Genomic DNA, 57065 nt, shown 5'->3' on the forward strand with positions numbered 1-57065 from the left:
CCTAACGGCGGGTTTTTTTTCACCTGTAGGAGCGCGCTTGCGCGCGATGGGTGCTTGTCGCAAGGCCCATCGCGCGCAAGCGCGCTCCTACAGGGTTGTTGCTTAGAAACGGTAAGTGGCGGCGCCTACGATGCTGCGGCGGGGGCCGACGAAGCAGTCGCCTCGGGCCAGGCAGCTGGCGTTGTAGCGCTGGTCGGTGAGGTTCGCGGCGTTCACCGAGAACCGCCATGGGCCCTGGGTCCAGGCCACCATGGCATCGAACAGCGTCTTCGCCGGGACGCGTAGCGTGCCGGTCTCGTCGTAGTTCACGCCGATGTAGCGCGCGCCGGCGCCGAAGCTGAGGCCATCGCTATCGCCCGCGTTGACGTGATACACCGCCCACGCCGACGCCTGCGTCTTCGGCAGGCCGGCGACGATCGTGCCGTCATCGGGACGCGCCTTCGTCCAGGTGTAGGTAACGATCAGGTCCACATGCTCAACGACGCGGGTCGAGGCTTCCAGCTCGACGCCACGCGTCCGCGCGCGGCCGCCCTGCACCTGGTTGAGCGGGTTTTCCGGATCGGGGGAGAGGCGGTTTTCCTCGCGCAGGTCGTAATACGTCGCCGTGACCAGGGTCGGGCTACCGTTCGGCTGGTACTTCACGCCGGCCTCGTACTGCTTGCCGCGTAGCGGATCGTAAGGACGGTTGTAGAAGTCGAGGCTATCCAGCGGCTGGAACGACTCGGTGTAACTCACGTACGGCACGATGCCGCTGTCGAAGCGGTACATCAGGCCATAGCGCGCCGTGGTCGCGTTGTCTTCCGAACGATCGTCGCCGGTCTTCAGCGACGCGCGATCGTGGCGAAAGCCCACGGTGCCGATCCAGTGGTCGCCCCAGTTGATCTGATCCTGCACGTACAGGCCGGTCTGCTTTGAACGGCTGTTAGCGATGGGGAACACGTCCGGGGCGACGAAGCCGTTACCGTACACCGGTGCGTACAGATTGAACGGCACCTCGTCGAAACCGTTGCCCTGGCGGCTATCGGTATGCGAGCGGCCGAGATCGAGGCCGATCAACACGCGATGCTGCATGCCAAGGAAATCGAAATCCGCCTGGGCGTGGGTGTCGGTGACGAGGCGCTTATGCCGATCCTGCGAGATGTAGCTGTAGCGTGCCACGGTGCTCGCGGTGTCATCCAGGAACGGATACGACGGGTTCGAATACACATCCGGGTACAGCGTGCGGTAGTCGACGTTGTCATGCGAATAACGCAGGTTCGTCTCGAACTTCCAGGTGTCGTTAAAGCGGTGCTCGAAGAACGAGCTGACCGAGCGCTGCTGGGTGTCGTAGCGATCGAAACCGGGCTCGCTCACGAAGCGGTTCGTCGGAATGTGCCCGTTCGGGTTCGGCAGCAAGGTGCCTGAGTTCGGCAGGAAGTTCAGCGAGGTGCCGTTGTGGTCGAACTGCAGGTTCGCAAGCAGCGTCCAGCGGGTATTGTCGTCCGGCGCCCAGGTGATCGACGGGGCCAGGCCCTTGCGATCGTCGGGCACATGGTCGATCTGCGAGTTCGAGTCGCGGTAGACGCCGATCAGGCGATACGCCCAGTGGCCGGCCTGGTCGAGCGGACCGGTGAAGTCGAAGCCGACCTGCTTGCGCGCATTGTTGCCGACCTGCAGCTGCACCTCGTGCGAGGCCTCAAACTGCGGGCGCTTGGAGGTGAGCGCGATCAGACCACCCGTGGTCCCCTGGCCGTACAACACCGACGACGGCCCGCGGACGATCTCGAGGTGATCAAGGAAGTACGGCTCGGTACGTGCGTACGCGTAGCCGAAAGCCTGGCGCAGGCCGTCCAGGTACTGCACGAACGAGGTGCCGCGCAGGAAGGCATCATCGCCGCGGCTATCCACGCCGTAGGCATCGGCGCGCACGCCGGCCGAATAGCGCAGGGCGTCCTGTACGGTAAGCACGCCCTGGTCGCGCATCTGCACGTTGGAGACCACCGAGATCGCCTGCGGGGTCTCGATGATCGGGGTGTCGGTCTTGGTCGCCGAGGAGGCATCGGTGCGGGTGTAGCCGGCATTGACGCTCGTGCCCTGGACGTTCACCGCATCGAGCTGGACGGCTTTGTCGCGCTTCTGCTGGGCCTGGTCGGCCTCGCTGGCGGGGCCATCCGTCGCGCTGGCCAGCAGGGGGAACAGCGCGCTGGCAACCAGCACGGGGAGCGATTTCTTGAGTAGGATCATGGGTTTCCCTAGGTCGGCCCGGGCGCCCGGCAGGCTGCCGACTCGTATTTGCGAATGAATCTCATTAATATATTCGCCCAGTAACGCCGTTCGCGCAATCTTGCGAATGACACGTTCCGATGGCTTATCCGCACGGCAGCGTGTCGGCGGCCGCCCCGTCCCCGAGGGAGTTTCATGCCCCGTTCCACCTCTAACGGCGCGCCCGCCACCCGCGTCGCCCGCGCCCTGGACGTCGCGTCGCGCACGGTCCTTGCGGCGGTGGGCGGCTATATCGCCGCCGCGCTGACTACGGCCGGGCTAGCCCGCTGGCTGCCGATCCCGCGCGTCGAGGCGGTCGTGGCCGGCATGCTCGCGTCATTCGCCGTCTACGCCGCGGTGGCGATCTTCGCGTTCGCGGTGGTCCGGGTTTCACGCGTGTGGTTCTGGACCAGCGTGTACTGCGTGCCTTTGGCCGCCGCGCTCTATCTCGCCATGCATGGTGCTGGCGTATGAACGGCGGGCTTCGCCAATCGATGGCGTGGCTGCATACCTGGGTCGGCCTGTTGCTGGGCTGGCTGCTGTTCCTCGTGTTCGTCACCGGCACGGCGGCCTATTTCCAGGACGAGATCACACGCTGGATGCAGCCCGAGGTGCACGGGCAGCACAACATCGATGCGAGCGCCGAAGGCGCCATCGCCTACCTGCAGACGCACGCGGCGAATGTGGAGCAGTGGTCGGTGGACCTGCCCGGCCATCGTGCCGTAGCGACCACGGCGTTCTGGAAAGAAAAGGGCGAGACCTTCGCGCAGTGGCGCGACCACTCCTTCCTGGTAGACGGCCACGGCCAGAAGGTCGACGCACGCGACACGCTCGGCGGCTGGCGGCTCTACCGCATGCACTTTGATCTCTACTACCTGCCGGTGCTGTGGGCGCGCTGGCTGGTGGGCCTGGCGGCCATGTTCATGCTGGTGGCCATCATCAGCGGTGTCATCACGCACAAGAAGATCTTCACCGACTTCTTCACCCTCCGCTTCGGCAAGGGGCAGCGCTCGTGGTTGGATGGGCACAACCTCAGCGCGGTACTCGCGTTGCCGTTCCACCTGATGATTACGTATACGGGCCTTGTCACCCTGGCAGCGCAGTACATGCCGTGGGGCGTGGCGGCTGCCTACGATAAGCCGACGCAGTACTACGCCGAAGCGTTCGGCGCGGACGAGGCGCCCAAGCGCTCCGGCCGTGTGGCGCCGATGGCCTCGATCACCGCCATGATCAAGCAAGCACGCGAGACCTGGCAGGGTGCGGAGCCGGGTTACATCTTCGTGGCGATTCCCGGCGACGCCAACTCGTTGGTGAAGCTCACGCGCGCCACGGATGCCGGCATGGACACCCGCGGCGAAACGCTGACGTTCGACGCCGCGACCGGCGTGATGCACGCACGACCGCCCGCCCGCGGCGGTGCCCGTGAAACCGAGAGCGTGATGGTAGGCCTGCACGCGGGACGCTTCTCCCCGCTGCTGCTGCGCTGGCTGTACTTCCTCGCTGGCCTGACAGGCACAGCCATGGTCGGCACCGGCCTGATCTTGTGGACCGCCAAGCGCCGGCTTCAGCTACCCGACCCCGAGCGGCCGTACTTCGGTTTCCGCCTGGTCGAACGGCTGAATGTCGCGACGATCGCTGGCCTGCCCTTCGGCCTCGCCTGCTACTTCCTTGCCAACCGCCTGCTGCCGATCGGGCTGCTACAGCGCCCGAACTGGGAGACGAACGGGTTGTTCATCGGCTGGGGCGCGCTCTGCCTGGTCGCCATCGTGCGGCCGGTGAAGCGTGCATGGGTCGAGACATTGTCGGTGGCCGCCGCGGGCTTCCTCGCAGTGCCGGTGGTCGATATGGTCACGACAGATCGTGGGCTCTTCGTCAGCCTGTGGCGCGGCGATGTGCTGTTCGCCACCTTCGACCTGGTGATGCTCGCCTTCGCCGGCCTGTTCGGCTTCTGCGCGTGGAAGGTGCACCACCGCAAGGATGTCGTGCGCGCAGGCAGTAAGAAGGAGGCCATCGCATGATGCTGCTCTGCCTGCTCGCTGCGCTCGCCGGATTTGCTGCGCTGAGCCTGGGCATGTCACGCCACCAGCGCGATATCCTCGGCAGGATCTTGTCAGCGGGCCGCACGAAGGGCCTGAAGATCGCTGGATGGGTGTTGCTTGCGGTTTCGTGGGCCGCGGCCATCGCAAGCGACGGCGCGGCGTTGGGTTCGGTGTACTGGATCGGCGTGCTGACCTTCGGCGCGCTGATCGTCGCCTTCTCGGTTACCCGCCTGTCACGTTGAGCACCGGGCGCTTACCCGGCAAGGCCCACTGGATGCCCCGGGTGATGATCATCGGGAACACGGTGAGGTGATCTTCGCCGGGCACGGTGAGCAGGTTCACATGCAGGCCCGGGTAATGCTTTGCCTGTAGTTCGGCGACGAAGCGCTTGTTGTCGCCAATCATGTCGGTGCCGGTGTTGAAGCGACGGTCGGCCTTGTCCTTACTCAGCGTCTCGAAGCCACCGAGCACGACCAGCACATTCGCCGACAGGTCTTTCCTCGCCGCCAGGGCGTCGTGCATGCGGGCGAATTCCACGCCATGATCGAACTGCAACGACGGGCTGCCGAGGATGTAGTGGCTGAACATGCCGGGGTCATGGATCAGGATCTCGTAACCGAGCAGGCCACCGTAGGAATGACCTACGTAGATCGCGCGTGACATGTCGGCGCGGTAGTTCGCCGCGATCACCGGGAACACGTCGTCCTTGAGCGACTCACGGTAGCCTTCGGCTTCGCCGTGCAGCACAGGCCGGCCAGGCATATCCGAGGTCAGGCCACTCGGCCCGTGATTCGTCGGCGTGTAGTCACGACGGCGGCTGTACACCGGCGTGTCGCCAGCCGCGTACGAGAGGCCGACCAGGATGAAGTCCTCGGTGCCATCGCCATGGTCACCCAGGCGGCGGGCGATGCTGCGGATCAATGGAAAGTCGTAGTTCGCATCCGTGACGAACATCACCGGGTACTTGCGGTCTGGCTGCGCGGCGTAGTCGGGCGGCAGGCTGACGAAGAGCTGGTAGTCGCGGTTGAGCTTGCTCGCGTGAATCGTGCGGACTTCGGTGTCGTCGAGCACGTAACGTTGTACGGCATCGACCTTGATGCCGGCTACGGTGGAAGCGGACACCGGTACCGGAGTGTTCGTGAGAGCGACCGCGGATACGGGGGCGGCGTTCGGTGCCTCAGCTTCCGGCGCCTTCGAGCAGGCAGCCAGGAGAACGCATACCGCGAGCGAGGCGCCCCATGTAAGACGGACCATCCGGTGTCATTCCCTGTGCGTTGGTGAGCAAGCATTGACGCATAGATGACTCGACGAGTCACGCCATCAACAGGTCTTCGTAGAAGGCGCCGATCGGCAGCGTGGGATGGGCGATCTGGATCTCCAGGATCCACAGGCCAGGCACCGGCTGCGCGTCGAAGTCACCCAGGTTGCCGGCCTTATGCACGGCATGCGGGTAGTCGCCGACGCGGTGGCCTTTCGTCGCGTGATTGAGACGCCAGCCAAGTGACTCCGCTTCTGCGCTTACGTAGTCATACAACGCCACGCCGGTCACCCCTTCGCGCCAACGCGCTTCGCCGCGGCGGAACAACTCACGAGCCGCCTTCGCGCAGGCGTGCATGATGCTGTCGTCGCCAACGACGAAGGTATCGCCTACGTCACCTTCGTGGCCTTCGAAGACGGGGCCCAGATCGACGAAGAAGATGTCATTTACCGCCAGTACGGTGTCAGGCGCGGAGCGCTGCCGGAAGGTCTTAAGCGTGTTGGCGCCGAAGCGGATGATGCTGGGGTGCCAGATGCGTTGCATGCCAGCCGCGTGCAGGCGCTCCCCGGCCATGGCGATGGCGTCGGGCTCGGTCATGCCAGGGACGATATGCTCAGCGATGTCCCGCAAGGCGACCCACGACCGCTCACGCGCTCCCAGCATGCGCTCCGTTGAAAACGCGCCCCCAGTCGCCTGGGCAGTGGAACTAGACATAACTGACTCCTAAGCCACCCACTACTTTACCCCAACCCGTGTATCCCCTGTAGGAGCGCGCTTGCGCGCGATGCCCTTCTCCACACTGCCGATTACCTTCCCAGAATCATCCGGAACGGGATCCTCCACGCAACAAGGACAATGCCAGATATCCAGGCAATCTTAGTCCAGGAAGTCCACATTCCAACGCCATACACCACTATCCGACTTTCGTAGACATTGCGTAGCACGTGCGACGCAAAAGTCGGCACAACGAGGAGCATGGGATACAAGGCTATCGGTATCGCCGTCATGCCGAACAGCGTGAGCCGCGAGATGTCCAGAAGGAAGTATGACGCCACATACAACTGAGCCAGGAAGAGCGTGGAGAAGAGGAACGACCATTTCGTGAACCTCTCGCTCAATCGTATTTTTTGGCGGCCCTTTCCATTCTCACGATCACCAAAAGGGCCACTTGCCGATTCTCGCTTGAGGATGAGCGTGGCCACGATCCATCTGCCGGAACGAAGAAGTAACAGACCGACGTAGGCCACAATGAGCGAATTTATCGCCAGCAGAATCGGGGCTACCACTATAAGCGCATCGAGTTTATCTGATCCGACACGAATGGAACCCAAAAGTAGTTCTGCAAATAGCATAGGGAACTGCGCGAAGAATACTGCCACGGATTGACCAACATACCGCTGACAAGGCATGTCCATGCTTCCGCACAGCATCGGAGCGATGACGGCTGAAATCGTCATCGTCATGTGGCCGCACCATATCGCCTGAAGCGGGGTCAGGCGAGAACGTAGCAAGGTGGCTAAACTTCCTGTTTGTAAACGCAAGGCTTCACCGTTCTCTGTCATATATTTACTGGCTTTCGTTATAGATGTTTGACGCGCATCCTTTGAGATGCCCATCGGGAACCTCACTGCTGAGGAGCAGCCAATTCAGCCAGAATCGCTAGCACTTCGGGCGCGACTGGGGTAGCACCTTGTGCCTTCTGCGATGGGTAGGTGGTTAGCAAGAATTAGCCCGAGGGTTCGTATGGCCATTCGCTTCAGCCTGGGCAATCAGTTGGTGAGAAGGGAGAGTGCGTCCAATGCAGGCGTAGAAGCGCTTCCGTCCCTCCACTGGGGCCCCCTCTAAAGGTGGCACTTAGGCCGATTGAATTGCGACAGAAGGTCAATTCGTTGCCCCGGTTCGACCTATCTCGGGTCACTACCCACCCGCGCTTCACCACGCTCCGTTCAAACGCGGAACGCATTTCTTGGACAGACTCGCCACTGTGCGCTCTGGCAGCAACTGACGTCACGAAGCCTTTGTCCATTGTGCCCGTTACAACGAGCTTGTCCGCAAAGGGCAGTAACGATAGCTCTCCTTTCAAACGAGCTATCGAAGGCTGAGGTCTTACTGTGAGGTCATCCGCCCAGTGAATCGCCGTGTGCAAGGCCCATCCGATCAAGGCGGCCATGGATCCCACTATCGCCGTAGGCGCGACATACCACACCACAAGCCGAATCAGTCGCACGCTTACGCTCACCTTTTCACTAGAGCCTTCGTTTCGCTTTACCGCGGTGCCATCGCCAAATGTACGGCTGCCGATACGGCAAAGGCGGATCCTATTGTTGCGAAGATTCGCGACGTCACCACATCTTTCTTTCTTAGCAGGATGGCTAAGATCACCGACGAGACAAGACCCGCGAGAGATCCGTCGACAGCGAGCATTCTTTGGATGTCGCCTTGTGCTTCGCTCGCGCTGACAACGCAGAACCATGGGAGGAAGAATGAGACAAGAAGAGATAACATCTCGATCACCGCGGCGACGCGGTAGACGACTCGAAGCACTAAGCTCGGAAACGCGCCTTTAGTACTCGCCTCAACTTCCTCGCAGGTCATATGACGGTCGTCGAGTAGGCGCCGGAATACGCCGAGCGCCCAAGACGGCCAAAAGATGGCAAAGAGCATCGTCATGACCGTAGGCAACGCTCCATCGAGCCAGTCAGCGCCCTTTGCTTTTGCCAACGCGATGCTTACCGTCAATGACATCATCGAAAAGATTAAAGCTATAACAATGCTAAATGGGACCTTCACTGGCGCCTGCACCAATAGTAGACGGTGGTGCATTGAACTCCTTCGATGCCTGCGGCACACCCTTCTGGGCTTCCGCCAACGCCGATCATGCCCTTCGATACGGATACTCCATCCTTGTTGCCAAGAACCTGAGCGCCAACCGCTGCACCTTCGGTGCCAATGATGACGGTGCCATAGGTCACCTGCTCGCCAAGCCCAATGGCCCCCCTGCCTCCGCCATGCGATATCCCGCGACTCGGTGACTGTGGACCGGCTAGTAGACCCTGCATATGCTCTGGCTATAGTTCCACGCACCGCCCGCATCTAGGCAGCGATCTATCGGATCATTGAACATAAGTGCCGCCGTCGCGACTCCGATGCAAAGTAAAATTGCTCCTAGTATCCAGAGCAACTTCCGCTTTGATACGACGCCGAGGACGATGAATGCCATACAAATGAAAAGCCAAAGTAGAGCCATAACCATCAATACTCCTCTGGCAGTCCGTTCGGTCTAAGGGGAGCACAAACTGCCGAGCAGGTCTGACTTGGCGAAGACCGGCCACCATTTCTGCCAAGTGCGTTTGCCGCCCGGTCTTCGTCGCAAGCCCAGCTGGGATCTCCCTTAACGTACTGATCCGTCAACTCACGCACCTCACTAACGATTCTTGATTCTATGGCGCCTCCCACTCCGAGACGTGCCGCCTGGCAGTTTGCCTTGCAGTGAAAGTACTTATCTGCGCCGATGGTGTTTGCGTTGCGCATGTCGCGATAGTTCTTCAGAAAGAAGATATCTGCAATTAGCGCGGACTCGACCGGGCCGACGGACGAATCAAGGCCCATCGGATCGACGTTAACCAGCGGGTTTCCATTGGCGTAGCTGTAAGTGGATACTCCGCCGCCCAATCCAATCGGGTCACTCTGCACGTACCTGCCACTGGTCGGATCATAATCCCGCCACCCATTCTGAAAGAGACCCGTCACAGCATCAAACCGCTGACCCGGGAACCGCATGTCGAGGACATACTTCGTCCCATCCTTATCCGGATCTTCGTTCGGAGGGGTGCTACCGAAGGCCTCGCCGGTAGCCGACCAAGACCAGATAGCCTTGTCACTCGCCCGATCGATGACGACACGAGGGCTTCCAAGGTGGTCAGGCTGGATATCGCGGATCGCCTCGCCATCGATCGCAGCCAACGGTAGGTCGCCCAACCACACCATTTGTCGGATAGGCTGCCCCACGCCGTCGTAGTCGCCGATCCAATGGCCCGCTTCATCGTGGAGCGAGATCGTCGTCTGCCCGGCGATGTATCGCGCCACCTGCTGCCCGAACGGGCTGTAGGCGTAGTTCATCTCCACGATGCCGTTGACCTTCGCCTGGCTCATCCGGCCGCTGGCGTCGTAGACGAACTGTCGCTCGTCGATTTGCGTGGTATTGCCGTTCAGGTCATAGCCCCGGAGGACACCCGCCGCCATGATCAATCGATGACTGTCAGCGGGGTACTCGAACCTCTGTACGGGAGAAGGCGACGCAGTCCACGTCAGGCGGTTGCCGGTCTTGTCGTAGGTGTACGCATGGCGAGCTGATGTTGGGCCTGTAGCGGTGACCTGGCCCAGCACGTTATGCGTGACGCTGATCGCCGTACCGTGGCTGGTGAGCGTCTTGACGTTGCCATCGGCGTAGACGATCGACAGATCGAGGCCGTCGGCACGGCCATCGGAGACGCGAGTGACGGCGCCTTGCGGGTTGTAGAGGCGCTCGATGGTGCGCGCGCCTGCCGTCCAGCGAGTGGGACGGCCTAGCGCATCGCGCGCAATGGAAGTGAGCACCGGACGGACGCCGCTATCGTGCAGCGTGACGTCAATGACGCTGCCCATCGCGTCACGGGTATACGCGACCCGGCGGCCATCGGGATACGTCATGGCCGACACGCGCCCTGCTGGTGTGTAGTCGTAGCGTAGCGTGAGGCTTACACCACGAACGGTTTGCTTCTTAGCGACCACCTGTCCAGCGAAGTCGTAGCAGAACGAAGTGGTCCCACCGTCCCGGTCCGTGGCGGAGCTGAGCCGGCCGATGGCGAAGGTCGCGCCCGGGCCGCAGTCGGAGGGTGCCGTGTCGTATGAGAAGCGGGTCTGCTTGCCGTCGCTGTAGGTCAGGGTCGTGAGGCGCCCCAGAGCGTCGAACTGGCGCCCCACAGCACGGCCATCTGCAGGGGTCTCGCCCACTGGCTGCCCTGCCTCGTCATTCTCAAAGGCGGTCTCACCTGTATCCGGACTGCGCTGCCACAGGAGATCGCCGATGCCATTGCGCAGGTATCCCGTGGAGAGGCCTTTCGGGTCAACGACGGTCTTGATGTTGTCGGCACCGTCGTAGGTGAAGTTCGTCTGCGCGGTGAGAAGAGACTTGCCTTCGGTGCGCCGGGTCACCCGACCTCGCGCATCACGCAGAAGAGCGACCTTCGTTGTATTGCCATCCTGTCCTGTCGAGCGGCCGTTGGCGTCGGCCAGGAAGGAAATCGCGTAGCCATTCCGATCACGCAGGCCTTCCATCACACCATGGGTGTCGTAGGTGTATTCGCGGTGGGCATCTTCGGTGCCATCGCCACGCAGGTGGGTTTCCGAACCCATAAGCCCCTGGTCATCCCGACCGATCAACTGGCGATTGCCCAGGCTGTCGACGCGCTCGACCAGGCGGTGGGCAGCATCGTAGGTGTACTTCAGACGGGCGCCATCCGGGTCCGTCAGGGTCTCCAGGTCGCCATTCGCGTTGTAGGTCATGCGTGTGATGGCGTCCGCGGCCGACGGGGAGCCATCGGCACGGGCACGGATGGCGATTTCCAGCGGGCGCCCGGCAGCATCGTAACGACGATCCGTGCGGATGCCGTTGACGTCGGTGCTAGCGACAACGCGGCCAGCGGCGTCGTATGCCAGCACCGTCGCCACATGGCCAAGCCCGTTGGTCGAGGTGTGAAGGTCACCTTTGCGCCATGTGCACGTGGCCGGACCACCGGCGCAGCCGGGGGCATCACTGGCGCGGTACGAGTATCGCGTGGTGTCGACATCACCCGCGATCGGACCGTCGATGGATGTGACACGCCCTGCGGGGTCGTACACATATCGCGTGATGCGCTCGTCCGGCCATGCCGACGAACGAGGATTTGCGGCATCGGCGAGGCCGCCCTCACGTTGCTCCGTCAGGTTGCCCCTGGTGTCATACGTCAGGCTGGTCCAATGCGCGCCATCGTCAATGCGCACAGGTTTGTCGAACGTCGGATGCCAGGTGGTCCGGACCGTCCGGGCAGCGGGTGTACCTGCCGCTTCGGTGCGTTCGGTCTCAAGGCCACGCGCATCATCGTAGCGGTACGTGGTCGCCGTCCCGAGGTAATCCGTTTGATTGCCGACAAGGCCGTTGTCGAGGTAGGAGAACGTTCGCTCGTGTTCGTCATCACGAATCGATTCGGTTCGAGTCGCTAGGCGAGTCCGTCCTTCAGTGAGGATCGTTTCCCAGTATTCACTATAGCGGCGGTCTTTCGAGCTGACCGTAACCTCGTTGTTGCCGCGCTCCCAAAGCTCTGTCCACTCGAGATCATCGCCATGAGACGACCGCACTGCCCGACCAAACTCATCGTACGAATAGCTTGAGAACCGCTTTCCATCGCCACCGGCGATTCCGGTGAGCTTATGGTCGGCCTTGCTAGTGTGCGCGCGCTCATCATAGATGTATCCAATGGCCCGGCCATCGGCGTACTGGACGCTCAACAGGTCGTAGTCGCCATTCAAGGGCTTGTCAGCGTGGTCGTAGCGTATGCGGCCGCCGTCCGGCGTGGTCAGTCCGTTGATGCGGCCCTGCTTGTTGTAGCTGATATGAATCTCGCGCCCCTGCGGATCCGTGACGCCGGTTAGACCCTTGGGTCCGCCCTGACCCACTGCTTGGTAGTGAAAGGTGAATGCCTGGCCGTTCGCGCTAACCCGACTTACGAGTTGGCCGCGCTCGTCAAACGATTCTTCCGTGAGGTCTGGCCAGGTATAAACCCAGCCACCACCGGAGCGATCCCGCAGTTTGCCCCGTTCGCCATGTAGACCTTCATAGTTCTTCCCGACGCGGCGGAAAGTGATCTCCCGGCCGTCCTCGAGGATCAGGGTAGCCGCATTGCCGTAGGCACGCGCTTCACCGTCGTAGTAGGGCCGCGGGACGATACTCCGGTCCCACGAGTGGCGCCAACGAGCGCCCATGCGTGAGGGTTCGGCGTCACGGCGATACGCCGTCGCAAGGTCCGTCCTCAACGCCGCCGCTCCGCTGTGATAAGTGCGAGCGAAGTTCAGACCTGATCCGGATGGGTCAGCGTAGTCGACGACTCGCTCGACCTTACTCAGCGTCAGGGGATTGATCGGATTTCCAACCGTGGGCGCGTTCCCGATGGGACATTGATTTGCGCCATCCTCGCTGGGAATGCCCAGGTCACCGCCCTGCGGGAGACGATCTGAAGGTGTGCATGCGACCGGCACGGAAGAGGTCGGCGGGCTCCGGTTCTCCCAGTATTCTCCTTTGTCATCGACGAGCATCGCACCGTCGGGGCACGATCGAACGACGTCAATAGGGTGAAGTTTCTGGATGCTACCAAACTGCCCGAATATGACGATGATTTCGGTCTTCGTGTACTCGCTTGACTTCCCCGCCTCCCCTGCCACCCGCGTTTGTTGAACTTCATCGAGATGGCATGTCGGATCCTCTTCGCAGAAATTCTTTACCGCAATGTCGACAACCTCATCGAATCGCTCCATGCCGACGTGGACTGCGAATGGATCATCGATGCCGATCAACCGACCGATGACGGTGAAGCCATCTTCATAGGACGCGAACCTGGTGTCGGCCTGTTGAGCGCGCGTGGGCGTGGCACCAAAAGTGAGCACCGCGCTGACGGCAAGCGCCAGCGCCGAATATTTCGGCAATTTTCCGGAGTACGACGACATGAACTTCCCAGCCCGTTTGTTGAACGGAGCAGGCTAGGGAACGCGTTGGTCGGCGTATATGGAAGAATTCTGAAAAATGGCACGAATTAGTTTACGTGTGATGTAAACCTCAACCCTGGGATTGAGTACCTGCCATGGTCTTTTGTTCTACATTCTCGTTGACATGGGCGAGGATCACGGCATATCGATGAGTCAACATGCAGGTGCGATCAAGCGTCGTCGGTGAACATCGCAGGAAGGTCGCGAGCCGCCTTGTAGCGACGGACCAGGTTCAGCGGCTTACGCCGAAGCGCTCCAAAATCACCACGCTTGAACGCAGCCACTGCATCCAGCACCCGCTCACTGGCATGCCCATCATGCGACGGATGAATCTGGTCACCATGCGCTTTGATCGCCGCCATCAACTCCGGTGGATACGTCAACGCACGATCAATGGCCGCGTCAACATCATCCGGCGTCGGCACATCCAGCATGAACGGATGCGGCACGCGGTTAGCAATCGTGACAACAGGCTTATGCATCACGGCAAACTCGTGGATTACCGATGACGTATCGCAGACCAGCACATCGGCCGCGCGTTCCAGCTCGATAAGTTTTTCCGACGTGTAGAAACGCGCGTTCTCCGCTTCCAGACCACGGTAGGCATCGACCAGCGCTTGGTCGCACTTTGGGTGCAACGTAAGCAGCCACTGGCGATCACCCCGAGCGATCATTTTGCGCAGCGGTTCGACCATGCCAGGCGCGGCACTCAGGCGATGACTAAAGGTCGACGCATACATCACCACCGGTCGGCCATCACGTTCGAGGATCGATGGATCGCGCGGCGGTGGTGGCTGGATGAACAGTGGATCGAGTTTCGGCCAGCCGGTTTCGCGCACGGCGAAGTAACCGTGCTCCTTCACCAAGGCTTCGAACGGCTTGGTGGTCGCCGGGCCCTGCGTCACGTATAGATCGAAGAAGCCGCGAATGGCGAAGTGCCCACGCCCCGGCTCACGCTTCTCCGCATTGAACCCATGGAACACCTGGACCTTGATGCCCGGCAGGCGCGGTGAGACCCAGTTGGCGGCGCAGTACACCGCCTCGGGCTGCATGGCTTTCGCCGCCTTCAGGCGGGTGATGCGGTGTTCGTCTGCGGCGAGGTGTGCGGCCACGGCATCGGGCACGATCCAGCCCACGTCCTGTCCACGCGCCTTCGCGGCGGCAGCGAGCGGGCGCAGGATCGGCAGCGCATATTCCTCGGTGGCGAACATAAGGCACGCGGCCACGGCAAACCTCGATCGGGGGCAACGTGGCATTATGGCCCGTCAGCCCTTTCCATTCCCGTGCTTTCATGACCCAGCGGCCCATTTCCCTCTGCGTGATCACCCAGAACGAGGCCGACCGCATCCGGGATTGCCTGGCATCGGCGAGCTTCTGCGATGACCTGGTCATCGTGGATGGCGGCTCCAGCGACGCGACCCAGGCGATCGCCCGCGAGATGGGCGCCCGCGTGTTCGAGCGCGCGTTCGATGGGTTCCGCAGCCAGAAGGCATTCGCGGTGGCGCAGGCGAAGAACGAATGGGTGCTCTGCCTGGATGCCGATGAGCGCGTGGGTGATGACCTGCGAGCGGCTATCGAGAAGGCGTATGAAGGTGGCTTCGCTGGTGCGGCGGGTTACCGGTTCTATCGCCGCAATGACTTTTTCGGCCGCTTCATGCAGCACGGTAATGCCGGCGCTGACAAGGTGCTACGCCTGTTCGACCGCCGCCAGGGCGGCTGGCGGGGGCCGAGGGAGATCCATGAATCGGTGAGCGTCGATGGCGACGTGAAGATGCTTGGCGGCTATCTGGATCATTACCCGTATCGCTCGCTGTCCGAGCTGATGAGTAAGCAGGAGCGGTATGCGCACATGATGGCGACGGAGGAATTCGCCGCCGGCAAGCGCGCGACCCTGACCCAGATCATCGTGAGCCCGATGTGGCGGTTTTTTCGTGGTTACGTGTTGCGCGCGGGGTTTCTCGATGGGTGGCGTGGCATCGTTTACGCGTTGCTGCGAGTTGAATACGTGCGGCGCAAGTACGTGAAACTGTACCTGCTGCAGCACGGCCAGAAACCGTAACGCCCAAAAGCACCTGTAGGAGCGCGCTTGCGCGCGATGGGGCTTGTCGCGAGCACTCATCGCGCGCAAGCGCGCTCCTACAAGAGCGACGCGGCCGTGTCTGCGATGTTGCGGGTGATGGACTCGGCGCTGCCTTCGCGGGCCAGGGCGCCGGCCTGGCCGCTCCATAGGGGCTGAAAGTCCCCCTGGCCTAGTTTTTCGGTGGCGGCGCGCATCGGGCCTAGGGCACCCCCCGCCAGCGGGAAGGGCAATGCATCGGGAGAGAGCGGCCCGATCTCGCGCATGATCCGGTTAATCACACCACGCGCCGGGCGGCCAGTGAGGACGTTGGTGACCGCGGTGTTGTCATCGCGGGCGTGCTTCAACGCCGCTTTGTGCACCGGCACGCTGATGGATTCATCCGAGAGCAGGTAGGCCGTGCCGATCTGGACTGCCGAGGCGCCGAGCGTCAGGGCTGCCGCCATGCCGCGGCCGTCCGCCACCGCGCCAGCCGCGATCACGGGAATCGACAGGGCGTCCGCCAACTGCGGCACCAGGGCGAACAGTCCCGGTTGGGTGGCCATGTCTTCGGTGAGGAAGTTGCCGCGGTGACCACCCGCTTCGCTGCCCTGGGCGATCACGGCATCGACGCCGCGTTCGGCTAACCAGCGGCCTTCGGCCACGGTGGTAGCCGCGGCGATGATCTTTGCCCCCGTCTTGCGGACCCGCTCGAGCAGCTCCTCCGGTGGCAACCCGAAGTGGAAGCTCACCACCTCCGGCTTCAGCGCTTCGACCATCCGGCACATGGCATCGTCGAACGGGGCGCGGCCGCCGGCGGCGGTCAGGCTCGCCGGATCCACCTTGAACTCGCTGAAGTAGGGCGCCAGCCGCGCCAGCCAACGACGGCTGTCTTCGTCGGTGGGGGTCCGTGGCTGGTGGGCGAAGAAGTTGAGGTTCACCGGCGCGGTGACGGCCGCCCGGAACAGGGCGACTTCCTCCGTCGTTTTTTCCACGCTGACCGAGGCACAAGGTAATGAGCCAAGCCCACCCGCTTTCGCCACGGCGATGGCCATGGCCGAACCGCCGGAGCCAGCCATGGGGGCAAGCAGGATGGGGGTTTCGATGTGGAAGAGATCGAGCAGGCGGCGGTCGAGCCAGATGGACATGTAAGCGACTCCCGGGGACGGAGGAAGACGCCCATGATGCGCCCGTTGGGACGGTCCCGCTTGTCCCCACCCGCCCGCGATTCGTCCCCGGGGTGGCGGCTTTCCTCCCTGCGCGGGCGACACCACGGACCGCCCGGCGCAGGATCGGCAGCAACCAACGGAGACCGACCATGGACCGCCGCACCCTGCTGAAGACTGCTCTTGTTCTGCCCCTGCTGCCGCTCGTCGCGAAAGTGGATGCCTTCGTCACCGGTGGCGGACGCTGGTTGAAACCGGGCGCCGCGGGTTGGCCCACGGATGCCGACTGGGAGGCGCTCAATCGCCAGGTCGGCGGCCGCCTCTCCATTCCCAAAAATCCGTTGCTCGACCCCGCCACCCGCGAGGAGGCCCTCTCCCAGATCGGCAACCAGTTCTACGTCGGCGACCAGCCCGGCCTGACCCAGACCGGCGCCTACTACCGCGCCTGGACCTCGACCCCCAGCGCCCGGGTGCTCACGGCGGAGAGCGCGCAGGACATCGCGACGGCCGTTATCTGGGCCCGCAAACACAACGTCCGGCTCGTCATCCGCGGCGGTGGGCACAGCTACCTCGGCGCCTCCAACGCGCCCGACTCCCTGCTGATCTGGACCCGGCGCATGAACGCCGTCAACCTGGTCGATAGCTTCATCCCGCAAGGCGCGAAGGCCGGCACAGCCGGAGTACCCGCCGCCAACGCCGGCGCCGGCGCCATGTGGATCGATGCCTACAACGCGGTCACGACGATCGGCGGCCGCTATATCCAGGGCGGCGGCTGCACCACGGTGGGCTGCGCGGGTTTCACCAACGGCGGCGGCTTCGGCAGCCTGTCGAAGGGTTTCGGCACCGGGGCGTCCAACCTGCTCGAGGCCGAGATCGTCACGGCGGACGGCAAGATCCGCGTCGTGAATGCCTTTCAGGATCCGGAGCTGTTCTGGGCATTGAAGGGTGGCGGTGGCGGCAGTTTCGGCGTGATCACCCGGCTCACCTTCCGCACGCACTACCTACCGCAATTGTTCGGCGCCGTCCGCGGCACGATCATGGCCGACAGTGACGAGTCGTTCCATGCATTGGTGGCCCAGGCCATGCGCCACTTCCGCGACAACCTTTGCAATCCGCACTGGGGTGAGCAGATGGAGTTCCACGGCGATGGACGCATCGACTTGAGGATGCTGTTCCAGGGCCTCGCCGAGGACCAGGTCAGGGCGGCGTGGAAACCCTTCCTCGACTGGGTGGCGACGCGGAAGGCTTACACATGGAAGGACGCGTTCTGGGTGGGCGCCATGCCGGCCCGGCACTTCTGGGACATCGACTTCTACCAGGAGCACGGACTGACCTATGCGGCGCCTGACAAACGGCCTGGCGCGCCGGGGTACCACATGGTCTGGGCGGGCGATCAGGAGCAGGTCGGCACCTATATCTATGCCTACACCTCAGCCTGGATGCCTTCGCGCCTGCTCAAGGAAAACCAGATCGACGCACTGGCCACGGGGATCGTGGAGGCGGCGCGCATCCAGGGCTTCGCCTTCCACTTTAATAAGGGGCTCTACGGCGCGTCCGAGGAAACCCTGGCCCGGGCCCGCGATACCGCCATGAACCCCGAAGTGCTGGACGCGTTCGCTCTGGCGATCATCGCCACCGGCGGCCCTGCGGTCTTCGAGGGCCTGCCCGACGCCCACCGGGATGATGTCAAGGCGGAGCGGGAATCGACCGCCGTGCAGAAGTCATACGCCCGGCTGACGAAGCTCGTGCCCGGGGCCGGCGCCTACTTCTCAGAGAGCGATTACTTCCAGAAGGACTATCAGAAGGCGTACTGGGGCACGAACGTTTCCCGCCTCGCCGCCGTCAAGCGGAAGTACGACCCGGATGGCACGTTCGTGGTGCGGAACGGGATAGGCTGAGGCGCAAAAGCCTTGCAGTACGCGGGCTTGGAGCGGTGACTGCGACATGTTGTTGCTAGGCAACAGGCCGGTAATGCGGGATACTTGAGACCCATTCTCATTTTCATTCGCATTACTGGGCCGCTGCTGCCCTCCAGGATCTGCCATGTTCGCCTCCTCCCTGCCCCGCCGCCGCCTCGCGGCCTCGGTCCGTTTTGCCCTTGTCGGCGCCCTACTCGCCTCCGCGTCGGTGCACGCCGCCGATGCTGACGTAACCGATGCGCAGAAGAAGGCCCAGGAAAACGCGACGACGCTTTCCGGCGTACAGGTGAGCGCGGACATGGCGGCCCCTACGGCAGCGTATGCCGGTGGCCAGGTCGCCCGCGGTGGTCGCTTCGGCGTGCTCGGCAACCAGGATGCGATGAACGTCCCGTTTGCCCTGACTAGCTACACCGACACCCTGATCCGCGCCCAGCAGGCGCGCACCCTGGGTGACGTGGTGCAGAACGACCCGGCTGTCCGCTATGGCTTTGGCTATGGCAACTACTCGCAGGTCTTCGTCATTCGCGGTTTCCAGCTGGCTAGCGACGACATCGGCTTTGATGGCCTCTACGGCCTGCTCCCGCGCCAGCTGCTCGCGCCGGAACTGATCAGCCGCGTCGAAGTGTTCAAGGGCGCCAACGCATTTCTCAATGGCATCAGCGTCAGCGGTAGTGGTATCGGCGGCGGTATCAACATCGCGCCGAAGCGTGCGGAAGCCGAGCCGATCACCCGCGTTGGCGTCGATTACGGCACCAATAGCCAGATCGGTGAAACGATCGACTTCGGCCGCCGCTGGGGTGCAAACAAGGAGTTCGGCTTGCGCGTGAACGCGGTGCACCGTGAAGGCGGCACGGCCGTCGATGGCGAAAAGCGCCGCGTGACCGCCGCCTCAGTGGCTTTCGATTACCAGGGCGAGAAGCTGCGCATCACCACCGACGTCGGTTACCAGAAGCAGGACATCACCGGTGGCCGCTCAGTCGTCTTCATCGGTAGCGCGACCGACGTACCCCGCGTGCCTTCGGCGCGCACGAACTATTCGCAGCCGTGGTCCGGTTCTTCGCTGGAAGATACGTTCGGCGTCGTTCGCGCCGAATATGACTTCACTCCATGGCTCACGGGTTATGTGGCGGCCGGCGCGCATCACGGCAATGAGTTCGGCGATTACGTCAGTCCGACGCTTATCGATACGGCTGGCAACGCGACAGAAGGTCGCTTCACCGTACCCTACGTCGCCAACACCGGGACCGGCGAAGCCGGCTTCAATGCCCATTTCGATACGGGTGAAGTCACCCACCGCGTCACCCTGGGCTTCTCCGCGCTGACAACAAACAAGAAAGCCGCGTACGCCGGATCGGCGTCGATCAACACCAATATCTACAACCCCACCTATGTGGCGCTACCGGATTACGTGTACAACGTCGGCCCGATCAGTAGCCCGGGCATCACCGGTCGCACGCAGCTGCGCAGCCTGGCCCTGTCCGACACGCTCGGCTTCATGGACGATCGCCTCGCGGTCACCGTGGGTGTCCGCCGCCAGAAGCTCCTCGTGGCGAGCTACGCGTATGCCGTGAATGGCGTGCCCGGTTCGAAGAACAGCGAATACGACGCGTACACGAATAGCCCGGTTATCGGCGCTAACTTCCGCATCAGCGACCAGTGGGCGGTGTACGCCAACCACATCGAAGCGCTGACCCAGGGTGGCGAAGCGCCGATCAACTTCAATGGCGCACCGGTGACGAACGCCGGCCAGGTGTTCAAGCCGTATAAGGCCAAGCAGAATGAAGTGGGCGTGAAGTTCGATGCCGGCAATGTCGGCAGCAGCCTCGGCCTGTACCAGATCAAGCAGCCCAGCGCGTACGTCGACAGCACCAACACCTACGTGGTGGATGGCGAGCAGCGTAACCGCGGCATCGAGTGGAGCTTCTTCGGCGAGCCGGTCAAGGGTGTGCGCATCCTCGGCGGTGCGAACTACGTGAAGCCGGAACTGGTGAAGACCCAGGGCGGCCTGAGCGATGGCAATGACGCGATCGGCGTGCCGCGTTTCCAGGCGAATGCCGGCGTCGAATGGACCATCCCGAACACCCAGGACCTGACGCTGAGCGCGCGTGCCGTGCGCACCGGCAAGCAGTACCTCGATGTGAACAACAACCTGCAGGTTCCGGCCTGGACCACGTATGACATCGGCGCGCGGATCACGCCGAAGCTCGAGAACATTCCGGTCACCTTCAACGTCAGCGTCGAGAACCTGATGAATAAGGGGTACTGGGCCTCGGCCACCGGCGGGTACCTGACCCAGGGCACGCCGCGTACCGTGATGGTTTCCGCTTCGTTTGATCTGTAAGCAAGAGCTATCGCGCGCAAGCGCGCTCCTACAAGGGTTCGGCAGACCTGTAGGAGCGCGCTTGCGCGCGATGCTTTTCTACAGGGTCATGTACGTGATGATGAAACACACGGCGGTGAGCAGCACCATCGCCAGGATGAAGAACACATCCGCCGTACGCTCGAGGTGGTGCAGGCGCGCCTCGCTATCGACGCGCAGCGAGAAATAAGCGCATAGCGTCGCGATGAGGAAGAGCACCGCGTCGACGGCGAGCAGGTCATCGGCGATGGTCTGGCTCTTGCTCACCGCGATTGACACACGCAGTAAGCCGATGCCCGTCATGCAGGCACCCACCATGCCGGCGGAAATGCTGCACACCATGCGGCTGGTGCCTTCGGCGAGCGGCGACAACAGGGGAAGGCGGGGCATGCGCGGTCCTCGCACGGGTGGTTGCCGGATCGTAACCGCACGCCGGCCCCAGCATCCATGGGGCTTACTTGCCCTGGCGTTCGCGGAAGCGGCTTACCTTGGCCCGGTTGCCGCACATGGCCATGCTGCACCAGCGGCGGCGGTGTGACTTGGTGCGGTCGTAGAACCACAGCGAGCATTCCTCGTGCTCGCATTCGCGGACCAGGTGGAAGTCACCTTCGGCCAGCAGGGTGAGTGCAGCCTCGCCCAGCGGAGCCAGCGCGCGCCAGGAGGCATCGCCCTCGTAACGGCGTTCAGCGCGCAGGCCCTCGGCATGCGCGACCAGGGCCATGTGGCTACTCATCTGCCGGGTCAGGGCATTGAGGTGTGCCGTATCCACGGCGTCACCGCGCTTTCTCGCCAGCACGGCCTGGCGGATCACTTCACGTAGTTCCACAGCCCGGGCACCGAGGCCGGCGGAGGCTTCCACCGGCCGGCCGGTCATGCGGGACAGCCAGGCGGCGGTGGCAGCATCGGAAACCAGGTGGTCCACCGACTCGCCGTTCTCCATGACCACCGTATTGATCAGGTCCAGCGCGGGCTGGTCCGCGAGGATCGGCGGGATCTCTAGCGAAGTGACGGGGTTCATGGGTCTGAATGGTAACCCCTATAAAGGCTATTGACAAGTTACATGAGCGATGTTTAGCCTAAGCGTAACCCTGATAACTGATTTATTCAGGTTACAACCCGGAGAGCCACCATGAGCCAGATCCCCGCCGATTACCCCATTCACCACCGCTATGTCGACGCCGACGGCATCCGCGTGTTTTACCGCGAAGCGGGCAACCCCACCGCGCCGACCCTGCTGCTTGTCCACGGCTTCCCGACCAGCTCCCTGCAGTACCGCGAACTGTTCAACGAGCTGAAGGACCGCTTCCATCTGGTCGCCCCGGATCTGCCCGGCTTTGGTTTCACTGAAGTTCCGGAGAGCCGGGGCTACGAGTACACCTTCGACAGCCTGGGCAAGACCCTCGAGGCGTTCGTCGACGCGCTCGACCTGCAGAAGTACATCCTTTACGTCTTTGACTACGGCGCGCCATCCGCCCTGCGCCTGGCGCTCGCCAAGCCGGAACGTTTTGCCGGCCTGATCAGCCAGAACGGCAATGCGTACGAAGAAGGACTCGGTGATGCATGGGCGCCAATCCGCGCCTACTGGGCCGAGCCGACGCCAGAGCACCGCGAAGGCGTCCGCGAGGCAACGACACTCGAAGGCATCAAGTGGCAGTACACCGAGGGCGTGTCGGACCCGACGTTGCTTGATCCGATGATGTGGCAGCTGGACCACCTGCTGATGCAGCGCCCCGGCAACACCGACATCCAGCTCGACCTGTTCCTCAATTACCGCACGAACCTGGAAAAGTACCCGGACTTCCAGCGTTTGTTCCGCGAGAAGCACGTGCCGACCCTGGTGATCTGGGGCAAGCACGACCCGTTCTTCATCCCGCCCGGCGCCGAAGCCTACCGCCGCGACAATCCCGATGCCGTCATCGAGCTCCTCGACACCGGCCACTTCGCCCTAGAAACCCACGGCAAACACATCGCCCAACGCATCCGCGACGTCTTCGCAAAGTAATCCACCTGTAGGAGCGCGCTTGCGCGCGATAGAGCTTGCGGCACAATCCATCGCGCGCAAGCGCGCTCCTACAGGGGTCTCAGTTAGCTGTTGAAGGTGATCTCGGCATCCTCGCCCGCGGGGATGCGTAACGGTGCGTTCGGATCGGTTGCCGCGCGCCACACGGCTTCGGCTACCGCGCTGGAGCTCGTGGTGGGTGTGGATGCATCACGCAGGCCTTCGAAGATCTCTCCTGCGAACGCCGCATACGGCGCAGGGAATTCACCTACGCGCGGACGCGCGTTTTCGCCGAAGCGCGTTGTGGGCGCGCGGCCTGGCAGCACGATGCAGGCGCGAATGCCGAACAGCGCCAGCTCCAGTGCGAGCGATTCGGTGAAGGCATTTACCGCTGCCTTGCTCGCCGTGTAGACCGAGAGCAGCGGCAACGCGCGCAGCGTGACGGTGGAGGTGACATTGATCACCACGCCGGCTCTCCGCTCGCGGAACTGCGGCAGCACGGCCTGGGTCATCGCGATCGTGCCGAGCGTGTTCGTTTCGAAGACCTCGCGCGCTATCTGCATCGGCGTGCCTTCCAGTGCGTTGAACATGCCGATGCCGGCGTTGTTGACCAGCACGTCGATCGGGCCGGCTTCCTCCAATGCCCGCGCAATGCTTGCCGGGTCGGTGACATCCAGCGTGACGACCTTCAGGTTGTCGGAAGCGGGCAGCACCTCCGCGCTCGGCGTGCGCATCGTCGCGACCACGCGCCAGCCCTTGTCGAGGAAATATCGGGCGGTCTCGAGGCCAAAGCCCGACGAGCAGCCGGTGATGAGGACGGTTTGCATGGGGAAACTCCTGGGTGGGTGGATGTACCCAAGATAGGTGCCACTCTCCGGACGGACTATAATCAAACGTCCGCTATTCATTCGCACGAGTCCTGCCATGACCGATCCCTTTGCCGAAGTGGTGACCCTGCTCCAGCCGGTCATGCGCTTTTCAAAGGTCGTGACCGCGGGCGGCCGGTGGCGGGTGAACCGACCCGCTACCGGGTCCCCGTTCTATTGCGCCGTACTGGAAGGCTCATCCCGGCTCAACGTGGCGGGACAGGCGCTGACCCTGCACGCCGGCGATTTCGTGCTGGTCCCCGCTGCTTTCGAGATCGACAGCAGCAGTCTGGAAGCGCCACCCGAAGCGGAGATGTCGCCGGTGGAGGTCGCCGACGGACGTTCGCGGGTGGGTGACCCGGATGGGCCCACCGATTACCGCGCACTGATCGGCCATTGCGCGTTTGCTTCGCCCGACGCTGCCCTGCTCGTGTCGTTGCTACCGGACGTGGTGTACGTGCGCGACGAGCCACGCCTCACGACGCTGGTCGGCTTGGTCGGCAACGAGGCGCGCGGTGCGCGCCCTGCCCGCGATGTCGTGCTCGAACGGCTGCTCGAAGTGCTTTTCATCGATGCATTGCGCTGCGCGGGTGCCACCGCACCCACCGGCCTTGTCCGTGGCCTTGCCGATCCGCGTATCGCACCGGTGCTTCGCCGCATCCATGAAAGCCCCGCCGACGCATGGACGGTAGTGCGCATGGCGCACGAAGCCGCGCTTTCGCGTTCGGCGTTCTTCGAACGCTTTACGCGCGTGGTCGGGGCGGCGCCCATGGAGTATCTGCTGACCTGGCGCATGGCCATGGCGCGGCAGCTTCTGCGCCGCGACGGTGCGGGAGTAGCCAGCGTTGCAGAACAGGTGGGTTACGGTTCGGCCAGCGCCTTTAGCGTGGCTTTCGCGCGGCACGTCGGCCAGCCGCCGGCGCGTTATGCACGGGCGGTGGGGTGAACGCGACGCTGCCGTTCTTCACCGCGGTGTAATAGCCCCACAGGATTTGCGCGGCCAGGGCTCGGTAGGGCTTCCAGCGTTCTGAGCGCGCGTAAAGCTCTTTCTCGGAAGGGCGATGTTCCAACCCGTCTACCATGCGCGCCGCTTCCTGAAGGGCAATATCCGCCGCCGGGAAAAAATCGGTACGGCCGTATGCGCCTATAAGGAATGCTTCCGCCGTCCACCTTCCGATGCCGAGTAACGCAGTGAGCGCGGCAACCGCTTCGTTATCGTCGCTACGCGCCAGCGCCGCGAAATCGACACGACCTTCGTTCTCAGCCTGAGCCAGCGCGACGGCGTAACGCGCCTTCGGCTTCGACATGCCCAGTTCGCGCATGCGCTCTTCGCCCGCGGCGATCACGGCACCTGCGGTGACCTCGCCAAGCCCGTCCTCGATGCGTTTCCAGATAGCGGCCGCCGAGGCGATCGATACCTGCTGCTCCGCGATCAGATGGAGCAGGCCGCTGAAGTTTGCCGGCCGCGAGCGCCATGCGAACTCCGCTACCGCCGCATTCGCGATCGCCAGGGCCGGATCCAAACGAACGAGCTCCGCACGCAAGGCGCGGAGCTCGTCGGCGGTGTAGCTGTGGCCATGCGGACGGGATGTTCCGGGCATCCCGTCAGGTTATCGGCTTACGCGATAGCAAGGTAGCGTTCGGCCGGCGTGGCGCTGGAGAGGCGCGGCGCCATCACCTGGCGTGCCGCTTCGTAAGCGTTCCAATCGGCCTCATCCTGCAGCGGCGGGATGGTGATCAGTTCACCGCGGTCGAAGCCGACCAGGGCCGAATCGACCAAGTCTGCCGCCGTCATCACGATCTCCTTCGGCAACATATCGATCGACATGCCACCCGCGTCCCAGAAATCCGTCGCCGTCGCACCCGGCAGCACGGCCTGCACCTGCACGCCCTTGTCGGCGAGCTCATGCTTCAACGACTGGGTGAACGCGACGACATAGGCCTTGCTGCCGCCATACACGCCATTGAGGATCTCGGGGGCGATCGCCACGATCGAGGCGATGTTGATGACCGCGCCTTTGCCGCGGGCGACGAACCCAGGCACCACGGCATAGGTCAGGCGGGTCAGTGCCGTGACGTTGAGATCGATCATCTTGTTCATGGCTTCGATCTTGCTGTCGAGCAGCGGCGTGTGCGTGCCGACGCCAGCGTTATTCACCAGCAGGCTGACACTCGCATCCTCGCGCAGCTTCGCTTCCACACGGCCGAGGTCGGCGGCGTTGGCGAGATCGGCGGCCAGGACTTCCACGGCGCGGCCCGTGGCCTGGCTGATCTTCGTAGCCAGGGCGTTCAGGCGATCGCGGCTGCGGGCGACCAGGATCAGGTCGTAACCGCGGGCGGCGAGGCGCTCGGCGTAGACCGCGCCAATGCCCGACGAGGCACCGGTGACAACGGCAGTTCCAAGGGAAGCGTTCATGGGGTTCTCCAGGGGGTAAGGCGGCGGGTGCCGCGACTTGGAGATAGCTTGCGCCGGGTCGACGATGGCGCAAATGACGTATATAGTCGTGTTTTATGCCATGACACCGGGAGGCCGGCCATGCACCGTGTCGGTTATGTTCTGTCGGACAGCTTCCAGATGATGGCCCTCGGGACCCAGGCCGTTTTCGAGTTCGCCAACCAGATCGTTGGCAGCGAGTACTATCAGGTCGACGTCTATGCGTCGGGCGGTGGCGATGTGCGCTCGTCGATGGGCGTATCGGTCTCGACCCAGCCACTCACTGCGCGCACGCCGGCGGACACCTGGCTGATCCCGGGCGTACTCGATCCGCTGGTCGCGGAGACTGAACCCGCTGTACTCAAGTTCCTCGCTGGCCCGGCCCAGCGCGCCCGGCGCATTGCTGGCTTGTGTACCGGCGGGTTCATGCTCGCCGAAGCGGGGCTGCTTGAGGGCCGTCGCGCCACGACGCACTGGCTCTTCGCCGATGCGCTGCGCCAGCGCTATCCAAACATCACCGTGGAACCGGATCGCATCTTCGTGACCGATGGCCCGATCTGGACCTCAGCCGGCATGACCGCCGGCCTGGATCTTGCGCTTGGCCTCGTGGAGAAGGATCTCGGCCCCGAGGTCACCCGCTCGCTTGCGCATAAGCTGGTCATGCCGCATCGCCGTTCCGGCGGCCAGACCCAGCATTCGGAAATGCTGATGCTCGCGCCACGCACGGATCGCATCCAGGAAGCGCTTGATTACGCGCGGCGTAACCTCGGCCAGCCACTCGGCGTTGAAGAACTCGCTGAGGTCGCCCACCTGAGCCCGCGCCAGTTCAGCCGCGTGTTCACCGCGGAAACCGGCGAGTCGCCGGCCAGGGCGGTGGAGAAGCTGCGCCTCGAGGCCGCCCGCACGATGATCGAGCAGAGCCGGCACTCGCTTGATGTGGTCGCGCGTGAAACGGGATTCCGCGACCGCCGCCATCTGCGTGAAGTATTCGTGCGCGGCTACGGCATCGCGCCGCAGTCGGTCCGTCGCTCGGCGCGCGCCTAGAACAGTTCGGGTTGCTGGTTGGTCAGCGCGCCCAGGCTATCGCCGAGCGGCGCGAGAATCGCATCGGCGATCGGCTCCAGCTGGTTGGTGAGGTAGTGTTCGTGGTCGATGCTGGCCACGCGCGCTTCGACCGGTTCAGGCCCGCTTAGCGTCATCACGTAGCTGATCCAGCCACCGTTCTGATACTGCAATGGCCGGCCGTGGCGCGCGTTGTATTCATCAGCGAGCCGTGCCGCGCGCACCTGTGGTGGCGTGGTGCGGTCATACGAATCCAGCTTGCCGCGCAGGCGCTTGCGGTAGACGAGCAGGTCATCGAGTGCGCCAGCCTGCAACTGCCGCACGTAATCCTTCACGTAGTCGGCATAGGGTTCGCGGCGGAAAATGCGACCGTAGAGTTCACGCTGGAAGCCTTGCGCGAGGGGCGTCCAGTCGCTGCGGACGGTTTCCAGGCCACGGAATACGAGTTCTTCGCTGCCGTCTTCCTCAACCAGCCCCGCGTAACGCTTCTTGCTGCCTAGTTCGCTGCCGCGAATGGTTGGCATGAAGAAGCGCTTGTAATGCGTATCGAATTCGATCTCGAGAAAACTGGTGATGCCGAGCTCGGCCGCGAGCGTGTCTTTCCAGAAGCCGTTGATGCGTGCAACCAGGCGTTCAGCCACCTCCATCGCGGCCGCTTCATCGTGGGCACGACCGAGCCAGATGAAGATCGAATCGGTATCGCCGTAGATCGCTTCATAGCCTTCCGCTTCCACGAGTTCGCGCGTCTTGCGCATCATCTCGTGGCCGCGCAACGTCACCGCAGAGGCCAGGCGCGGATCGAAGAAGCGGCCACCTGAGGCGCCGAGCACGCCAACAAAGGCGTTCATCAGCAGTTTGAAGGCTTGCGACAGCGCCTGGTTGCCCGCGCGCTTGGCCTGGTCGCGGCGCTCCCAAAGGTGGGTGATGATGCCTGGCAGGCAGTGTTTCGTCCGCGAGAAGCGCGTGCCGTTCGGCCCGGGAACGGTCTTGCTGTCGTCACCTTCCAGCGCACCCTCCGCCAGTCCGATCGGGTCGACCAGGAAGGTCCGGATGATCGAGGGGTACAGGCTCTTGTAGTCGAGCACCAGCACGGAATCGTAGATGCCTGGCCGCGATTCCATGACGAAGCCGCCGGGGTACGACTCGCCATGCGCGAGGCCGATGTTCGGTGCCACGTAGCCTTCGCGGTGCATACGCGGCAAATAGTGGTGGCTGAACGCGGCGATGGATCCGCCGGACTGGTCGGCTGGCAGGCCCGTGGCATTCGCACGCTCAAGCACGAAGTCGAGCAGGCTCACCTTGGCGAAGATCTTGGTCACCAGCTCGCAATCAACGAGGTTGTACCGCGCCAACGCCGGCTTATCCTCGCGGAAGCGCCGCTCGATCTCATCCATGCGGTGATACGGGTCTTCCGTATCCTTGCCTTCGCCGAGCAGCGTCTGCGCGACATTTTCCAGGCTGAAGGAAGGGAACGACCACATCGCCGAGCGCATCGCTTCGATGCCATCGATGGCGAGGCGGCCAGGGATCGAGGCAAATACATAACCCTCGCGACGTCCATGCGCACGCCAGTCGATCGGCTTGCCCGAGCGGCCGAGCGCCAGGACGAGGCCGTGCTGGTCCGCGCATGCTTGTAACAGCCGCAGGTCGAACTGGACCAGGTTCCAGCCGATGATCGCGTCGGGGTCGTGCTCCCGGAACCAGGCGTTGATGGCGAGGATCAGCGCGGGGCGGTCGGGCAGGTAGGTCAGGTTGAAGTCGGTTTCCGCTGCGGGCCCTTCAGCTGGTGCGCCAAGCATGTACACCTGCCGTTGGCCGCAGCCCTCCAATGCCACGGAGTAAAGCTCGCCCATGGCGCTGGTTTCGATATCGAGCGAGACCACCCGCAGCGGCGGCCGGTACGGATCGGCCGCCTTCAATCGCGGGTTGACCCACACCGCATCGGCTTCCTGACCCGTGGCTTCCACGGTCACCGAGGCGGTGATGAAACGCTCCATCAGGAAGCGATCGGTTGGGCGGATGTCGGCTTCGTGCAAATTCACCCCGCGCTCGGCCAGGCGCTTCTCCAGCCGGAGCATGGCGCGATAGCTCTGGCCGTAGAGGGCGCGTACCGCTTCCTGGGCGAGGGTCTTCAGCGGCAGCTGCTTGAGATCGAAGGCGGCATCGTTACGAATAACGGCCTCGACCTCGGCCACCTGCGACTCACGCACGAACGCGACGGCCGTCTGCCCCTTGATCACCACCGCGCGCGGACCCTCGTCCGTGGCCAGCCACAGCTCCAGATCCAAGCCTTCGCGGGTGTCCCGCCATTGACGGGTGAGGATGAAGGCGCGTTGGCCGGGGGGATTCATCGCCCGATTTTACAGCGGGTGGCGGCCATGACGGGAACAAAGAACCAGCCTGCTGACAGCATGATGTCAGCAGGCTTGTGGAGGTTTTCTGGTCGCCACATGACATGACGCGCGTATCCAGCGGGTACCGTATGATCCGTAGTAGTCGCCGGTCAACTCCTTTCGGGAGCAAACGCGTTCGCATGACAAACGAAAAGACCTTCGATGTCGATGTCGTGATCGTCGGTGCAGGCGCCGCAGGTATCGGTGCGGCGCGGAGACTTTCCGGCAAGGGTTTATCGGTGTGGTTGCTTGAAGCCTCGCAACGCGTCGGTGGGCGTGGCTGGACACTCGATCTCGCAGGCCTTCCGCTCGATATGGGTTGTGGCTGGTTGCATTCCGCCGAGCACAACGCATGGCGAATGATCGCAGAGGACCAGGGCTGGGAAGTCGATCGTCGGCCTGCCGCATGGGACAAGAAGCAGCCGCATCCGCATTTCAGCGATGCCGAGCAGGATGAGGCACATGCAGCGTTTCGTGCCTGGCACGAACGCTTGATGGATTCGCCGCCGCCCTCAGATCGCGCTTCCGACGCGCTTGATCCGGCTAGTCGATGGAATGGTTACCTGCAGGCCATGAGCGGGTTCATCAGCGGCGCCCCCCTGGAGCGCATTTCCGCCGCTGACTACGACGCTTACGAGCGCGTTGCCACGGAGCACAACTGGCGGCTTCCACGTGGCTACGGCACGTTGATCGCATCACAAGTGCCCACTGATGTCAGCTGCCGTTTCGCCACGCCGGTCGAGTCCATCGATGCTGACGGCAATGGCGTCGTCCTGACGTCACCTCAGGGATCTGTGCGTAGCCGCGCCGCGATCGTCACGGTCTCGACGAACGTGATCGCAAGCCACCTCATCCGCCTTCCCACCGCGCTCGACGACTGGCGCCACGCCGCCACCTGCCTACCCCTGGGCTGCGACGAGAAGCTGTTCTTCGAGATCATGGGTGATATCGAACTCCCCTCGGAGCAGGTGCTGATCGCCGACCCCTACGATCCCGATAGCCCGGTGTTCTACTTCCAGCCCCTGGAGCGACCACTGGTCGAGACCTTCGTCGGCGGACGAAGCGCGCACCAGGTAGGGACCGATGGCCCGGCGGCGGCGTTCGACTATCTTTCGGGACTACTTGCGGGTCTGCTGGGAAGTGAGGCCGCTAAGCAGTTACGCCCCCTGGCGTCGTCAGCCTGGAGCGTCTCGACGTACATCCGTGGCTCATACAGCCACGCCTTACCTACCCAGGCCCATCAGCGCCAGCAACTGGCCAGGCCGTTCCGCGACCGTCTCTTCTTCGCGGGTGAAGCGACGCACACGAATGCGTTCTCCACAGCACACGGCGCGCTCGAGAGTGGCGAGCGCGCCGCGGATGAACTACTAGTCAGCTTGCCGCCACGGGGTGGTCGGCTGCTCTGAACCTATGAGCGACGGCGATCAGTGACGCCAGCCACTGCGGCAATCGTGCCAGCGGCAATAGTTGTCCTGGTGGTAGTGACCACCCGGGCGGCGGTCATCGATGATGCAGCCGCTCAGCGACGAAGCGAGCATCACGATAGTCATGGCGAACATCAGGCGTTTCATGGCGGTACTCCGTGTCGTGCACACGTGGCACGCTCGACACCAGCCTGGAACGATTTCGCTGAATGAAAGGTCGCTAAAAGCGTATGTGAGACGTGACCAGCACGCGCTCATTCAGCCCTGCGTTGCCTGCCGGTCAGGTCCGTGAATCCATGGCGAATACCCGGTGCAGATACGGTGCACCGGGCATGGCATCGCACGTTACGCGGCCGGCAACAGGCGGCCTAGCGGCATCAGCGGCATGACCGGGAGCAGCTCGTACTTCATGAGGCCGGCCGCGACGAGCGGCAATGTCGCGAGTTCAGCACGCGCGGCATCGATGGATTCCGCGTCCATCAGGAAGATCGGTCCGGCTTTGTCGCGGAACCAGAACTGCTCGATCTTGCCGTCCAGGTAATGCTTGATCGTGGCATAGACCTCGGCCGGCATGTGCGCCTGCAGCTGTTCGGGCTGAAGCGTGGCGGGGACGGAGGCGATGGCAAAGATTTTCATGAGAGCTTCCTCGTTTCTGCGGTGGGTTGTGGAACGAGGTCACTCTAGGCAGCGCGGGGCGATGCCGGTATCGTCGTAAACGACACCTTTGAGGTCATTTCCGCCATGCGCATCACCCTCCTCGCCTTGGAAGGCCTGTTTGATACCGGCTTGATGGTTTTGCTGGACGCGTTTTCGTTGGCTAACAAGTTCGCAGCCATGCAAATGGGCGGCTCACCGCACTTCGATGTCACCGTGGTGGGTGTCCGCAAGAAAGTGCGCTCGGGCCAGGGCATCGTCATACCCGTGCAGGTGATCACGCCAGAACTCAATCCCGATTGGGTGGTCGTGCCTGCGCTAGGCGCTGGATCGCCCGATATTCTCGTCCCCGCCCTCGAGCGCGCCGATGTCAGGCAGGCCGCGAAACAATTGCTCGCATGGCGGGAAGAAGGGGTGCAGATCGCGGCGTCGTGCATCGGCACCTTCATCCTGGCGGAAGCCGGTTTGCTGGATGGACGCGAGGCAACGACGACGTGGTGGCTCGCACCGTTGTTCCGCCAACGCTATCCGCAGGTGAAGCTCGACGAATCGCGCATGCTCGTGCCCACGGATGTCGGCGTGACTGCCGGTGCCGCGATGGGCCATCTTGACCTAGCGCTATGGCTCATCCGCAAAGTCAGCCCAGAACTCGCGCACATGGTGTCGAGGTACCTGCTTGCGGATATTCGTCGCTCACAGGCTCCGTACATCATCCCTAACCATCTTGCGCAGGCGGATCCACTGATCCTCAAGTTTGAACGCTGGTCACGCGACCAGCTCAAGCACGGCTTCTCACTGGATGACGCCGCGAACGCGCTCGCGACCAGTCCGCGCTCGCTGCAACGGCGCTGCCAGGCGGTTCTCGGTAAGTCGCCGCTTGCGTACTTCCAGGACCTGCGTGTTGAACGTGCGCAGTCGCTGCTACATGGCAGTGGCATGGACATCGAAGCGATTGCAGCGGAAGTGGGTTATGAAGACGGCGCAACGCTGCGGACATTGCTACGCCAGCGGCTCGGCAAAGGCGTACGCGATCTGCGTGCGGACCTGAGGTAGCACTCCCGACGAACCCCGAATGCGATGTTTCTCATGCACTTAGACGCGACGGATGCGCAAAATCATGTTGCGAGGGAAGCTTTGGGGTCGTATAGTGACAGCTGATCGGCCAACCCGAACTCGTCGATAAGAGCCCCTGGGCGCTTCTTCGGATAGACGAAGTTTCAGGGTTGGCCATTTTTTTAGTAGAAGTGATCGTTGCTTGACGCATACAGGTCGTGACAGGACGCGAGGTTGTGTTCTATCTGCTGCAGCCTGCGTTTGTCGCCTCGCTCGTAAGCTCGCTGGATTGCCCAGGCGCAATAGTCGGCGACCTGAATGCACGGATCGCTACTAGCTGACCAAAACGTCGTCTGCCATCTCACCCCCTGCAATACCTGCTGGGCAACCTCATTGATGGCCTCGCGAAATACGTGTCGTTCCCTCTTTGTTCCGATCGAAGCCGCCTGAATAAGCAGGTCGTCGCCGCCGTTTGCGATCGCGCGTCCACAGTGCCTGAAGTGCATGTACCAGGCATGTTTGTAGAACGCGAAGCGGTTCGCACGGACGTTCGGGAAGACCTTGGACTTCTCAAGTAACGTCGCGTCGATCCGAAAACTCTTACGCTCTATCGGTTCGTACACACGGTTCCGCACGGACTCTGGGTCCTTGCTCGCATGAAAGTGCTCTGCATCGACGTTAAGCCCTTCCCAAGCGAGTGTACGTCGGAGCTCGAGCAGATCCGTGCCGATGGAGCAATCTTCGACATGGACTGTGCAGATGATGAAGTACCGCGAAGCTTGAGGTTTCCTTGCGAACTCCATGCATCCCGCTTCGTCCGCGAACATGTAGCGCACATCATTTCCCTGCATAACAAGATGCTTCGATCAAAGCACATTGATTTCATATGTCCAACGAGATGCCCATTTGCGCGGCACTTTTCTCTCCACGTTCTGTTGGTGGACGACTTTTCGATGACGATTTTCCGTAGATCGCGGGCATCGCAGCGACTAGAGGTCAATCTGTATGTCACCTTTGGGCCCGCTACAGCAAATGAGAATGCGGCCCTCAGCGGGTGGATCAGGCGGCTCGTTGGTGTAGTCGACGTTGCCTCCGATCACTGCGGTTTCGCAGCTGTGGCAGACGCCTGATCGACAGGACCAGCGGACGGGAACGTCGCAAGCCTCGGCTAGTTCGAGCAGGCTGGCGTATTTCGTGCCCCAATGAACGGCGAGGCCGCTGCGGACGAAGGAGACGATGGGGCCGCCCTGGTCTTTATCAGCCGGAGCGTGCGGAGGTTTCGCCTTCGCCCCGATGACACCAGGCTGGAACGCCTCCTGGCCGCCGAACAGCTCCGAGATGACCTCGCTGTGGCCGGCCGCCGCAAGTTCGTCGCGCATCTTTTGGAGGAAGCGTGTGGGGCCGCAGAGATAGATGCGGGCGTCTGCGGGAACACCCAACATCAGGAGGTCTTTCATGCCAATGTGCCCATCGACATCAAATGCGGCGACTTGCCGGTCAGCCGGGGTCGGCCTGCTGAAGGCGAGCAGGTGCTTTGCCGTGGGACAGGCGCTCAGTAGGCCCGTGATTTCGTCGGCGAACGGATTATCCGTTCCATCGCGCGTGCCATAGATCCAGAACACCAGTCGCGGGGTGGCACGTGCGAGCTCGTGCAACATGGCGAGCAAGGGTGTGATGCCAATCCCCGCCCCCCAAAGAACGACGGGGCGCCCATCGTCGACGAGACAGAACGTGCCACGCGGCGCGCTAATCCCGAGCGTGTCACCCTCACGCAGCGCGTCGTGGAGGTACTGGCTACCCTCGCCGCTGCCCCGCTTCACGGAGATCCGGTAACGGCCGTCCAGTGACGTGTCGGATAACGAATAGCTGCGAATGATCGGCGAGCGTGGCGCCGGCGGTTGCAGCCTGAGCACGATGAATTGCCCGGCGCGCGCGCGCGGCAGCGGTTTGCCATCCTTCGCTTCGAGGACAAACGACCGGACCAGTGCGCTTTCCTGACGAATAGACGTCACGCGAATCTCGCGGAAGCCGCTCCATGCGGGCGGCCTCGAGGCAGGCCCGCCGAGTGCGACGTTGCCGCTAGCCCCCGGGCCAGCCGCGAGCAGTTCATCGAACGACTGGCGCCAGCCCTTGCTCAGTGCGGGGATCTGCGTGGCCCGCTTCAGCTTCGCGGGGGTTTTGCCTGGCAGGTAGAGCAACGCATCGATCTCCGCGACGGTCATTCCGCTGCCTTCCTGCTCCTTCGTGATGACGTCGCCCGCGCCGATCAGGCCCTCCTCGATGACGCGGAAGTAAAAGCCGGGCCGTCGATGCGAGACTAGCAGGTTAGCCATCCGTGGTTCTTCCATCCGCATGGCCACGCGGTAACACGTGACCCGCGGCTGGGTGACCTCGAGCAAGGCATCGCCGATACGGTAGCGATCGCCGATGCAGACTTCGTCGTCAGCGAGGCCGTCGACGGTGAGGTTCTCACCGAAGCTGCCGTAATCAAGCGTGGGGCGTTTGAAGAAGGCCTCCCAGTAACGATACGACGCCGCCTGATAAACCATGACGGCGCGGTGCTCGCCCCCGTGACCGGCAAGATCACCCTGCCCGTCACCGTCGATGTTCAGTCGGCGCACCATCACGCGCCCGCTCACGGGCCGCTTCCACACGGCGGTGTGAACGGTCTTGCCTTGCCACGCGATGTCTTGCGGTAGCCCGACGTTGACGGCGAGCAGCACGGCCATGGCGGTGGTCCTCTGGATGTCGAATCGGCCGGCGTGGCGACCCTACTCGAGCGATACCTTACGCTTGCGCCATGGCCGGCGCTTTGCCGAAACGATCACTCCGGCATACCTGACGCACGCCCGCTGCACGCCGGGGCTATTTCACCTTCCTGAGGAAGGCCTGCCCCGACTGCCCGCCGAGCGCGACGGTCAGCTGCACCGCATCAAGATACTGCGCGGTTCTCGCCTGCACCTGGCCGATCAACGCACGCTGCCGCGCTCGCTGGGCGTCGAGCACCGCGAGCACGCTCGCATCGCCTGCCCGGAAGCCTTCCTGGCTCAGCTGAAGGCTGGTCTCCGCCGCGTCAAGCGCCCGGCCCTGCGCGGCATATTCGTCGGCGTCGTGACCGATACCCTGAAGCACATCAGCCACCTGGCCCAGCGACACAAGAAGGGTCTGCCGGTAGTTCGCCAGTGCAGCGTCATACGCATCCACGGCACCGCGTCGGTTTGCCTTCAGCGTGCCGCCATCGAAGATCGGACCAGCCAACGCACCAACGATGCCCCACAGCGTACCCACACCTGCGCCAGCGCTGGCCTGGGTCAAGGCGCCGGAAAGCTGAAGGTGCGGATACATGTCGGCCGTCGCCACGCCGATCGCGGCGCTGGCCGCATGCAGTTGGGCTTCCGCGGCGAGGATGTCCGGCCGCTGCCGCGCGAGTTCCGAAGGAACGCTCAGCGGGAGTTCCGCGGGTAGCGTGAAGTCGGCCATGTCGAAATCGGGTGGCACCCAGTCGGCCGGCCCTTTGCCAGCCAGCACGGACAACGCATGCCGCGCCGTATCGCGTCGTTGTGCCAACGGCGGCAGCAAGGTTTCGTCCTGCGCTAGCTGACTTTGCGCCAGCGCGATGTCTGCCTTCGTTGCGCTGCCGTAACGTTGCGCTCCCGTCACCAGTTCAAGCGTGTGTCGGTCCGTGGCGAGCAGATCCTCGACCGCCGCGATTTGCGCGCGCGCCGACGCGAGCGCGATGGCCTGGGTCACCACATCGCCAGTCACCGTGAGGTACGCCGCATCGAAGCGGTGGCGCTGCAGGTCGGCCAGGGCCGTGGTCTGCTCGATCTGCCGACGCGTACCACCGAACAGATCGAGGTCGAAGTTCACCGTGGGGCCGATAGCGTAGACGTTTGAGGTCGCGCGCCCTGCACCGAAGCCGGTGCGCTGCCGTCCCGCCTGGGCGCCGAACGCGACCTGCGGCTGCAGCGCACCGCCGGCAGCGGCGATCGCTTCGTCGGCCTGCGCGATCGTGGCGTTCGCGGCATCCAGGGTTAGATTTCCGTCGATCGCCTTCTTAACCACAGCGTCGAGCCGCTGCGAATGGAACAAGGTCCACCAGTCGGCATTGATCTTTGCATCGAAGCCGACACGCGGTGCGCCATCGGCGCGGGCGTGGTCGAGCTGCTTTTCGGCCGTGGTGTCGTAGTGCGTCGACGTCGTATCGTCCGGACGCTGGTAGTCCGGCCCGACCATGCATCCGCTAAGGAATGCCAGCGTCGTGCCACCAAGCACCGCAGTGAGCACGGTGCGCCTTGCATGATTCAGTCGTGCGGTATTCATGGGGTTACCAGGGTGTTGATTAACCAGCACGGGGCCGGCGGATGAAGAAGATGAGGGGACTGACGACGAGCATCGCCACGAACAGGAGCTTGAACTGGCCGATCACGGCGACCATGGCCGCCTGGCCGGTGACACCTTCATTGAGCGCGGCGAGCGCGGCACCCGGGGTCGAGGACGACACGTTGGCGAACGTACCGAACGGGCGCAGGTGTTCGGCGAGGGCCCCGTGCATAGCTTGGGTGTTCATGAAGAAGTACAGCTGCACCACGGCCACACCGAGCGTGCTTCCATACAAACGAAAGAGGTTGAACAACACCGTGCCGTGCGCACGTAGCGCCGGGCTGAGCGTACCGAAAGTCGCGCGGGTGATCGCTGGCATGAGCAAGCCAAGGCCTGCGCCTTGCAGCAACCCGGCGAAGCCGACCGCCCAGCCATCCATCAGCGGTGAGTAGGTCAACATGTGCCAGTTGCCTACGCTGACCAGTGCGACACCCAACGCCAGCACGACACGGTTATCAAGCCACGCCGGGATACGCCATGTCGCCACCAGGCAGGCCATCATGGCGACGCCACGCGGTATGGTCAGGATGCCTGCCGCGTCGCCGGGGTAGCGCAGCAGCTCTTCAAGCATGGGTGAGGTGAGCGCCAGCGTCGGCAACAGCACGAAGCCAAAGACGAAGTAGATGATCGCGCCGATCGTGAAGTTCGGGTCGGCGAACAGTGCGCGATCGAGGTAGTGGTTTTTCTTCGTGAAGATATGCACGAGGTAGAGCCATGCGCCCAGCGCTGCCGCGATCGCTTCGATCCGGATCTCGGTCGAAGCGAACCACTCCAGCCGCTGCCCGCGGTCGAGCATCATCTGTCCCGCGGTCAGGCTGATCGACAAAGCACCCCAGCCGAAGAAATCGAACGGCGCGCGAGGCACATGCCGCTCGCGCAGGAACAACGCGATCGCGAGCGTGATGAAGCCGACCAGCGGGAAGCTCACGTAGAAGATCGCATGCCAGCCGAACCCTTCACTGAGGAAACCACCGATCGATGGGCCACTCAGGATGCCGAGCGTTCCGGTCACCGCCCAGGTCATGCCGATGCGCCCATGCCGCAGCGGTGGTAGTTCGGAAAGCAGGATCGACATCGACAGTGGCGCCAGCGTGGCGCTCGCCGCACCTTGCACGATGCGCGCGCCAACGAACTGCAGCGGCGTGGTCGCGAGCACATCGAGCACCAGCCCAACGGTGAATACCATAAGCGAGAGCAGGTAAATCGTCTTCCTACCGAAACGCGCGGCCAGCCAGTGCGTGAGTGGCATGACCACCGCACTCGCTGCGATGTACGAGGTGAACACCCAGCCGACCTGGTCATCGGTCATCGACAGACCACCCTGCAGGCGCAGCAGGGCCGCGTTCGGGATCGAGATATTCACGGCCTGCATGTAGGTCGCGAGCAAGCCCGCCAGGATCAATATGCGGTGCTCGCCGGGCGAATGCGCGGCGGGTTGTGCGGCAGACATTACGGTACCCTCGCCACGCGTTCGTCCGCATTGCCAGTCTGCGTCGTGTCGACTTCCACCAACACGCTGATACCCGAGTACAACGGCCACTGTGGGTCAGCCTGGTCGAGTTCGAGGCGCACCGGGAGGCGCTGCACCACCTTCACCCAATTGCCCGTCGCGTTTTCAGGCGGCAGCACCGAAAACTCCGAACCCGTGCCGGGGCTCATGCTGGTAATGTGCGCGGAGAACACATGGCCGGGGTATGCATCTACACGCAGGGTCGCGCGCTGGCCCGGGCGCATGTTCGTCAGGTTGGTTTCGCGGAAGTTAGCTTCGATCCATACATCACGGCTGGAGATCAGCGCGAACACCGGTGCGCCCGCATTCACGAAGTCACCCGCCTGCACGTCATCGACGCGCGCCACCGTGCCGTCGTCCGGTGCGGTAACCGTCGTGTAGGAGAGATCCAGGTGCGCACGGTCCAGCTGTGCCTGGGCTTCGCGCACGCTCGGGTGGCGTTCAGCCGGAAGGGTCGGGTCGCCTGCAAGCGCTGCGACGGTGTTCGCGACATCTTCCTGCTCTGACGCAATGTGCTGCCGGCTCACCTTGAGGTCGGTCTCCGCGCGCTCATACGTGGCGCGCGAGGCGTAGTCGGACGCGAGCAGCGCCTTCTTGCGCTCGAACTCGCGCTGGTTGAAGTCGGACGCGTCTTTCGCGGATTGCAGCTCGGCCAGCTGATGACGATAGGTCGCCTTCAACCCTTCGACCTGCAGGCGCGTGCTGGCCAGTTTGGCCTCGGCCGCATCCACCGCGATGCGATAGGGGGCGGGGTCGATCCGCACCAAGACCTGGCCTTTGCGGACGCGCTGGTTATCCGCCACCGCGACCTCCAGCACCTGGCCGGGGACGCGGGCGTTGATCGCCACCTTGGCCGCGCGGACGAAGGCGTCATCCGTCTCCACATGGCCCGCTCGGGACACGTGATACGCCGCTCCGCCCAACGCCAGCAGCACCGGCAGGCCGATCATCAGCGCCCAGCGGACGGCGCTGGAGCGGGCGGCGGGCCGTCTTCGAGGTGCTTGTTCATTGTAACTACCTGTTTTGTTGAGAGTTTGCCGAGTTGGCCGGTAGGGCCGATCGCGCAGTTGAATTTTGTACTTCATCGCATAATATGTACTGGCAGAACCGCCTTCAAGGGTTTTTATGCAAGATCGAACAAAAAATACCGATGCCACGAAGCGCCCCCGTGGCCGGCCGCGTGCCTACGAGCCCGAGACCGCGCTGCGCCATGCGGCGGACGCCTTCTGGCGAAGCGGCTATGCCGGCACCTCGCTGGACGACCTCTCCGCCGCCACGGGCATGAACCGGCCGAGCCTGCGGGCGGCGTTCGGCGACAAGCACGACATCTACGTCAAGGCCCTCAGCGACTACTGGGATCGCAAATTCGCGCTCATGGGTGAGGTCCTCGCCCCCGGCCGGCCGCTCGCCGAGACGTTGCTCCAGGCGTATGACGCCGCGCTCGGCATCTACTTCTCCGGCGAAGGACAGCCGCGCGGCTGCTTCGTCGTCGGCACGGCGGTCACCGAAGCGCTGGAGGATCCGGTGGTGCGCGAGATCGTCAGCGACGGCTTCATCGGCCTGGATGCACGTTTCCGCGATCGCATCGAACTAGCGCGCGCCGAGGGCGAGCTAAGCGCAGACGTCGACTCCGATGCGCTGGCCCTGCTTGCCTCGGCCACGATGCACACCATTGCCATTCGCGCACGCGCGGGCAGGCCGCGCGAGGAATTGCAGGCGCTCGCGCGGAAGGCGGTCGCCGCCATCTGCCGATGAGCACTGACCTGCCCGATATCATCGCGCCGGGGCTTAGCGTGTTGTTTTGCGGGATCAATCCCGGTTTGCAGGCTGCCGCGACCGGCCACCATTTCGTCGGGCGCTCGAACCGGTTCTGGCCCGTGCTGTATCGCGCCGGATTCACCCCGGCCTTGTTCGCGGCGGAAGAAGATCATCGCCTGCTCGAGGTCGGCTGCGGGATCACTGCCGTGGTGCGGCGGCCGACAGCGGGCGCGGATGAGTTGAGCGCGGGCGACTTCGCGGCGGCAGCGGCGCCGTTCCAGGCGGTGCTTAAGACCTATGCGCCGCGTTACGTCGCTTTCCTCGGCAAAGCCGCGTATGCGGCACTCAGCGGACAGCGTCAGGTCGCCTGGGGCCGACAACCCACGCCGATGGGCGGCGGTGTCGCATGGGTTCTTCCCAATCCCAGCGGCCGGAACCTCGCGTTCTCGATCGATGCGCTGGTGCAGGCCTATGCCGAGCTGCATGAGGCGGCTTTCGCGACCACGGGCGCCACGTCCGCGTGCTAGCGTTGGCCTCAGGTTCGTCGCTTTAGCGGAAGACAGATGCGTGCACGTGGGGAACATGATGCGGTGGTACTTGCCGCGGGAGGCAGCAGCCGCCTGGGCAAGCCCAAGCAGTTGCTGACCATCAACGGCGAGACCCTGCTCCAGCGGGCCGTGCGCCTGGCCAAGGCCACCTGCCCCACGCGTTTGCTGGTGGTCCTGGGTGCCCGCGCCGAGCAATTGGCCCCGCTGGTCACCGGCACGGCGATTCTGTTCAACCCCACCTGGGAAGAAGGCATGGGCTCGTCGCTATGCCGCGCTGCCTCCGCGCTGGCCGGCCGGAACTATCCCGTGCTGGTCACCCTGGTCGACCAGCCGTGCCTGACCCAGGAACACCTCGATAAGCTGTTCGTCTGCTACGACGGTAGCTGCGACGTCGTCTCGGCCTATGGCGACGCCCTTGGCCCACCGGCCCTGCTTCGTCCGCAGACCATGGCCCTGGCCAGCACGCTGCAGGGCGATGCCGGTTTCCGCCGCCTTTGGGCCGGCAGCCACCCGGCCGCCGTACGCCGCGATGCGCTGGAGCGCGACCTCGACACGCCTGAAGATGTTGCCGATGCGATCGCGGCAGGCCTGATCGACGCATAGCGCACCACCTGCGGAATCGTCACGAAGAAAAACCATGACTGCGCCGAGTAGGGCGACGGGCTCACCAAGTGCAGCCACTCGTCCGCCCAGAGTTGCCCTCGGTCATATCATGTAATAGTGTTAGTTACATGAAACGCAACGATCGCCTTTCCGTGGCGCTCCACGTCCTCCTGCACATGGCTGAGCGCGGGAGCGAGCCAATGACCTCGGCCGAGATGGCCGCTTGCGTCGAGACCCATCCCGTGGTGATCCGGCGCACCTTTGCCGGCCTGCGCGAAGCGGGGATCGTCAGTTCCGACAAGGGGCACGGCGGCGGCTGGCGGCTGGCCAGACCCGCTGCGGAGATTGCACTCATCGATGTACAGCGGGCGCTGGGCGAGCGGATCCTGCCACTCGCCGCGCGCAACGAGTCCCCCGGGTGCCTGGTCGAACGCGCGGTGATCGACGCGGTCGACGATGCGCTGGCCGAGGCCGAGCGCGTCGTGGAAGCGCGTCTTGCAAGCGTGACACTGGCCGATCTTGCGCAGCGCGTGCAGCACATTTCGGCCATGACTGGCCATAAACTAAAAGGGGCCTGATATGTCCTTCGACGTGATCGTGGTGGGCGGCAGCTTCGCCGGCCAAGCGGCCGCCATCCAATTGGCTCGCGCGCGACGCAGGGTGCTCGTGATAGACGCAGCCGCACCCCGCAATCGGTACGCCAAGGGTGCGCATGGCATCGTCGGCCATGACGGCAAACCTCCGCGCGCGATCGTGCAGGAAGCCACGCGCCAGCTGTTGTCGTACCCCACGGCCGGCTTCATGGATGCGGAAGCGGTGAAGGCTGAGCGCGTCGATGACGGCTTCCAGGTGACCCTTGCCGACGGTAGCCGCGAAACCGCGAAACGGCTCGTGCTCGCCACCGGCGTGAAAGATCACCTGCCAGAGATCGACGGACTGTGGGAACGCTGGGGTACCAGCGTGATCCATTGCCCGTATTGCCACGGCTACGAGGTTCGCGACCGGCAGCTCGGTTCGCTGGCGAGCTCGCCGCACTCGTGGCACCAGGCAAAGATGCTGCCTGACTGGGGGCCGACCACATTCTTCACCCAGGGCGAGTACGAACCCGATCCCGAACAGATCGAGCTACTCGAACGTCGCGGAGTGACGATTGAACGTACGCCGGTCGTCGGCCTGCATGGCGACGCACCAGGTCTCACCGCCGTCGTGCTCGCCGATGGCCGCAAACTGGAAATCGGCGCACTGTTCGTTGCACCCCGAACCAGCATCGCCAGCCCGCTGGCCGAACAGCTGGGTTGCGCGGTAACCGAAGGTCCGATGGGGCCTTACGTCGAAGTGGATGACTGGAAGGCCACAAGCGTGCCGGGCGTCTACGCCGCCGGCGATGCCGCGCAGGCCATGCAGAATGCCAGCATCGCCATCGCATCAGGCACGATGGCGGGCGTGGGCGCCCACCAATCGCTTATGGTGTAGGCAGACGAACGCTGCCCGGAGAGGAACCGAGTGATTCCGCATTTCACCGACCATGTCGCCAGGCAGTTGGCCCAGATCGCCTCGTGAACACTCCTGGTTCGGTGGTTACTGCAGCAACCGGTTGATCTCCTCGATATCCTTCAGCTCCGCCGCGCCTACCGTGCGCTTCAGGAGCAGCTTGTTCACGATGAACTGATGACGGAGTTCGGTGTACTGGCTGCGGACGTTCGCCTGGATCTGGATCGCCACCACCACGTTGGTCAGGCTCTGCGTGCCGATGTCGTAGCCGGCGCGTAGTGAGGCGAGGGACTTCTTGGCTGCATCCGCAGCGACGCGTGCGTCGTTGACCTGGCCGATGCCGGCGATGATCAGGTTGTAGTAGTTGTACGCATCGCGCGCGGCCTGGCGGCGCGAGCCTTCCAGGTCGCCCTGGTCGGCATCGCGCTGATGGATCGCCTGGCGAACCTGCGACTGCGTGAGGCCGCCACTGAACAGCGGCACGGAAAGGACCAGCCCGATCGTGGTGCTGCCCGGGCCGTAGCCCGCGCCGCCGCGATTCACGTTCGACCACGCGCCGAGCTTGTCGTAGCCCACTGCAAGGTTAAGCGTGGGCAGGTGACCGCTGCGCGCCGCGTTGACCGAGTGTTCGTCGGCCTTGACCAGGTGCGTGCCCGCCACGACGGCCGGATTCTGCTCCATGGCCTGGGTGACCCACGCGTTCGCGTCATCTGGCGTAGGCCGATCCATCGGCAGGTCTTCGCGCAAGGTCTTCAGCGTGCCGGGTTCCTTACCCGTGAGCTGCTGCAACGCACGTCGCGCATCCTTCAGCGCGTTATCCAGATCGACGCGCTGCGATTTGACGAACAGGTAGTAAGCCTGCGACTGGGTGAGATCCGCTTCAGGCGCGAGGCCTTTGTCGTGCAGCACCTTCACCTGATCGAATTCCTGCTTATAGGCGTCTTCGTACGAACTGAAGATCTCGACCTGGTCCTGTGCGACCAGTACATTGAAATACGCCTGCGTGGTGCGGACATAGAGGTCCTGGAGCTCACCCCGGTAGGTCGCATCCTGCGCTTCGGCGGTTTGTTTCGCCTGGCGTTCGCGCGCGAACTTGGAAAGATCGACCACGGTCTGGTCAAGGTTCAAGGTGAGGTCACGCTGGCGGCTATGGCCATCGCCACCGTTGACCGGCGTGCCATCGTCGTTCGTGTTGTTCGAGTAAGCCGGATGGAACTGCTGCAGATTGAGCCCCGCAGAAAGTTGCGGCAGCAGCGCCGCGCGCGCCTGCGGTACGCCTTCCGCCACGACCAGCCGACGGGCATCGGCGCTGGCCAGCACGGGGTCGTTGGCGACCGCCTCGCGGTAGATATCCATAAGGTCTTCAGCGCCAGCTACGGCGGGCACGAAACCGGACAAGGCCAGCAGGCTGCCGAGGCAAACCGAGAGGGTGTTCTTACGCATGGATGTTTTCCCTGAACGCGCGGAGGCTCCCCGGCGTTCAGCAACTACCATGCCACGCCAGATGGCGTTCGCTATCTCACTGTTTCCACGCACGTTTGCTGGATCGGCGCACGGCCACCCGCGTGTCCGCGGACAGCGCCACGCGGACAGTGGCGGTCACCCGTTCGCTGGAGACTCCAGGGCCGAGCGGACGCTCAGCTCATACCAGTGCTCCTTGCCCTTTGCGTCGTGGTACTTGCGCAGCACCGGGGCAAGATCGTTGTCGGCGCACCAGGTCGCGAAGACCTTCCACGCCGCGTTGTACGGATGGGTGGGGTTGCGGATGTCGTAGTCCGGCGTCCAACGGAAGGTCTGCAGGATCAGCGCAACGGTGTTGTTCTTGCCGGCACCCAGCTGGACCGGCCGGACCTCGGCACCCGCGAGAATCCGGCTGGTGAAGTCGGTCTTGGCGGTGTCGAAGAACTCCTGCACCTGGCGCAGGTCGCGTTCGCCGCAGGGGCCGTTGCTGCTGGCACTACGTTCAAGGTCCTGCAGGCAATCGGCCTTGATGCAGTTTTCGGTGATGCGAAGCATCGCGCCCAATGTTGAACCCGGCATGGTCTGAACCTCGGTCGGCGGCGTTAGCGTGGCAGCGGTTTGGCGCTATCCATAGCCAGGGGTGGCGCGGCGGATGGCGCGGGCTCCTGTGCCCAGCCACCGCCCAGGGCCCGGATCAGGTCGACCGTGGCGCCCGCTTGCTCACCACGCAGCCTCACCTCATTGAGCGTGGCCGCAAGCACTACGCGCTCGGCATCCAGGATATTCAGGTAGGCCACCGATCCGTCCTCATATTGCGCCTTCGACAGGCCGAAGGCACGTGTCGATGCATTGACCGCTTCGCCCTGCACCGTGGTCTGTTCCTGCAGGATCCGCAGCGCGGAAAGGCTGTCCTCGACCTCGCGGAAGCCGATCAACACCTGGCCCCTGTATTGCGCCACGCTCTCTTCGTAACGGGCACGCGCCTGTTCGAGGTTGCCTTTCCTCACACCGCCATCGAACAACGGCAGGTTCACCACCGTGCCGACGAGCGGACCCAGCAGGAAGGTACGGCTGGACCACTTGAACACGTTGCTCAGGCTTTCCGCTTCGTAGCCGCCCGAGCCGGTCAGCAGGATGGACGGGAAATACGCCGCTTTCGCCACGCCGATGCGCGCGTTGGTGGCTGCCATGGCCCGCTCCGCTGCGGCGATATCCGGGCGGCGCTCGAGTAGGGAGGAAGGCAGGCCCGCCGGAATGCGCAGCTCGACCGGCTTCAGCGGCGTCGGCGCGAACGTGAAATCGGCCGGCGCCTTGCCCAACAAGACGGCGAGCGCATGTTCAGAGGCCGCACGCGCGCGGCGGGCGGACATGGCATCGGACTTTGCCGTGGCCAGTTCCGCCTCGGCCTGTGCGCGGTCGAGGTCGGTCACCTCGCCTGCCTCGTAGCGGTTCGACACAAAGGTCAGCGTTTCCTGGCGCAACACGATGGCGCGGTCGTAAACGACGAGTTCGGCATCCAGCTCACGCAGCCGGAAATAGTTCTGCGCCACGTCGGCCTGGAGCATGAGCTGCACCGACTGGAACAGCGCGCGTGCCTCCGCGCTATCCGCGCGCGCGGCCGCGACGCTGGACGCCACACGGCCAAACAGATCGACTTCGTACGAAATATTGGCCTGTGCCCGCCAGACGGTCTGCGCATCCGGACGCACACCGGTATCCGGCACGCCGAGCGATTCCGGTGCATTCTGTTGCCGCGTCGGGCCAAGCCCGGCGGAAACGTTGGGGAAGCGCGCCGCGCCCGTGGTGCGCTCCGCCGCGCGGGCCTGCTGGACGCGTGCGGCCGCCACAGCCAGTCCCGGGTTGCCTTCCAGCGCTTGTGCTTCCAGGCCATCGAGTTCGGGCTCGCCGAAGACCTTCCACCATTCGCCGCGACCATCTGCCTCGGCAGGTATCGCGGGTTGCCAGCTGCCCTGGGCATCCGCGCCAAGCGCTTCCTTGTAGGCCGCAGGCGCCTTCATGTCCGGTACGTGGTAGGTCGGGGCCAGCGAGCACGCGGCCATGCACGTGATCACGGCCATACTGAGGATGGTTAATGGGATACGCATCAGCCCGCCCTCTCCGGTATGGCATCTTCGATACCGATGACGCGGCCGTTACGGCCATGCTTGTCTTCGAGGCGGTGCGCACCGGCAAGCATACGCATGAGCACGTAGAACACCGGCGTCAGCATCAGCCCGAACAAGGTGACGCCGAGCATGCCGAAGAACACCGCGACGCCCATGGCATGCCGCGTCTCGGATCCGGCGCCGTGTGAGAACACCAGCGGAACGACGCCCATGATGAAGGCGATCGAGGTCATGAGGATCGGGCGCAGACGCAGACGGCTGGCTTCGATCGCCGCATCGACGATGCTGCGGCCCTGGATCTCGAGCTCGCGGGCGAACTCGACGATCAGGATGGCGTTCTTCGATGCAAGACCCACCAACACCATCAAACCGACCTGGGTGAAGATGTTGTTGTCACCGTTATCCAGCCATACGCCAAGCAACGCACAGAGCAGGCTCATCGGCACGATCAGGATGACCGCAAGTGGCAAGGTCAGGCTTTCGTACAACGCGGCCAGGGTGAGGAAGACCAGCAAGAGGCTGACCGGGAACACGATCACGGCCGTGTTGCCGGCGATGATCTGCTGGTAGGTGAGGTCGGTCCATTCGAGCTTGAAGCCGCGCGGCAACGTTTCGGCGGCGACACGCTCGACCGCGGCCTGGGCTTCGCCCGACGAGTACCCTGGCGCGGGGCCGCCGTTGATATCCGCGGCGAGATAGCCGTTATAGCGCACCACGGACTCCGGGCCGAACGTGTTGGATACTTTCACCAGCGACGAGAGCGGAATCATCTCGCCTGCCGTATTCCGCGTCTTCAGCTGGCCGATATCTTCCGGGTGCGCACGGAACGGCGCATCCGCCTGCACGCGCACCTGGAACACGCGACCAAACCGATTGAAGTCGTTGACGTACTGCGAGCCGAGGAAGACTTGCATGGTGTTGAACACGTCGGTCACGGCGACGCCGAGTTGCTTGGCGTTGTCGCGGTCCAGATCCACCTTCAGCTGCGGCACGTCGATCTGGTAATTGGTGAAGGCGGGCCCGAGCTCCGGCGTCTTCGCCGCCTTGGCGAGGAACGCCTTGGTCACCTCGTTCAACGCGGTGTAACCCTGCGCGCCGCGATCCTCGATCTGGAACTTGAACCCACCAAGCGTACCGAGACCCAGCACCGGTGGTGGGGGAAACACCGCAATGAACGCGCCTTTGATCGCTGCATATTTCTTGTTCAACGCCGCGGCGATGGCTCCCGCCGACTCCGCCTCCCCATGCCGATCCGCCGCTGGCGTGAGCTTGAGGAACGTGATCGCGGCACTGGATGAATTCACGAAACCGTTAACTGACAGGCCGGGATGTTGGACGGCATGCTCCACGCCGGGCTGGGCGAGGCCGATCCGGCCCATCTCGCGCGTGACCGCATCGGTGCGATCCAGCGAAGCTCCGTTTGGCAGCTGGGCGATCGCGATGACGTATTCCTTGTCCTGTGCTGGGATGAAACCACCCGGTACGATATGGCCCATGTACCCCGCACCCAGTAACAGGATCAGGTACACGATGATCATGGCCCCTTTGTGGTGGATCACCCCGGCGACGCCCCTGCCGTAGTGATCGGAGCCCTTCTGGAACACCCGGTTGAAGACACCGAAGAAGCGCCCGAAGACGCGATCCATGCCGCGCGTCAGCCAGTCCTTCGGTTCATCCCTGCCCTTCAGCAACAACGCAGCCATCGCTGGCGAGAAGGTAAGTGAGTTGAACGCCGAAATCACGGTGGAGATCGCAATCGTCATCGCGAACTGCTTGTAGAACTGGCCGGTGAGGCCGGACATGAAGGCCAGCGGCACGAAGACCGCGACCAGGGTCAGCGCGATGGCGACAATCGGTCCGCTGACCTCCTGCATCGCCTGATAGGTCGCGTCGCGCGCGGAGAGTCCCGACTCGATATTTCGTTCTACGTTCTCGACCACCACGATCGCATCATCGACAACGATGCCGATGGCCAGCACCATGCCAAACAAAGACAGTGCGTTGATGGAATAACCGAGGACCAGGAGTAACGAGAAGGTACCGACGATCGAGACCGGTACCGCCAGCAAGGGGATGAGCGATGCCCGCCACGTCTGCAGGAAAAGGATAACCACCAGCACGACGAGGATGACCGCCTCGATCAGGGTGTGGATCACTGCCTCGATGCTCGCCCGTACAAAGGTGGTCGGGTCGTAGACGACGTTGTACTCCATGCCCGGAGGCATATCTTGCCGCAGATCCTTCATCGCCTCGCGCACGTCGTGCGAGACCTGCAGTGAGTTCGCCCCGGGTAGCTGGAAGATCCACAGTGCAGCGGCCTCCTTGTTATCCAGCAGCGCCCGCGATCCGAATTCCGCCGCGCCAAGCTCGACCCGTGCGACGTCACGAAGATGGATCAGCGCGCGACCCTCCGCTTTCAGCACGATGTCGCGAAACTCCTCTTCGGTCTGCAGGCGCCCCTTCGCGTTGATGCTCAGCTGCAATGGCACCTGCCCGTTCATCGGCGATCCACCGATCAAGCCAGCCGCCACCTGGACGTTCTGCTCGCGGATGGCCGCGATGACATCGCTGGCGGTGAGGTTGCGCTCCGCGAGCTTTGGTGGATCCAGCCACACACGCATCGAGTAGTCACCCGCACCCTTGATCACGACCTGGCCGATGCCATTGATGCGTTCCAGTCGCTCCTTGACGTTGATCAGGGCGTAGTTGCGCAGGTATGTCTGGTCGTAACGGCTGTCCGGCGAGATCAAGTGAACGGCAAGCGTCAATGTCGGCGACGACTTGATCGTCGTCACGCCCAGCAGCTGCACATCCGGCGGCAAGCGCGGCAGCGCCTGCGAGACCCGGTTCTGCACCAACTGCTGCGCCTTGTCCGGATCCGTGCCCAGCCGGAACGTCACGGTAAGCGTCATGTTGCCATCGGCGCTCGCCTGGGACTGCATGTAGAGCATGCCTTCCACGCCATTGATCTGTTCTTCCAGCGGCGCGGCCACCGTATCCGCCAACACCTTCGGATTGGCGCCCGGGTACGAAGCATTCACTACCACGGAGGGCGGGACGACTTCGGGGTACTCGGAGATCGGGAGCAGGAAGACCGAGATGACGCCAGCAAGCAGGATCAGCGTGGACAGCACCCACGCAAAGATCGGCCGGTCGATGAAGAAGCGGGAGATATTCATGGGATCTCGCTATGGCCGATGGCGTCAGCGAACGGCGACCGGGTCGTTCTCGCCCGACATGGGCACCACCTTCGGCGTGACCGTGTCGCCGGGATGCACGCGCTGGAAGCCATTGACGATGATCCGTTCGCCAGGCTTGAGGCCGGTGTCGACGATGCGAAGACCGTCGACGAGATTGCCCAGCGTGATTTCGCGATACTGCGCCTTGTTCTTGTCATCAACGACGAGGACGTATTTCTTCGCCTGGTCGGTCGAGATCGCCCGGTCATCGATAAGCAGCGCAGGGTGCGCCTGCCCTGCACCGACGGAAACGCGGGCAAAGAGGCCGGGCACCATGGCTCCATCCGCGTTTTCAAACGTCGCACGGACGCGAATCGTTCCCGTTGAACTGTTGAGCTGGTTGTCGACCGAGGCGACCTTGCCGATGCGCGGTGTACCTGTTTCCGAAGCCAGGCCGAGATGCACCGGTACGTCGCGCTGGCCAACCTGGCTCAGGTACTCCAGGTAAGTCTGTTCGTCGACGTCGAAGTCGGCGTAGATCGGCGAGATGGACACGACCGTCGTTAGCGACGGTGAGCTGTAGCCCGCGGCCACGATGTTGCCGAGCGTACGTTCGGCGCGCGAGACCTTGCCATCCACCGGTGCCGTGATAGCGGTATAGCCCAGATCGACCTTGGCGACCTCAAGCGCCGCCTGGGCCGCCTTAACGTCCGCGGTCGCGGTGAGTGCCGCATTGGACCGATCGTCGAAATCCCGTTTGGAAATGGCGTTCCCGGCGAGCAGTTTCTGCGCGCGTGCGTAGTCGGCGGTGGTGAACACGGCCCTGGCCTTGGCCGCGGCGACCTGGGCGGCGGCGCGATCGGCCGCGGCGGTGTACGGGCGCGGATCGATGAGGAACAGCGGATCACCTTTCTTCACCCGCTGCCCGTCCTTGAAGTACACCTTCACGATGGTCCCCGGGACCTGCGCGCGGATATCGACCCGCTCGATCGCTTGCAGCCGCCCCGAGTAGGTTTGCCATTCGGCGACCGACTTGTGGATAACCTGGGCTACATCGACCTCCGCGGCCGGCGCGGAGGCGTTCGCCGCAGGCTTTCCACACGCGGTCAATCCCAGGGCAAGCGGCAGCATGACCGCAGCGAGCACGGACGGATAACGACGAGCGACGTTCATGGCGTTGACCCCAAAAGCGGGTGGCGACGGGCGGGTGGTTCGCGCCGAGTGTCAGGCGAGCGCCGCCAGCCCGATAGAACCGGCCTGCTGCTTTTTGGACACTAAACGCCGGTTGAACTTCCAGCGTGTCGGTGACCGTGGCAAACCGCGGCGGTCGGCTTCAAGTCATGGCGGTTTGGTACTACAGCGCTTGATCGCATGCTTTGGCGACCCGACACTACGACGCTATCGACTACCGCACCTCCAGAGGCTTCGTCATGGGTGACAAACCGGTTCTTATCGAAACGACAGGTGCCGGCGGGTACCAGGTGGCCATCGCTGCCCAGGGCCCGACCTTCTACGCCGATGAGCCTGCCGAGCTGGGCGGGCTCGCCTCGGGGCCGACGCCGTATGAGCTGATCAGCGGCGCGCTGGGCGCATGCACGGCGATGACCATGCAGATGTATGCCAGGCGCAAGGCGTGGCCGGTGTCGAAGATCCAGATCGCCGTGGCGCACAGCCGCGATGCTGCCACGGGGCGGGATCGCTTCGACCGGCAGATCTACATCGAAGGCAAGCTCGACGCCGACCAGCTGGCGAGGCTGATGGAAATGGCCGAGCGCTGCCCGGTCGGCAAGACGCTCGCGGGAGGTGCGGACCTTTCGAGCCAACGGGTCGAGACGCTGCACGGCCACGCGCACGAACGGCCGCGTGATGCCACGCATGAGCCTGCGATGGTGCGGGCGTGCGATGAGTTTGAACGAACCGGTTGAGCTAGAGCCGGGTGAGCGGCACGTCGCCGACCAATGCGTAGTTATGCATGGGACGAAGCGTGCCATCGCTGGCTGTGTACAGATCGATATCACCGGCCGAATCGCGGATGTTGCTGCGCGGGCCGGCCATGCGACCGGCGAGGGCTGCCGGCTCGTTGCGGTCGCCCCAGCCGAGGCTGAGCCTGGTGGCGGCGACGGGTAGCGGGACCTTGAGGGTAAGCCGCAGGATATCGCCGGCAATCACGTCGATCGCGGCGATGAGGTTATCGTCCGTCGCGCTGGCAGGCACCACTGCATGGTTCGCATCGCGCACATCAAGGCCGGCATTGCGGGTTGCCGCGACCCATGATGTGTCCAGCACCAGGCCTCCGGCGGGCACGTTGAACGCGATGTAGATGGTGCGGGGGCCCACCACCATGGCCGACACCATATCCAGCGCGGGATGGCGCATCGGCACGCCGCCCTGGCGATCCTGGATCAGCTGGTAGATCGCACGCGCGAAGTAACGACCCTGCCAGCGGTGGCATTCGTTGGTCAGGTGCAGCATCGGTTGCTTGAGCGCGGATTCGTCGGCGTAGTCGAACAGGTACTGCGGATTGACCATGCGCATATAAGCGCTGGCGAGGCACGCGTCGCGCTGCGCGAGTGCGATGAAGGGATTGCAGAATGCGAGGTTGGTGCTGCCGTAGCTGTTGTGGCTGCACACCTGGGCGACTAGCCACAGGGGTCGCCACGCCTGTTCGGGCACGAGCACCTGGCAGAGCTTCAACCAGTGCGCGCGTTCGAGCGCGGTGAGTTTCTTGGCGTAGGTCGCACGGGTTTCGGTGAGCCCGGTGGAGTCGGCCTCGCCTTGTTGCCAGGTCGTGGCGAGCCAGGCCATGTTTCCGCCCGTGACCGCGGCTTCCGCACGCATCTGCGTGATCATGGATTGCAGGCGCAGCTGGCTGTTCTTCCAGCCCTGGTAGCCGCCGAGGTTGCTGTCCTCAAGGAAACTGGCGAAATACCCGATCGGCCGACCGCCCTCCGCACTGGAGAACGCGCTGTACTGGCTGAACTGCGCCGTGAATGGGATACCGGTGAGTACCTGGGTGTACTCCACGAGGCCGTCGGCGCAACCGTTCGTACCGACTTCTCCCCCCGTTCCACTGCCGCTGTCGTATTCCACCAGGGGCGTGAAGCCGGTCATCGCGGCAGGATTGACGCCGGGGCGCACGCCGCCGTTGAACGTCACGTTGGCGTAGATCTGCTGCAAGGTCAGGGCCGGTCGCCCGCCGGTACCCACCGCGTTCGATTGCCCGTGGAACATGATCAGCTCACGCCTGGCACGCGTGATGACATCGGTGGTGGGAAGCTCCGCCGCATGGGCGGTTTCGCTGAAAAGAGCCGTGAGGCCTGTCGCGCCTAGAGTGCTAGCGAGGCCGATACCGCCGACGGCGGCAAGGCTTTGTCGCAGGAAATCACGACGCGGTACGGAAGGGTCGTCCTCGTTCATCGTGGCGCCTCGCTGGAGGAGGGGGTTGGCGCTGCCACGTGATGTTAGAGAACTTGCAGGCATGAAGATGATGCGCGGGCGGTGATTGCCGCCTTCGCGCATCGGTTCAATTTTGCGTCGGAAAGTTGTTCCCGAAGCGTGATGACTTACCAGGGGAGTTCTTTACCGAGGTACGTGAACGTGCCATTCGGGCCGTTCGCATCGAGCAGCGCCATCTGCACACTCGACTTTGCACCGGTTGGCACATCGATCTCGCCGTGGCCGCCGTTCATGTCGGTCTGCACATATCCCGGATGGATCGCATTGACCTTGACCGGGGTGTCCTTGAGTTCATAAGCCAGCTCCACGGTCCACGCATTCACGGCGCTCTTGGATACGTTGTAAGCCGGTATCTTGAACCCATAGATCGACGAGCTCGGGTCGTTGTGCAGGGTCAATGAGCCAAGCTGGCTGGACACATTGACGATACGGCCGGCCGGCGAGGCCTTGATCAGCGGCAGGAAGGCCTTGGTCACTTCGACCACGGCGAACACGTTGGTATCGAAGGTATCGCGCCAGACCTGGAGCGACTGCTCCGACGGCTTCTTGTCCAAGGCATCAAGCAGGATGCCTGCGTTGTTCACCAGGATATCGAGGCGACCGTACTCGTCGGTGACATGCTTGACGGCGGCAACGATCGAACCCGCATCGGCGACATCAAGGATGATCGGATCGACCGGCAGGCCCTCGTCGCTGAGCTGCTTGGCGGCAGCCTTGGTGCGCGCTTCGTCGCGGCCGGCGAGCAGGGTGCGGACGCCGGTTTCGGCGATCTGGCGGACCGTCTCCAGGCCAATACCACGGGTCGCGCCCGTGACGAGTGCAATCTTCTGGGAATCATTCATTGCCGTGGAACTCCTGCGGTGGGGCCATGGGTTGGGGTTATTTCCATCGACCTATGGGCGCAGGGGGCGCTATGCAACGGGGGTCCGGAAGTCCGTTGTCACTTGACCCATTCGGTTAGCGGCTTACCTTTCCGCACCACGTACGTGCCAAGTTCAGCCGCGTTGTCCGTGCCCACGTTCTTCGCGCTGTGCACGGCTCCGGCCGGTACGAAGAGCACATCACCCGCCTTTAGCGTGGCTGGGGGGCGGCCTTCCACGCGATATTCGATCGTGCCTTCGATCACATAGATGATCTCTTCGCCGGGATGGCGGTGATTCGGTGCGGTCTTGCCTGGCTGGAAGTCCACGCGGACCTGGTATTCCTCCCAGCCGGGGATGCTCAGGTCGTGCTGGGACAGTTGCTTTCGGCTGGTTCCGGTCAGGTCCTGGGCGAGAACAGCGGCAGGGGTGCCCATCGCGGCAATGGCGAGCGACAACAGGGCTCCAGGGAGAAAGGTCTTCATATACGGGTCCTCATGGCGGCAGTCACGATCATTGCGGAGCGAGGCTGTGGATTATTGTGCTCAAGGCACGCCAGTTGTCCGGGTCGGGCCAAGGCAACGGGAGTACCGCCGGCCATTCGGTCCTATTGCGCGGTGTGGGCGGGCGGTAGACCATGCGCCGACCGGCATGGGAATACCGGCACACGGGGAAAGGGGGCCATATGTCAGTACAGGGGATGGACGACGATCGGGTCGTGCGGCGGTCTTTGTCGCGCCGGGAAAGCCCGGGGTCTCGGTTTCGCTGGATCGCGCTGGCGGTGGCGACGCCTGTTTGCCTGCTCATCGGTTACGGCGTGCTGACGAACTACGAGCAAGGCCAGGCAGATCGCGAACGCGTTCACAGTGCCGTCGCGCAGTTCCAGCAGGTGCCCACCGGCATGCCGGCGCAACGTCCGAGCGAGGACGGCATGCTGCAGGTCGTATACGAGTTGCGGGTGAACACCGCGCAGGTCGCGACGCAGCTTTACAACCACCGTGTCGCCCTGGCGAAGTTGAAAATGGAGACAGTGCTCTGGCCGATGAACCTGATTTCCGCCGCGGACATCGCGAATGGCCGGCAACGCGTTGCCGCCGCGACGAGGGAACAGCGCGACATGCGCGGCGACGTGCGTGCCTATATGGCTGCGGACGGTCGCGCGTTCGATCATCTCGATGCCGCTGGCCAGGCCACCGCACACAACGCCTTCGATCCGTTCGCCAGCCGCGTCTACAGCGCGCTGGATGACTACATCGCTGTCGAAGGTGAGATTTATTCCAAGACCTCTGGCGTGCTCGATTTTGCTGAAGCACACCTTGGGCAGGTCTCCGAGGTGGCCGGGCACCTGGAAATGCCCGCGCCGTTGCTCAGCGAATACACACGCATGAACACGGAGATTGCTTTGCTTGGTACGCGAGAACGTGAGGTCCGCTACCGGTTGGAACAACTCCAGGCCGAGGCGAGGGCCGATCTCAACCATTGGGAGGTTGAGACTCGCTGAGGTTGTCAGCGAGCGTTGCCGTAAGCGTCGGGTCTGAGGATCATGCGACCGTAACGACGACCTTACCGCCCGCACGGCCGCTTTCGACCAGATCGAGTGCGGCGTTGCCATCAGCCAGGGCGAAGCGTTGCGCCGACAACACCGGGCGCAGCTTTCCTGCATCAGCTAGCTTCGTGGCTTCGGCCATGATCGCACCGTGGTGTTCGCGGCCTTTGCCCGTGAGCAGCGGCATCAGGGTGAAGACACCGGAATACGTCGCGGCGCGGAACGACAGCGGCGCCAGCGCGTGCGTGCCCCAGCCAAGGCTGCTGACCACATGACCGCCGTAGCGCCTGGCTGCGACGAATGCGGCGTCGAGCGTCGCACCGCCCAGCGTGTCGTACACCACGTCGAAGCCTTCACCGCCGGTGTGAGCATCGACGACTTCGTTGATTGGCGTATCGCGATCGACCCACGTGGCGCCGAGGCTTTCGATGATGTCCTTCTGCGCCTGGCTGCCAGTGGCAAAAGCACGCGCACCTCGTGCGACGGCGAGCTGTACCGCCATGCTGCCCACGCCACCCGCGCCGGCGATCACGAGGACGGATTGGCCGGCATGCACGTTGGCGCGATCGACCAGGCCTTCCCAGGCGGTGATGAAGACCAGGGGCAACGCCGCCGCATCGATCAACGGCATCGTGGAGGGCGCATGGGCGAGAAGGCGGGCATCGACGGCGGCGTATTCGGCGAGCGAGCCCTGCACGCCGGCCACGCCCCCGGTCATGCCGTACACCGCATCGCCGGGGGTGAAGCCCTCAACGCCGAGACCCATGGCTTCGACGTGACCCGCCATGTCGATCCCCAGGATCGACGGGGCCGGCTGGCGGGCATGGGCGCCTTGGCCCGCGCGTATCTTCCCGTCTAGAGGATTGAGGCCAGCGGCAGTGATTCGGACCAGCACCTGGCCTGGACCAGCGACGGGCCGTTCCACCGTCACACGATTCATCGGCTGGCCGGCGGTATCAAGGCGCAGGGCGGACATCATGGCAGGGGTGTTCATGGGCATGCTCCGTGGGCAGCGGCGCCGCCCGATGACGCTAAGTTAGGCCATGCCCTGGAGCATGGGAACGCCATAAATTGCACGCATGCCATGCATAAATGCATGATGCGCCCATGGAATGGAGCGATCTCAAGATTTTCCTGGCCGTGGCTCGCGGGGGCACCCTCGGCGCCGCCGCGCGCGACCTTGGTCAGACCCAGCCGACGATGGGCCGCCGGATCCGCGCGCTTGAGGACGCCTTGGGCACGGCATTGTTCCAGCGTACGAGCGAGGGGTTCGTCCTCACGGATGAGGGCGCCGCTGTCCTGGCCCACGCCGAACGTATCGAAGCGGAAGCGCTGGGCATTGCGCGTGCAGCAAGCGGACAAGTCGGTGCACTCGAAGGTGTACTGCGCGTGTCGTCGTCGGACTGGTTCGGCGCGCATGTACTCACGCGCGCCATCGCGGCGTT

49 protein-coding genes (1 of these 49 running past the window's edge) are annotated in these 57065 nt (G+C 63.7%); 19 read left to right on the plus strand and 30 right to left on the minus strand.

Annotated elements, in window-relative coordinates:
* Window positions 1-102: 102 nt before the first annotated feature.
* Entirely contained in the window at window positions 103-2223 is a 2121-nt protein-coding gene (locus tag VGN46_RS04270) for a TonB-dependent siderophore receptor (RefSeq protein WP_331640983.1), read from the minus strand.
* A 174-nt stretch (window positions 2224-2397) separates the two neighbouring features.
* Between VGN46_RS04270 and VGN46_RS04275 the strand changes: the two genes are divergently transcribed.
* The 3 genes from VGN46_RS04275 to VGN46_RS04285 are packed head-to-tail and all read left to right on the plus strand — an operon-like array spanning window position 2398 to window position 4522.
* On the plus strand, window positions 2398-2715 hold the full coding sequence (locus tag VGN46_RS04275) for a DUF3649 domain-containing protein (RefSeq protein ID WP_331640985.1): 318 nt from the start codon (window positions 2398-2400) through the stop codon (window positions 2713-2715).
* Window positions 2712-4259: a PepSY-associated TM helix domain-containing protein gene (locus VGN46_RS04280; RefSeq protein WP_331640987.1), complete on the plus strand. Its 1548-nt coding sequence runs from the start codon at window positions 2712-2714 to the stop codon at window positions 4257-4259. The genes VGN46_RS04275 and VGN46_RS04280 overlap by 4 nt, the downstream gene beginning before the upstream one ends.
* Window positions 4256-4522 (plus strand): DUF3325 domain-containing protein, encoded by a 267-nt coding sequence (locus tag VGN46_RS04285; protein WP_331640989.1) that lies wholly within the window; start codon window positions 4256-4258, stop codon window positions 4520-4522. The genes VGN46_RS04280 and VGN46_RS04285 overlap by 4 nt, the downstream gene beginning before the upstream one ends.
* On the opposite strand, the gene VGN46_RS04290 is transcribed toward VGN46_RS04285, so the two are convergent.
* The 6 genes from VGN46_RS04290 to VGN46_RS04315 form a co-directional block, all read right to left on the minus strand.
* Complete coding sequence (locus VGN46_RS04290; protein WP_331640991.1) at window positions 4503-5534, minus strand: alpha/beta hydrolase; 1032 nt, start codon at window positions 5532-5534, stop codon at window positions 4503-4505. The genes VGN46_RS04285 and VGN46_RS04290 overlap by 20 nt on opposite strands.
* A gap of 58 nt (window positions 5535-5592) precedes the next feature.
* Window positions 5593-6252 carry a M24 family metallopeptidase gene (locus VGN46_RS04295; RefSeq protein ID WP_331640993.1) on the minus strand — a complete coding sequence of 220 codons (660 nt, stop codon included), beginning with the start codon at window positions 6250-6252 and terminating at the stop codon, window positions 5593-5595.
* Window positions 6253-6344: 92 nt separating this feature from the next.
* Window positions 6345-7154, minus strand: coding sequence for a hypothetical protein (locus tag VGN46_RS04300; RefSeq protein ID WP_331640995.1), 810 nt, complete (start codon window positions 7152-7154; stop codon window positions 6345-6347).
* 649 nt (window positions 7155-7803) lie between these two features.
* Window positions 7804-8361, minus strand: a complete 558-nt coding sequence (locus VGN46_RS04305; RefSeq protein WP_331640996.1) for a hypothetical protein — start codon at window positions 8359-8361, stop codon at window positions 7804-7806.
* 429 nt (window positions 8362-8790) lie between these two features.
* Window positions 8791-13275: an RHS repeat-associated core domain-containing protein gene (locus VGN46_RS04310; RefSeq protein ID WP_331640998.1), complete on the minus strand. Its 4485-nt coding sequence runs from the start codon at window positions 13273-13275 to the stop codon at window positions 8791-8793.
* Between the two features lie 209 nt (window positions 13276-13484).
* A complete protein-coding gene (locus VGN46_RS04315; protein WP_414675224.1) occupies window positions 13485-14525 on the minus strand; it encodes a CDP-glycerol glycerophosphotransferase family protein in 1041 nt (346 codons plus the stop codon).
* Between the two features lie 80 nt (window positions 14526-14605).
* Here VGN46_RS04315 and VGN46_RS04320 point away from each other — a divergent pair, with 80 nt between their 5' ends.
* The gene (locus VGN46_RS04320) at window positions 14606-15373 is read left to right on the plus strand and encodes a glycosyltransferase family 2 protein (RefSeq protein ID WP_331641002.1); all 768 of its coding nucleotides are present in this window, start codon (window positions 14606-14608) and stop codon (window positions 15371-15373) included.
* Window positions 15374-15450: 77 nt separating this feature from the next.
* On the opposite strand, the gene VGN46_RS04325 is transcribed toward VGN46_RS04320, so the two are convergent.
* The gene (locus VGN46_RS04325; protein WP_331641004.1) at window positions 15451-16518 is read right to left on the minus strand and encodes a nitronate monooxygenase family protein; all 1068 of its coding nucleotides are present in this window, start codon (window positions 16516-16518) and stop codon (window positions 15451-15453) included.
* A gap of 170 nt (window positions 16519-16688) precedes the next feature.
* Here VGN46_RS04325 and VGN46_RS04330 point away from each other — a divergent pair, with 170 nt between their 5' ends.
* Complete coding sequence (locus VGN46_RS04330; protein WP_331641006.1) at window positions 16689-18434, plus strand: FAD-binding oxidoreductase; 1746 nt, start codon at window positions 16689-16691, stop codon at window positions 18432-18434.
* Between the two features lie 145 nt (window positions 18435-18579).
* On the plus strand, window positions 18580-20796 hold the full coding sequence (locus VGN46_RS04335) for a TonB-dependent siderophore receptor (RefSeq protein ID WP_331641007.1): 2217 nt from the start codon (window positions 18580-18582) through the stop codon (window positions 20794-20796).
* Between the two features lie 78 nt (window positions 20797-20874).
* Here the strand turns inward: VGN46_RS04335 and VGN46_RS04340 are convergent, their stop codons facing one another.
* Window positions 20875-21204: a hypothetical protein gene (locus VGN46_RS04340; protein WP_331641009.1), complete on the minus strand. Its 330-nt coding sequence runs from the start codon at window positions 21202-21204 to the stop codon at window positions 20875-20877.
* Window positions 21205-21268: 64 nt separating this feature from the next.
* Window positions 21269-21832, minus strand: a complete 564-nt coding sequence (locus VGN46_RS04345) for a CGNR zinc finger domain-containing protein (protein ID WP_331641011.1) — start codon at window positions 21830-21832, stop codon at window positions 21269-21271.
* A gap of 111 nt (window positions 21833-21943) precedes the next feature.
* Here VGN46_RS04345 and VGN46_RS04350 point away from each other — a divergent pair, with 111 nt between their 5' ends.
* A complete protein-coding gene (locus VGN46_RS04350) occupies window positions 21944-22816 on the plus strand; it encodes an alpha/beta hydrolase (RefSeq protein ID WP_331641013.1) in 873 nt (290 codons plus the stop codon).
* An 83-nt stretch (window positions 22817-22899) separates the two neighbouring features.
* Here VGN46_RS04350 and VGN46_RS04355 read toward each other — a convergent pair whose 3' ends face one another.
* A complete protein-coding gene (locus VGN46_RS04355; protein WP_331641016.1) occupies window positions 22900-23640 on the minus strand; it encodes an SDR family oxidoreductase in 741 nt (246 codons plus the stop codon).
* A gap of 97 nt (window positions 23641-23737) precedes the next feature.
* On the opposite strand from VGN46_RS04355, the gene VGN46_RS04360 reads away from it, so the two are divergent.
* Complete coding sequence (locus VGN46_RS04360) at window positions 23738-24625, plus strand: AraC family transcriptional regulator (protein ID WP_331641018.1); 888 nt, start codon at window positions 23738-23740, stop codon at window positions 24623-24625.
* Here VGN46_RS04360 and VGN46_RS04365 read toward each other — a convergent pair.
* Entirely contained in the window at window positions 24561-25280 is a 720-nt protein-coding gene (locus VGN46_RS04365; RefSeq protein ID WP_331641020.1) for a hypothetical protein, read from the minus strand. The genes VGN46_RS04360 and VGN46_RS04365 overlap by 65 nt on opposite strands.
* 17 nt (window positions 25281-25297) lie before the next feature.
* Window positions 25298-26095 (minus strand): SDR family oxidoreductase, encoded by a 798-nt coding sequence (locus tag VGN46_RS04370; RefSeq protein ID WP_331641022.1) that lies wholly within the window; start codon window positions 26093-26095, stop codon window positions 25298-25300.
* A gap of 120 nt (window positions 26096-26215) precedes the next feature.
* Here VGN46_RS04370 and VGN46_RS04375 point away from each other — a divergent pair, with 120 nt between their 5' ends.
* Window positions 26216-27157 carry a GlxA family transcriptional regulator gene (locus VGN46_RS04375; protein WP_331641024.1) on the plus strand — a complete coding sequence of 314 codons (942 nt, stop codon included), beginning with the start codon at window positions 26216-26218 and terminating at the stop codon, window positions 27155-27157.
* On the opposite strand, the gene VGN46_RS04380 is transcribed toward VGN46_RS04375, so the two are convergent.
* The gene (locus VGN46_RS04380) at window positions 27154-29526 is read right to left on the minus strand and encodes a DNA polymerase II (protein WP_331641026.1); all 2373 of its coding nucleotides are present in this window, start codon (window positions 29524-29526) and stop codon (window positions 27154-27156) included. The genes VGN46_RS04375 and VGN46_RS04380 overlap by 4 nt on opposite strands.
* 182 nt (window positions 29527-29708) lie before the next feature.
* Between VGN46_RS04380 and VGN46_RS04385 the strand changes: the two genes are divergently transcribed.
* On the plus strand, window positions 29709-30974 hold the full coding sequence (locus tag VGN46_RS04385) for an NAD(P)/FAD-dependent oxidoreductase (RefSeq protein WP_331641028.1): 1266 nt from the start codon (window positions 29709-29711) through the stop codon (window positions 30972-30974).
* Between the two features lie 18 nt (window positions 30975-30992).
* Here VGN46_RS04385 and VGN46_RS04390 read toward each other — a convergent pair whose 3' ends face one another.
* Together VGN46_RS04390 and VGN46_RS04395 are read right to left on the minus strand one after the other, a co-directional pair.
* Entirely contained in the window at window positions 30993-31139 is a 147-nt protein-coding gene (locus VGN46_RS04390; protein ID WP_331641030.1) for a hypothetical protein, read from the minus strand.
* A gap of 198 nt (window positions 31140-31337) precedes the next feature.
* Window positions 31338-31628, minus strand: coding sequence for a hypothetical protein (locus VGN46_RS04395; protein ID WP_331641032.1), 291 nt, complete (start codon window positions 31626-31628; stop codon window positions 31338-31340).
* Between the two features lie 105 nt (window positions 31629-31733).
* Between VGN46_RS04395 and VGN46_RS04400 the strand changes: the two genes are divergently transcribed.
* Window positions 31734-32699 carry a GlxA family transcriptional regulator gene (locus VGN46_RS04400; RefSeq protein ID WP_331641034.1) on the plus strand — a complete coding sequence of 322 codons (966 nt, stop codon included), beginning with the start codon at window positions 31734-31736 and terminating at the stop codon, window positions 32697-32699.
* A 182-nt stretch (window positions 32700-32881) separates the two neighbouring features.
* Here VGN46_RS04400 and VGN46_RS04405 read toward each other — a convergent pair whose 3' ends face one another.
* The 5 genes from VGN46_RS04405 to VGN46_RS04425 all read right to left on the minus strand — a co-directional run bounded on the left by VGN46_RS04405 (window position 32882) and on the right by VGN46_RS04425 (window position 39542).
* Window positions 32882-33526, minus strand: a complete 645-nt coding sequence (locus tag VGN46_RS04405; RefSeq protein ID WP_331641389.1) for a DUF3800 domain-containing protein — start codon at window positions 33524-33526, stop codon at window positions 32882-32884.
* A 162-nt stretch (window positions 33527-33688) separates the two neighbouring features.
* Window positions 33689-35428 (minus strand): MOSC and FAD-binding oxidoreductase domain-containing protein, encoded by a 1740-nt coding sequence (locus tag VGN46_RS04410; protein WP_331641036.1) that lies wholly within the window; start codon window positions 35426-35428, stop codon window positions 33689-33691.
* 136 nt (window positions 35429-35564) lie between these two features.
* Entirely contained in the window at window positions 35565-37022 is a 1458-nt protein-coding gene (locus VGN46_RS04415) for an efflux transporter outer membrane subunit (RefSeq protein WP_331641039.1), read from the minus strand.
* A gap of 19 nt (window positions 37023-37041) precedes the next feature.
* Window positions 37042-38532: a DHA2 family efflux MFS transporter permease subunit gene (locus VGN46_RS04420; RefSeq protein WP_331641041.1), complete on the minus strand. Its 1491-nt coding sequence runs from the start codon at window positions 38530-38532 to the stop codon at window positions 37042-37044.
* A complete protein-coding gene (locus VGN46_RS04425; protein WP_331641043.1) occupies window positions 38532-39542 on the minus strand; it encodes an HlyD family secretion protein in 1011 nt (336 codons plus the stop codon). The genes VGN46_RS04420 and VGN46_RS04425 overlap by 1 nt, the downstream gene beginning before the upstream one ends.
* Window positions 39543-39717: 175 nt before the next feature.
* On the opposite strand from VGN46_RS04425, the gene VGN46_RS04430 reads away from it, so the two are divergent.
* The 5 genes from VGN46_RS04430 (at window position 39718) to VGN46_RS04450 (ending at window position 42974) form a co-directional block, all read left to right on the plus strand.
* Window positions 39718-40347, plus strand: a complete 630-nt coding sequence (locus VGN46_RS04430; protein WP_331641045.1) for a TetR/AcrR family transcriptional regulator — start codon at window positions 39718-39720, stop codon at window positions 40345-40347.
* Window positions 40344-40877 (plus strand): G/U mismatch-specific DNA glycosylase, encoded by a 534-nt coding sequence (mug, locus tag VGN46_RS04435; RefSeq protein WP_331641046.1) that lies wholly within the window; start codon window positions 40344-40346, stop codon window positions 40875-40877. The genes VGN46_RS04430 and mug overlap by 4 nt, the downstream gene beginning before the upstream one ends.
* Window positions 40878-40913: 36 nt before the next feature.
* Window positions 40914-41501 carry a nucleotidyltransferase family protein gene (locus tag VGN46_RS04440; protein WP_331641047.1) on the plus strand — a complete coding sequence of 196 codons (588 nt, stop codon included), beginning with the start codon at window positions 40914-40916 and terminating at the stop codon, window positions 41499-41501.
* Window positions 41502-41629: 128 nt separating this feature from the next.
* Window positions 41630-42079 (plus strand): Rrf2 family transcriptional regulator, encoded by a 450-nt coding sequence (locus VGN46_RS04445; RefSeq protein ID WP_331641048.1) that lies wholly within the window; start codon window positions 41630-41632, stop codon window positions 42077-42079.
* Between the two features lies 1 nt (window position 42080).
* On the plus strand, window positions 42081-42974 hold the full coding sequence (locus VGN46_RS04450; RefSeq protein WP_331641049.1) for an NAD(P)/FAD-dependent oxidoreductase: 894 nt from the start codon (window positions 42081-42083) through the stop codon (window positions 42972-42974).
* Between the two features lie 105 nt (window positions 42975-43079).
* On the opposite strand, the gene VGN46_RS04455 is transcribed toward VGN46_RS04450, so the two are convergent.
* The 5 genes from VGN46_RS04455 to VGN46_RS04475 all read right to left on the minus strand — a co-directional run bounded on the left by VGN46_RS04455 (window position 43080) and on the right by VGN46_RS04475 (window position 50931).
* On the minus strand, window positions 43080-44435 hold the full coding sequence (locus tag VGN46_RS04455) for a TolC family outer membrane protein (RefSeq protein ID WP_331641050.1): 1356 nt from the start codon (window positions 44433-44435) through the stop codon (window positions 43080-43082).
* A gap of 156 nt (window positions 44436-44591) precedes the next feature.
* Entirely contained in the window at window positions 44592-45032 is a 441-nt protein-coding gene (locus VGN46_RS04460) for a hypothetical protein (RefSeq protein WP_331641051.1), read from the minus strand.
* Window positions 45033-45055: 23 nt separating this feature from the next.
* Entirely contained in the window at window positions 45056-46558 is a 1503-nt protein-coding gene (locus tag VGN46_RS04465) for an efflux transporter outer membrane subunit (protein ID WP_331641053.1), read from the minus strand.
* Window positions 46558-49758 carry a multidrug efflux RND transporter permease subunit gene (locus tag VGN46_RS04470; protein ID WP_331641055.1) on the minus strand — a complete coding sequence of 1067 codons (3201 nt, stop codon included), beginning with the start codon at window positions 49756-49758 and terminating at the stop codon, window positions 46558-46560. Before VGN46_RS04470 ends, VGN46_RS04465 begins: the two co-directional genes overlap by 1 nt.
* A 24-nt stretch (window positions 49759-49782) precedes the next feature.
* A complete protein-coding gene (locus tag VGN46_RS04475; RefSeq protein ID WP_331641058.1) occupies window positions 49783-50931 on the minus strand; it encodes an efflux RND transporter periplasmic adaptor subunit in 1149 nt (382 codons plus the stop codon).
* A 257-nt stretch (window positions 50932-51188) separates the two neighbouring features.
* Here VGN46_RS04475 and VGN46_RS04480 point away from each other — a divergent pair, with 257 nt between their 5' ends.
* Window positions 51189-51683 (plus strand): OsmC family protein, encoded by a 495-nt coding sequence (locus tag VGN46_RS04480; protein ID WP_331641060.1) that lies wholly within the window; start codon window positions 51189-51191, stop codon window positions 51681-51683.
* 1 nt (window position 51684) lies between these two features.
* On the opposite strand, the gene VGN46_RS04485 is transcribed toward VGN46_RS04480, so the two are convergent.
* The 3 genes from VGN46_RS04485 to VGN46_RS04495 form a co-directional block, all read right to left on the minus strand.
* Window positions 51685-53175 carry a hypothetical protein gene (locus VGN46_RS04485; protein ID WP_331641062.1) on the minus strand — a complete coding sequence of 497 codons (1491 nt, stop codon included), beginning with the start codon at window positions 53173-53175 and terminating at the stop codon, window positions 51685-51687.
* 146 nt (window positions 53176-53321) lie between these two features.
* Window positions 53322-54056, minus strand: a complete 735-nt coding sequence (locus VGN46_RS04490; RefSeq protein WP_331641064.1) for an SDR family oxidoreductase — start codon at window positions 54054-54056, stop codon at window positions 53322-53324.
* Between the two features lie 98 nt (window positions 54057-54154).
* Window positions 54155-54559, minus strand: coding sequence for a cupin domain-containing protein (locus tag VGN46_RS04495; protein ID WP_331641066.1), 405 nt, complete (start codon window positions 54557-54559; stop codon window positions 54155-54157).
* Window positions 54560-54855: 296 nt separating this feature from the next.
* Here VGN46_RS04495 and VGN46_RS04500 point away from each other — a divergent pair, with 296 nt between their 5' ends.
* A complete protein-coding gene (locus VGN46_RS04500) occupies window positions 54856-55575 on the plus strand; it encodes a hypothetical protein (protein ID WP_331641068.1) in 720 nt (239 codons plus the stop codon).
* A 40-nt stretch (window positions 55576-55615) separates the two neighbouring features.
* Here the strand turns inward: VGN46_RS04500 and VGN46_RS04505 are convergent, their stop codons facing one another.
* Window positions 55616-56614 carry a zinc-dependent alcohol dehydrogenase family protein gene (locus VGN46_RS04505; RefSeq protein WP_331641070.1) on the minus strand — a complete coding sequence of 333 codons (999 nt, stop codon included), beginning with the start codon at window positions 56612-56614 and terminating at the stop codon, window positions 55616-55618.
* 113 nt (window positions 56615-56727) lie between these two features.
* Here VGN46_RS04505 and VGN46_RS04510 point away from each other — a divergent pair, with 113 nt between their 5' ends.
* Window positions 56728-57065 carry the beginning of a LysR family transcriptional regulator gene (locus VGN46_RS04510; RefSeq protein ID WP_331641072.1) on the plus strand. 499 nt of this gene lie beyond the right edge of the window, so 338 of the gene's 837 nt are visible here — the first part of the coding sequence; it begins with the start codon at window positions 56728-56730; its stop codon lies off the right edge, out of view.

This window comes from Luteibacter sp., assembly GCF_036500425.1.
Lineage (GTDB): Bacteria > Pseudomonadota > Gammaproteobacteria > Xanthomonadales > Rhodanobacteraceae > Luteibacter.

Excerpts from the sequence above, each read along its gene's own strand:
- VGN46_RS04270 (WP_331640983.1), bottom strand. The coding sequence starts at position 2,223 with ATGATCCTACTCAAGAAATCGCTCCCCGTGCTGGTTGCCAGCGCGCTG.
- VGN46_RS04275 (WP_331640985.1), top strand. The coding sequence starts at position 2,398 with ATGCCCCGTTCCACCTCTAACGGCGCGCCCGCCACCCGCGTCGCCCGC.
- VGN46_RS04280 (WP_331640987.1), top strand. The coding sequence starts at position 2,712 with ATGAACGGCGGGCTTCGCCAATCGATGGCGTGGCTGCATACCTGGGTC.
- VGN46_RS04285 (WP_331640989.1), top strand. The coding sequence starts at position 4,256 with ATGATGCTGCTCTGCCTGCTCGCTGCGCTCGCCGGATTTGCTGCGCTG.
- VGN46_RS04290 (WP_331640991.1), bottom strand. The coding sequence starts at position 5,534 with ATGGTCCGTCTTACATGGGGCGCCTCGCTCGCGGTATGCGTTCTCCTG.
- VGN46_RS04295 (WP_331640993.1), bottom strand. The coding sequence starts at position 6,252 with ATGTCTAGTTCCACTGCCCAGGCGACTGGGGGCGCGTTTTCAACGGAG.
- VGN46_RS04300 (WP_331640995.1), bottom strand. The coding sequence starts at position 7,154 with ATGGGCATCTCAAAGGATGCGCGTCAAACATCTATAACGAAAGCCAGT.
- VGN46_RS04305 (WP_331640996.1), bottom strand. The coding sequence starts at position 8,361 with ATGCACCACCGTCTACTATTGGTGCAGGCGCCAGTGAAGGTCCCATTT.
- VGN46_RS04310 (WP_331640998.1), bottom strand. The coding sequence starts at position 13,275 with ATGTCGTCGTACTCCGGAAAATTGCCGAAATATTCGGCGCTGGCGCTT.
- VGN46_RS04315 (WP_414675224.1), bottom strand. The coding sequence starts at position 14,525 with ATGTTCGCCACCGAGGAATATGCGCTGCCGATCCTGCGCCCGCTCGCT.
- VGN46_RS04320 (WP_331641002.1), top strand. The coding sequence starts at position 14,606 with ATGACCCAGCGGCCCATTTCCCTCTGCGTGATCACCCAGAACGAGGCC.
- VGN46_RS04325 (WP_331641004.1), bottom strand. The coding sequence starts at position 16,518 with ATGTCCATCTGGCTCGACCGCCGCCTGCTCGATCTCTTCCACATCGAA.
- VGN46_RS04330 (WP_331641006.1), top strand. The coding sequence starts at position 16,689 with ATGGACCGCCGCACCCTGCTGAAGACTGCTCTTGTTCTGCCCCTGCTG.
- VGN46_RS04335 (WP_331641007.1), top strand. The coding sequence starts at position 18,580 with ATGTTCGCCTCCTCCCTGCCCCGCCGCCGCCTCGCGGCCTCGGTCCGT.
- VGN46_RS04340 (WP_331641009.1), bottom strand. The coding sequence starts at position 21,204 with ATGCCCCGCCTTCCCCTGTTGTCGCCGCTCGCCGAAGGCACCAGCCGC.
- VGN46_RS04345 (WP_331641011.1), bottom strand. The coding sequence starts at position 21,832 with ATGAACCCCGTCACTTCGCTAGAGATCCCGCCGATCCTCGCGGACCAG.
- VGN46_RS04350 (WP_331641013.1), top strand. The coding sequence starts at position 21,944 with ATGAGCCAGATCCCCGCCGATTACCCCATTCACCACCGCTATGTCGAC.
- VGN46_RS04355 (WP_331641016.1), bottom strand. The coding sequence starts at position 23,640 with ATGCAAACCGTCCTCATCACCGGCTGCTCGTCGGGCTTTGGCCTCGAG.
- VGN46_RS04360 (WP_331641018.1), top strand. The coding sequence starts at position 23,738 with ATGACCGATCCCTTTGCCGAAGTGGTGACCCTGCTCCAGCCGGTCATG.
- VGN46_RS04365 (WP_331641020.1), bottom strand. The coding sequence starts at position 25,280 with ATGCCCGGAACATCCCGTCCGCATGGCCACAGCTACACCGCCGACGAG.
- VGN46_RS04370 (WP_331641022.1), bottom strand. The coding sequence starts at position 26,095 with ATGAACGCTTCCCTTGGAACTGCCGTTGTCACCGGTGCCTCGTCGGGC.
- VGN46_RS04375 (WP_331641024.1), top strand. The coding sequence starts at position 26,216 with ATGCACCGTGTCGGTTATGTTCTGTCGGACAGCTTCCAGATGATGGCC.
- VGN46_RS04380 (WP_331641026.1), bottom strand. The coding sequence starts at position 29,526 with ATGAATCCCCCCGGCCAACGCGCCTTCATCCTCACCCGTCAATGGCGG.
- VGN46_RS04385 (WP_331641028.1), top strand. The coding sequence starts at position 29,709 with ATGACAAACGAAAAGACCTTCGATGTCGATGTCGTGATCGTCGGTGCA.
- VGN46_RS04390 (WP_331641030.1), bottom strand. The coding sequence starts at position 31,139 with ATGAAACGCCTGATGTTCGCCATGACTATCGTGATGCTCGCTTCGTCG.
- VGN46_RS04395 (WP_331641032.1), bottom strand. The coding sequence starts at position 31,628 with ATGAAAATCTTTGCCATCGCCTCCGTCCCCGCCACGCTTCAGCCCGAA.
- VGN46_RS04400 (WP_331641034.1), top strand. The coding sequence starts at position 31,734 with ATGCGCATCACCCTCCTCGCCTTGGAAGGCCTGTTTGATACCGGCTTG.
- VGN46_RS04405 (WP_331641389.1), bottom strand. The coding sequence starts at position 33,526 with ATGTTCGCGGACGAAGCGGGATGCATGGAGTTCGCAAGGAAACCTCAA.
- VGN46_RS04410 (WP_331641036.1), bottom strand. The coding sequence starts at position 35,428 with ATGGCCGTGCTGCTCGCCGTCAACGTCGGGCTACCGCAAGACATCGCG.
- VGN46_RS04415 (WP_331641039.1), bottom strand. The coding sequence starts at position 37,022 with ATGAATACCGCACGACTGAATCATGCAAGGCGCACCGTGCTCACTGCG.
- VGN46_RS04420 (WP_331641041.1), bottom strand. The coding sequence starts at position 38,532 with ATGTCTGCCGCACAACCCGCCGCGCATTCGCCCGGCGAGCACCGCATA.
- VGN46_RS04425 (WP_331641043.1), bottom strand. The coding sequence starts at position 39,542 with ATGATCGGCCTGCCGGTGCTGCTGGCGTTGGGCGGAGCGGCGTATCAC.
- VGN46_RS04430 (WP_331641045.1), top strand. The coding sequence starts at position 39,718 with ATGCAAGATCGAACAAAAAATACCGATGCCACGAAGCGCCCCCGTGGC.
- mug (WP_331641046.1), top strand. The coding sequence starts at position 40,344 with ATGAGCACTGACCTGCCCGATATCATCGCGCCGGGGCTTAGCGTGTTG.
- VGN46_RS04440 (WP_331641047.1), top strand. The coding sequence starts at position 40,914 with ATGCGTGCACGTGGGGAACATGATGCGGTGGTACTTGCCGCGGGAGGC.
- VGN46_RS04445 (WP_331641048.1), top strand. The coding sequence starts at position 41,630 with ATGAAACGCAACGATCGCCTTTCCGTGGCGCTCCACGTCCTCCTGCAC.
- VGN46_RS04450 (WP_331641049.1), top strand. The coding sequence starts at position 42,081 with ATGTCCTTCGACGTGATCGTGGTGGGCGGCAGCTTCGCCGGCCAAGCG.
- VGN46_RS04455 (WP_331641050.1), bottom strand. The coding sequence starts at position 44,435 with ATGCGTAAGAACACCCTCTCGGTTTGCCTCGGCAGCCTGCTGGCCTTG.
- VGN46_RS04460 (WP_331641051.1), bottom strand. The coding sequence starts at position 45,032 with ATGCCGGGTTCAACATTGGGCGCGATGCTTCGCATCACCGAAAACTGC.
- VGN46_RS04465 (WP_331641053.1), bottom strand. The coding sequence starts at position 46,558 with ATGCGTATCCCATTAACCATCCTCAGTATGGCCGTGATCACGTGCATG.
- VGN46_RS04470 (WP_331641055.1), bottom strand. The coding sequence starts at position 49,758 with ATGAATATCTCCCGCTTCTTCATCGACCGGCCGATCTTTGCGTGGGTG.
- VGN46_RS04475 (WP_331641058.1), bottom strand. The coding sequence starts at position 50,931 with ATGAACGTCGCTCGTCGTTATCCGTCCGTGCTCGCTGCGGTCATGCTG.
- VGN46_RS04480 (WP_331641060.1), top strand. The coding sequence starts at position 51,189 with ATGGGTGACAAACCGGTTCTTATCGAAACGACAGGTGCCGGCGGGTAC.
- VGN46_RS04485 (WP_331641062.1), bottom strand. The coding sequence starts at position 53,175 with ATGAACGAGGACGACCCTTCCGTACCGCGTCGTGATTTCCTGCGACAA.
- VGN46_RS04490 (WP_331641064.1), bottom strand. The coding sequence starts at position 54,056 with ATGAATGATTCCCAGAAGATTGCACTCGTCACGGGCGCGACCCGTGGT.
- VGN46_RS04495 (WP_331641066.1), bottom strand. The coding sequence starts at position 54,559 with ATGAAGACCTTTCTCCCTGGAGCCCTGTTGTCGCTCGCCATTGCCGCG.
- VGN46_RS04505 (WP_331641070.1), bottom strand. The coding sequence starts at position 56,614 with ATGAACACCCCTGCCATGATGTCCGCCCTGCGCCTTGATACCGCCGGC.